Origin of the sequence: Loktanella atrilutea (assembly GCF_900128995.1) — a bacterium.
Lineage (GTDB): Bacteria > Pseudomonadota > Alphaproteobacteria > Rhodobacterales > Rhodobacteraceae > Loktanella > Loktanella atrilutea.
Map to the genome: position 1 here is coordinate 445,113 of NZ_FQUE01000002.1, position 57,671 is coordinate 502,783.

The following is a 57,671-nucleotide window of genomic DNA, read 5'->3' on the forward strand; positions in this document are numbered from 1 at the left end:
GATATTACAGCGGCACCATCAGCATCAAGGTCAACGGGGCAGAGGCCGCGTCGATCGCGCCATTGGCGGCGCCGGACCGGATCGACAGCATCGCGATCACCGTCGTCCCCGGCCCGCTGTTCACTTTCGGCCGGGCCGAGGTCGCGCCGCTGGCCCCCGGCACCGAACTGCCCGACGGATTCGCCCCGGGCGAGGACGCCCGTGCCGACGTGATTCGGCAGGCTGCGTCAGCCGCGCGCACCACTTGGCGCGATCAGGGGTACGCAAAGGTCACCGTTGCTGACCAACAGATCGTGGCCCGGCACACAGAAGACCTGCTGGATGCCACGGTCGCCATCGCCCCCGGCCCACGACTGACCTTCGGTCCGCTGACCATCACCGGGAACGAAGCCGTCCGCACCAGCGCGATCAACAGGATCGCGGGACTGCCGACGGGAGAGATCTACAGCCCGGACGAGATGACCAAGGCCGCTCAGCGCCTGCGCGAAACCGGGGCCTTCGACAGCGTGTCCCTGACGGAGGCAGAGGAGATCGGCCCCGACAACACGCTGCCGATCACCGCCACCATTGCCGAAAGCAAGCCCCGCCGGATCGGTGCGGGTGTGGAGTATTCCACCGTGGAAGGCATCCGCCTGTCAGCCTATTGGATGCACCGCAACATCTTTGGTGGGGCCGAGAACCTGCGCTTTGACGCGGCCGTCGCGGGTCTGGGCGGCGGCACGGGGGGGATCGATTATTCGCTGGGCACCGCGCTGCGCATTCCTGCGATCTACGGCGCCGATACCGACCTGACAGCCACGGCCCAGATCAGCCGCGAGGACGAGCCGAATTACCTCGTCGACAAGTTCAACACCGAGGTGCTGGTCAACCGCCAGCTGACCGACGCGCTGGAGGTGCAGATCGGTGTCGGCCTGCTGACCGCAAAGGAAGTCACCGACCTCGGCACCCGAAACTATACTCTGCTGACCGCACCGTTGGCTGCCACCTACGACAAGCGCGACAGCGACACCAATGCCAAGAACGGCTATTACATCGACGTCGAGACGACGCCCTTCCTCGCCCTCGCGGGCGGATCGAGTGGCGCGCGCGGCTACCTCGACGGCCGCGTCTACTACAGCTTCGGCACCGACGACCGCTTTACCGTCGCCGCCCGGGGCCAGCTGGGCACCGTGATCGGCCCGGACGAGACCGACTCCCCCGCTGACTTCCTGTTCTACTCCGGCGGCAGTGGCACGGTCCGCGGTCAGGGCTACAAGTCACTGGGCGTCGACCGCACAGTAAACGGAGAGGTCGTGACGACCGGCGGCACGTCCTACGCCGGTGCCCAGCTCGAAGCGCGGGTCGGCATCACCAAGGCAATCAGCATCGTGGGGTTCTACGACTACGGCTATGTCGGCAGCAGCCCGACACCGCTGACCGATGGCGCTGATCAGGACGGCGTCGGCCTCGGCGTGCGCTACAACACCGCGATCGGGCCGATCCGTCTTGATGTCGGCACGCCGGCCAGCGGTGACGACCAGTTCAAATCTGTCGAAGTCTACATCGGAATCGGACAAGCGTTTTGAAACATTTTCTCCTTCTGCTGACTTTGCTGACCCTGCCCTTCGCCGCCGTGGCGCAGGACGACGAGGGTGAAGGCTATCTGACCCGCCTGATTCAGGACAACCTGTCCGGCGACGACCGGATCGTGGACATTCAGGGCTTTCAGGGGGCGCTGTCATCCCGCGCGACAGTGGACAGGATCACCGTGGCCGACAGCGAGGGCGTCTGGCTCGACCTGCAGAATGTCGTGCTCGACTGGAACCGCAGCGCCCTTCTGCGCGGTCGCATTGACGTAGAGGAGCTGACCGCGGAACTGGTCCGCGTCGAACGCGCGCCCGTGTCCAGCAACACCGCGCCGTCGCCCGAGGCGCAGCCGTTTTCCCTGCCGGAACTGCCCGTCGGCATCAACCTCGACACCCTGAACATCGCCCGGATCGAACTGGGCGAGAGCTTTCTCGGCGAACCCGTTGCCCTGAACCTGCAGGGCTCTGCCCAGCTTGCGAACGGCGAGGGATCGGCCAACGTCACGGCGAACCGACTTGACGGCAAGACCGGCGTGTTCGCGGTCGAAGGCAGCTACGACAACGGCACCAAGGTGCTGAGCCTGAACCTGAACGTCGAGGAAGGTCAGGACGGTATCGTTGCGCGCCTGATCAACCTGCCGGACCGCCCGTCGCTGAAGCTGACATTGAACGGAGAGGCGCCGATCAGCGAATTTGCCGCCAATCTTGCGCTGGCCACCGACGGTCAGGACCGGATCACCGGCGACTTTGCGGTGAACTCCACCACCGGGCAGACAGGTTTTGCCCTGAACATCGGCGGCGACCTGACGCCCTTGCTGGCTGACGACTACGACGCCTTCTTCGGGTCAGACGTGTCGCTGGTCGCAGCGGGCAACGTCGGTGCCAATGGCGGCTTTGCCCTGACAACGCTGGATCTGACGGCACAAAGCCTGCGGCTCAACGGCCGTGTGAATGTCGGTCCGAACGGCTGGCCGGAACTGATCGACCTGACCGGCACCGTGGCCGACGCGTCGGGAGAGCCGGTGCTGCTGCCCATCGGCGGGCCGAAGACCTACGTCGACAACGTCGACCTCGCGATCAAGTACGACCAATCGGTCAGCACGGACTGGACCGCGAACTTTGACATCAGCAACTTCGACCGCCCCGGCCTCGGGATCGCAGAGATCACCCTGCAGGGCGGTGGCATCATCGAGAACGGCAACGGCCCGGCAGAGGGGCGGCTGACCGCCGACCTCGACTATGCGGCGACGGGACTGCAACTGGACGACGCCGGCGCGGCACAGGCCTTCGGCGACACGCTGAACGGCAATATCGTCGTGACCCGGGTCGAGGGGCAGCCGACCGACATCTCGACCCTGACCCTGAACGGTCCGGGAATCGAGGTCGCGGCCAACGCCACGGTGCAGGGCCCCGCCGACGGCTTCCGCACGCAGGCCGACGTGACCTTCGATGCAGAAGCGCTGGGGCGCTTCTCGACCCTTGCCGGGCGGAACCTCGGGGGATCGGCGCAGGCCGATGTGACCGCGACCGTAACGCCGCTGGACGGCCTGTTCGACATCCTGCTGAATGCCACGACGCAGGATCTGGCTGTCGACGTGCCGCAGCTTGACCCGGTTCTGGCGGGAACCGGTACCGTGTCCGTCCGCGCCGTGCGCGACACCAGCGGCACCCGGATCGAGGATCTGACCGTCAATACGCCTGAAGCGGCGGTCACTGCCGATGCAAATATCACCAGCGGGCTGAGCACTGGCAACTTCGACATCTCTGTCCAGAACGTCGGGCTGATCGCGCCGGGTCTGACCGGCCCCGCCCGCGTTACCGGCAATGCTGATCGCAACGAGGCGGGCAACATTACTTTCGAAGTCAATGGCACCGGTCCTGCCACGACCTTTGACGCCAGCGGCACGGTCACGCCATCCGAAGAAGGTCAGACGATCAACGCCAAGATCGACGCCACCGCCGACGACCTTTCGCGGTTCAGCGAGATTGCGCAGCGCGACCTTGCCGGTGCCGTCGATCTGACCGTCAACGCCGTGATGCTGTCGGACATGACCCGCTATACCGCCGAATTCAGCGGCAACACGCAGGATCTGCAGACGGGAACCCCCCAGATCGATCCCCTGCTGGCGGGCCCCGGCACACTCGCGGGCGAGGTCGGCTACATCGGGGACAACCGGTATATCATCAAGGGTCTGGACGTACAGACGCCGGAACTGTCGCTGACCGCCGATGCGGACGGCGGCCTGACCGGCCCGCTAAGCGCCGACGCCAACCTGCGGATCGCCGACATCGGCCTGATCGCGGATGGCCTGACGGGCCCACTGACCATCGCCCTGAACGCCGACCGTGACGACGCTGGTGTCACCGACGCAACCTTGGCCGCCAAGGGTCCCGGCACCGATATCAGCGCCGACGTGCAGGTCGCCGCACCCGTGGACAACTATCGCATCAGCGGCACGATCGACGCCGCCGTGGCTGACCTTGCACCCTATGCGGCACTCGCGGGGCAGGACATAGCGGGCGGCATCGACATGACCGTGGACGGCACCCTGCTGCCGGACCTGAGCCTTTTCGACGTCACCCTCCTCGGCACGACCGATGATCTGGCCGTGGGCATTCCGCAGGTTGACGCGCTGCTGGCCGGGTCCGGCCGGATCAGCGGCGGCGTGGCGCGGACCGGGCCGGACACCTTCGCGCTGAACAGTCTTGACGTCGCGACACCGCAGCTGACCGTTCAGGGCAGCGCCAATGGTGGCATGACCGGCCCACTGGCGGCCGACATCAAGGCGCAGTTGAACGATGCGGGGGCACTGGCGCAGGGCCTGAACGGCCCGCTGGCCATCGACCTGACCGCCAGCCGCAACGATGCCGGCACCGCGCAGGTTGACCTCAGGGCGAACGGCAGCGGCACCGATGTGACGCTCGACGCGCAGGTCGCCCCGCAAGAGGACGACTATCGCGTCACCGGCACGCTGGACGCTGCCATCTCGGACCTGTCGCAATTCAGGGCCTTGGCCGGTCAGCCGATATCCGGCGGTCTGAACCTGCAGGCCGACGGCACGCTGCTGCCGGACCTCAGCCAGCTTGACGCGCGAGTGAACGCGACGACGAGCAACCTTGCCGTCGGCAATCCGCAGGTCGATCAGCTGCTGCGCGGTCAGGGGACGATTGCGCTGGACGCCGCCAAGTCCGGACAGGACATCACGGTCCGCAGCTTCGACGTGCAATTTCCGCAGGTCAGCGCTTCCGGCAACCTCAACGCTGCCGGAGGCGGTGCCGCCAACGGCACGATCAACGCCCGTCTGGCGGACGTCGGCCTGTTCACCGATGCCCTCTCTGGTCCCGTTACCGCGCAGGGTCAGGTCGGCCGCACTGCGGCGGGCGGCTATACGCTGGACATCGACGCCACCGGACCGGGCGGCATCGCCGCCACCGCGCGCGGAGAGATCGCCGGCAACGGGAACCTGAACATCGACGTGACCGGCAATGCGCCGCTCGGCTTTGCCAACCCATTCCTTGAACCAAGGCGGCTGGACGGCATCGCGAACTTCAACATCTCGGCCAACGGCCCCCCTGCCCTGTCGTCGATCAGTGGCCGCGTCACCACCACCGGTGCGCGTCTGTCCGATCCGACGCTGTCGCAGGCCCTGACCGATATCAACGCGACCGTCGCGCTGAACGGCGGGCAGGCACAGGTCGACCTGACCGGCAATGTGCAAAGCGGGGGCGGCATCGCCCTCTCTGGCCCCGTGACCCTGTCGGCCCCCTTCAACGGCGACCTGACGCTGAACGTGAACGCCGTCGAACTGCGCGACCCCAACCTCTACGAGACTGTCGTGAACGGGACTGTTACCGTGAATGGCCCGCTTGCCGGAGGCGCACGGATCGCCGGACGCCTCGCACTTGGAGAGACCAATATCCAGGTCCCCTCCTCCGGCACCGGTGCGCTAGGGGAACTGCCCGCCGTCACACACCTGAACCCCAGCCCGGCGGTCCGGCTGACGCTCGACCGGGCGGATGTTGCGGTGAATGCCTCCTCTGCCCCGGCCAAGGCCGCCGCAAGCGGGGGGCCCGTCTATCCCCTCGATCTGCGGATCGACGCACCGAACCGCATCTTCATCCGCGGGCGCGGTCTGGACGCCGAACTCGGCGGCACGCTTCAACTGGGGGGCACCACGGCGAATATCGTGCCCGTTGGCCAGTTCGACCTGCAGCGCGGCCGGATCAGCATCCTGCAGCAGCGCTTCGACCTGACCGAAGGCTCCGCCTCTCTGCAGGGTGATTTCATTCCCTACATCCGTCTGGTCGCCACGACGCAGGCGGACACAGGCACCGTCATCAACATCATCGTCGAAGGCCCCGCCAACGATCCGGAGGTGACGTTCCAGTCCACCCCCGACCTGCCGCAGGACGAAGTCCTGTCGCAGCTGATCTTCGGACGTGACATCTCGGAAATCAGCCCGCTGCAGGCGATCCAGCTGGCGGCTGCGGTGGGTGAACTTGCGGGACGCGGCGGCGGCGGATTGATCGACAACTTCCGTTCCGGCATCGGCCTCGACGATTTCGACGTGACGACGGACGAAAACGGCAATGCAGCCGTGCGGGCTGGCAAATACCTGACCGACAACCTCTATACCGACGTCACCATCGGCAGCGACGGCACGACAGAGATCAATCTGAACCTCGACATCACCGACGAGATCACCGCCAAGGGCACCGCCGGAGCCGACGGTGACACCAGCATCGGCGTCTTCTTCGAGCGGGACTACTGATCCAACCGGCCCCGCCCTTCGCGGCGGGGCTGCACAGGCCTTGTGCGCCGGCAAGGCTGGACAGGCCTTCACAGGCGCACCACCTGTAGAGCACACCCAGATTGAAAGACCTCATATGACCGATCTTGCGCTCGAGACCCGCGACGGCCTGCCCGATGCCCTGCGCGTGTTGCTGGAGGCCTATCCCCGTCAGGGCTGGACGCAGGACCCCGGATTCGACGGGCTGATCCGCTTCTGGCTGGACCGCCACCTGATGTTCCGGCGCCTGCTGGCAGAGATGCAGACCGGCACCGAAGGCCTGCTGGATCGCAAGACCGATCCCCGCGCCTTTGCCGGGCAGGTGTCGCGCTATGGCGGCATGTTCGTGAATGGTCTGCACGAACACCACACGATCGAGGACACCTACTATTTCCCGAAGCTGCAGACCAAGGATGACCGGGTCGCGCGCGGCTTCGATATCCTCGACGCGGATCACCATGCCCTCGACGGGCACCTTGCGGCTTTCGTGGACAGCGCAAACGGCGTTCTGTCGCGGCTCGACGACCGCAATGTGCTGCAGGACAACGCGGCGACGTTCAAGGCCGCGTTGGGGGATATGGAACGGCTACTGAACCGCCACCTTACTGACGAGGAAGACCTTGTCGTGCCAGTCATCCTGAAGTTCGGCAGCAGCGATCTGGGCGGCTGAGCGGCGCAGGATTTCAGTTGATTTGTCATCCGTTCGCGCGTCAGGATCGATCATTGAGAAGGAGGTTCCGATGACAGATCCGATCACGATCTGGACCTACGACTGGGTGCCGAACGGGCCGCGCGGATTCGTGCGCGACATGCGCCTGCGATGGGCATTGGAAGAGGCTGGCCTGCCCTACCGCATCGCCACCGTGCCGATCACGGACCGGGGGCCAGAGCATCTGGCCCGGCAACCCTTCGCACAGGTGCCATTCATCGACGATGGTGGCGTATGCCTGTTCGAAAGCGGCGCCTGCCTGCTGCACATCGCAGAGAAGACCGACAGCCTGATGCCTCCGGGCGCACAGGACCGGGCCGACGTGCTGCAATGGCTCTTCGCGGCACTGAACTCCGTCGAACTCGTCACCGTGCCGTGGTGGTTCATCAGCCTGTCGAAGCCCGAGACGAACCCGCTTGCGGACTGGATGGGCAAGCGCCTCGATCTTCTGGAGGCGGCGATGGCCGGACGCGAATGGGTGGCGGCCGGGCGGTTTACCATTGCCGACATCGCACTGGCCGACGTCCTGCGCGTGAAGGCGATCCGCGAGGCGCTTGATACCCGGCCGGCCCTGCGGGCTTACGTCGACCGGGCATGTGACCGCCCCGCGTTCCGGAAGGCGCTGGACGACCAGATGGCACATTTCGCAAAAGCCGATGCGGATCGCGACGCCGGCTGACACCCCCCGGCTGCCCCGCCGTCACCGGCGGGGCCCGACTTTCATCCCTTGTTCATGCGGTTGGCGATCAGATCGTCCACGACCTCCGGTTCGGCAAGGGTCGAGGTATCGCCCAGCGAGCCGTAGTCGTTCTCGGCGATCTTGCGCAGGATGCGGCGCATGATCTTGCCGGACCGCGTCTTTGGTAGACCGGGCGCGAACTGGATCAGGTCGGGCTTGGCGATCGGCCCGATTTCAGACCGAACCCAGGTCTCGAGATCCTTGCGCAGGGCGTCCGTCGGCTCTTCACCCTGCATCAGGGACACATAGGCATAGATGCCCTGCCCCTTGATCTCGTGCGGGTAGCCGACGACCGCCGCCTCGCTGACGGCCTTGTGGGCGACCAGCGCGCTTTCGACCTCTGCCGTGCCCATGCGATGGCCCGACACGTTGATGACGTCGTCGACGCGCCCCGTGATCCAGTAGTAGCCATCTGCGTCGCGGCGGCAGCCGTCGCCCGAGAAGAACAGGTTTTCGTACTGGCTGAAGTAGGTCATCTCGAACCGCTCGTGATCGCCCCAGATGGTACGCATCTGGCTGGGCCAACTATCGGCGATGGCAAGCACGCCCTCGGCCTCGGTCGTGGTGATCTCCTTGCCCGTTTCGGGCTCCAGCACCACTGGCTTGATCCCGAAGAACGGCAGGGTGGCCGATCCCGGCTTCGTCGGCGTGGCGCCCGGCAGCGGTGTCAGCAGATGGCCACCGGTTTCCGTCTGCCACCAGGTGTCGACGATGGGGACTTTGCCCTTTCCGACGACCTCGTTGTACCAGTTCCACGCTTCGGGGTTGATCGGCTCGCCCACTGTGCCCAAAACCTTCAGCGACGACAGGTCGTACTTCTCGACAAACGCGTTGCCCTTGCCCATCAGCGCGCGGATCGCGGTCGGCGCGGTGTAGAACTGGTTGACCTTGTGCTCCTCGCAGACTTGCCAGAAGCGGCCGGCGTCCGGGTAGGTCGGCACCCCTTCGAACATCAGCGTCGTCGCTCCGTTCGCCAATGGGCCGTAGACGATATAGCTATGGCCAGTCACCCAACCGACATCGGCGGTGCACCAGAACACGTCGCCGTCGTGATAATCGAAAGTGTACTGATGGGTCATCGCCGCATAGACAAGGTAGCCCCCAGTCGTATGCACGACACCCTTCGGCTGACCGGTGGAGCCGGAGGTGTAGAGGATAAAGAGCGGATCCTCCGCGTTCATCTCCTCCGGCGGACAGTCGTTGCCGACCGTGTCCTCCATCTCGTGCAGCCAGTGGTCACGGCCCTCCTGCATCGCGATATCGCCCCCGGTGCGCTTGACGACCAGCATCTTCGTGTCAGTGGTGATCTTGTCGAAGGCCTTGTCCGCATTGTCCTTCAGCGGGGTGTTGCGCCCGCCGCGCGGCGCCTCGTCCGCGGTGATGACGACCTTCGCCTCCGACCCGTTCACGCGAGCGGCCAGCGCGTCGGGGCTGAAGCCCGCGAAGACGACCGAGTGAATTGCCCCGATCCGCGCACAGGCCAGCATCGCGTAGGCGGCCTGCGGGATCATCGGCAGGTAGATCACGACGCGGTCACCCTTGCCCACGCCGAGGTCCTTCAGGACGTTGGCCATTTTCGAGACATGGGCATGCAATTGGCGATAGGTGATATGCTGCGCCTCGGCCTTGGGATCATCCGGTTCCCAGATGATCGCGGTCTGGTCGGCGCGATCCGCGAGATGACGGTCGATGCAGTTGGCGGCGACGTTCAGCGTGCCGTCCTCGAACCATCTGATGTCGATGTTGCCGGGCGCAAAGCTGGTATTCTTGACCTTGGTATAGGGCGTCATCCAGTCCAGACGCTTGCCTTCCTCGCCCCAGAAGCCGTCGGGATCGCTGACCGAGTGTGCATACATCCGGTCGTATGTGGCCTTGTCCGCATGGGCGCCTGCCGCCATGTCGGCCTGCGGCGGAAATGTCTTGTCGGTCATCGAGGGTTCCTCCTGCTTGGCATCCGCGGCAGTGCGATCCGCCGCAACGACAGCCCTGACGGCCGTCGCCTCCTCCCGACATGCATGATGCTGATCCTGACTGGAATGCCAAGGTGCCGTTGGATCGCCGCGGCCGCGGCTGTCAACATCTTGAAAACGTATCAACGCGCGGCTGTCAAATCATGGACGCCGTTTCCCCGCCGGTCGTGTGTCGCTATAGCGGCCACATGAAAGCAATCGTCATCCTTGGCGCCGCGGTCTGGGCCGAAGGCCCTTCACCGACGCTGCGCCGGCGCGCCCGTCACGGCGCGCGGCTGTGGCACGCCGGTGAAGGGCAGATCATCGTGGCGTGCGGCGGCATGGGCCGCCACCCGCCGACCGAAGCGGAAGCCATCGCGCAGATCCTGATGGAAGAGGGCATACCGACGGACGCGATCCTGCAAGAGGATCGCTCGACCACGACGCTGGAAAACATCCGGTTCGCTCTGCCCCTGCTGCGCCGTCATCACGTCGACCAGATCGTCATCGTCACCGACGCGACCCATGGCCCCCGCGCGCTGCGCGTGGCCCGCCATTTCCGCCTGAAGGCCCGCTGCAGTGCACCGTCCCTGCGCGGCAGCCATAAACGCAGCGTGCTGCGGCAGGCCCTTCGCGAACTCGGGGCCTATCCGCTCTATGCGATCCGATTGATGGGTCAAAGCCGCGATGACTAAACCTTGCCCCTTGCGGTTAACCAGAAATTAAGCGTGATGAACGAATCCTGAGCTTCTGTCAGCCAGGGTTAGTCATGCGCCTGTTCGCCATCTTCACGTTGTTCTTCATCTCGGTAAGTGCTGTGCACGCCGGCGCATGGCCCCGCGACAAGGGCGACCTTTTCATCGCGGCCGGGGGCAACTTCCTGTTGTCGAACGGCGCCGAATTGCCCGTACACTACGATCCGACAGTATATGCAGAATACGGCCTGACCGACAGGATCACGCTGGGCCTGGATTTCTATACCGCCGACAAGGGTCGCATCGCATCGGGCTTCACCTTCGTCAGCGTGCCGGTCGGATCGTTGAAACTCAAGAACCGCGCGTCCGTCTCGGTCGGCTACGGCTACCGCCTGAACCCCGACACCTCGACCGAGGGGCTGATGCGCCTCGGCCTGTCGGTGGGTCGTGCATTGGACAAGGGCTGGCTGGCCGCCGATGCCTCCGCCACCATCGGACTGCAGGACACGACATGGCGGCCCAAGGCCGATTTTACATGGGGTCACGGCTGGTCGAACCGATGGACGTCGACGATCCAGTTGCAGACGGGACAGGGCTATTACAACGACGACTACGCCAAGGTCAGTCCGACGATAATTTTCTCCCTGAATGAAAGGTTCAAGATCAATCTTGGCGCAGTCAAGGCGCTGACCGGTGACGGCGGCAGCGCCCTGAAGCTCGAAACCTGGCTGAGGTTCTGACCCCGCAGAACCGGGTCGCGATCCCTCGGGCCGGCAGTTCAGACAGGATTGTCCATGCGCGCGATGTAACGGATCGTGCCCTTCAGCGCCTGATCGAAGACGAACCGTATGCTGCGCTGGTCGCCGCCATAGTTCTTGTCGGCCCAGGGAATCTGGTTGACGGTCTGGTTCGACGCCGTCTGCAGCGGCCCGTCGGCCAAGACCGACTCGACGAAGCGGGCCCGCCCCAGAAACGGCAACTGCGGCGCGGTACGTGCAACCCACTGGTTCGACGCCGTGGCCTGCGTATGCGTCAGGTAGGCAGGATTGAACACCTCGTCGGTCACGCCGTTATAGCAGTTGCCGGAAAACGTAACCTGCCGCATCCGCCCGTAGTCCAGATCGGCAAAGGTGGTATCGACGGCCTCGACCCGATTGATATTGCCGTTGAACGTGCGAAAGACGTTGCCCATCACGCCCAGCCCGTGCAGGAAGTGACCCGGCCCGTAGGGTTTGATGACGATGAAGTTGAACCCCGGACTGACGTTGATGCAGACGAAATGGTTTCCGGTGATCGTCAGTCCGCCGAAGGAATAGCCTGTGGTGAACGCGGGGTTCGCCTCCGACTCGTTGGTCCATTCGACAAAGCAGTTGTCGATGTAATTGCCGGTGATCGCCGCGCGGCAATTCGACTGCGTAAAGACGACGCCGCCGCGCCGCAGGCCGTCGTTTTCCGTATCGCCATGGAACCAGTGGTTGCCCACGATGGTGCTGCCGCCACCGGCGATGACACCGAAGTGCTTGAACAGAACGACCCGGTTCTCGCGCACCTTCACGTCGTTGGCGTTGGAATTGAAGGCGATGGTCGTGCGATCCTGCACCCGCAGCGACGCCTCGTTCGACACGAATTGGCAACGATCGATCATCATGCCCTGACAGCCGTTCCCGGGGCTGGAGATGCCGCGATCCTTCGGCTTGGTGAAGAAGCAATCGCGCACGTGGAACGTCAGGCCCGCCGGGGCCAGCAGGATGCCACTGGCATTGCCGTCGCCCTGAAACTCGACGTCGTCGATGACGAACTGCGACAGGCTGTCGTAACCCGAGAAATCCAGCAGATACCTGAACCGCCGAAAGGTGAAGGTCTGTGTGCCGGCCGCATCGTAAAGCCCGCCGCTGATTTGCAAGGTTCGCGCCCCAATGTTCCGAGAGGTGACGTAGACCTCGCGCCCGACGCCGGACCCCACCACCAGCGATCCGACGGGGATATTGGCGACGTTGACCACGTTGCTCAGCGTGCGGTCACTGGACGGGCTGTAGGTCACCTGAGAGGTCACGTCCGTGGTCGCCCAATCCCCGCTGCCGGCCGCGCGGAACTGGCCGTTGCGGATGACGCGCCGTGTCGCGAATGTGGTGCGGCTCGGATCGCAGGCCTGCATGTCGACCGGCCCGGTCAGATTGATGATACGGCCGTTCAGGTCGAGCGATCCATGGTCTGAAAAGTTCAGAAGCGCTTGATAGGCCTTGCGGAACGCCAGTTCTTCGTCCTTGAATGCATCCACATAGGTCCGGTAGTTGAAATCCTTCTGCAGGATGAAGCGTTTGTCGGCGGGCTGCGTGACGCGTCCCTCGAACCGGATGCGGTTCTGGATCGTGACGTCCTGTGCCAGACGGTAGACCCCCTCCGACACAAGGATCTCTCGCCCGTTCGCCGCCGCATCGGCCGCCTCGAAGGCGTCCGAATCATCGGCGGCATTGTCACCCTTGGCGCCATAGTCGCGCACGTCCACCATCGCGATCAGGTCGCGAAGGAAGGCAACGGTGTAATCCTCGATCACGATGTCGTCGATCCGCACCAGCCCGCCGCTGGGCCCCGTCAGGTCGATCCCGAAATGCCCGAAATCGGCATTGGTCCAGACAAGGTCGACCCCTGTCCTGTCGCCCGTCCCGACGATCGCACTGACTTCGACGACATCCCCGTAGGTCGTCAGCGCGGTTGCCGGGCCGACACTCGTCGGTACGGTCGCGGCACCACCGCCATTGCGCCCCGCATAGCCAGCGATGCGCACGCTCGGCAGCGGTCCCGCGACTGCCTTGACCCGCGCGGTGATCCGCAGATAGCAGCCCGGCAGGATCGGGGTTTCGCCCATGTAGCGGACCTTCTGCACCGTGCTGGTTTTCTGCACCTCGAGGCAGCCCCCGAAATCCTGATCGGCTGCCACGAAGACACCGGTGCCGCTGGTCGCATAGGTATCGCTGCCGGGTGTGCCGTCGCCACTGGACCAGACGCCAAGCCCCGCCGCGAACGGCAGCGGCTGAAACACGATGCCGTCGGTAATTGCCTTGTTCATCCCAGATCCCCTTGTCGATGGGATGGCGCGGCGGTTCGGACATGACGTCGCCCCACGGCATCCCGTTGCACGCTGCCCGGCGACAGGGCCGGTCATCGCGATCGGGGGATAATCAGGCGGGGTGAACCGGGTCTGACGGCACCGTGACGCAGACGCCCCGCGTCACGCAACGGGGATCAGGTACCGACGTCGGGCGGCGGCAGCAGAAAGACACCGTCGATCTTCCAGCCGTCGGAGGTCTTGATCATGGCATATTCCAGCAGGTGCAGCTTGCCGTTGGTATCCTGCACCATCACCTGCTGGAATGTCACGGCATCGGACTGGCGCGTCGCGACGAAGCGGGTCGCCGAATTGTCCCAGACCATCGGATAAGCCCGGTTGACCATCGTGCCAAAGTTCTGCGGCGTGCCGAAAAGGCTGCGGATCATCGGACTCGCGAATTGCCAGGCCAGATCGATGTCCCTCGCGTTGAAGGCACCCAGTTGCCGGCCGATCACCTCTTGCATCGACAGCGACGACAAGTCGGCATCCGCGGCAGGGGAACCGGTGGCCCCGTCCGCTGGCGCGGCGGGATTTGGCGCGACCGGCCCGTCGGGTGCCGAAGGCGTCGTCAATTCTTGTGCGGCAGCAGCCGATGCAAGACCCGCGACCAACGTGACCGTCATCCAGAACCGCATGTCTCGCCCCCTGCGCACATCCCAATCAAGGGAAGATACGCAGGTCGTAAGCAAAAGGTTTCACGATCAGCCCTGCTGCAAATCCCCACGCAGTGCCGCTTCGATCAGGGCGATTGTTTCATCTACACCGTAAAGTGCGATGAAACCGCCGAACCGCGGCCCTTGCGAAGCCCCCAGCAGCACTTCGTACAGTGCCGTGAACCAGTCGCGCAACGGCTCGAACCCGTGCGCCTTTCCGACGGCGAACACCTCGGACTGCAAGGCCTCTGCGTCCAGACCGCCTTCCCAGACCCGCAACCGCGCCGCCAGATCCTCCAGCGCGGCACGTTCCATGTCGGTGGGAGTCCGGAACACCTTCTCCGGCTTCACGAAGTCATTGTAATAGCGCACCGCAAAGCCCGCCGCCTGATCCATCTGCGGATTGGCCGCGGGGGACGCCTCGGGTGCATAGCGCTGGATGAACCCCCACAGCTTGTCCTTGCTTTCCGCGCTGGAAACGGAGGCGAGGTTCAGCAGCATTGCGAAGGGTACGACCATGTCCGACTGCGGAACGTCATGCCCGTGGATGTGGAATACGGGGTTGTTCAGTCGCCCGGCATCGTCCTGCGTCGCGTAGGCCCGCAATTGCTGATGATATTCATCAACCGCCTTGGGAATCACGTCGAAATGCATCCGCTTGGCCGTCTTCGGCTTCAGATACATAAAATACGACAGGCTCTCCGTCGCGGCATAGGTCAGCCATTCATCGATGGTCAGCCCGTTGCCAGAGGTCTTGGAAATCTTGTGACCCTCTGCGTCGAGGAACAGCTCGTAGGTGAAATGCTCCGGCGGTCGACCACCCAGCACGCGGCAGATGCCGTCATAGATCGGGGTGTTCGTGGCGTGATCCTTGCCATACATCTCGAAATCGACGCCCAGCGCCGCCCAGCGCGCGCCAAAGTCGGGCTTCCACTGCAGCTTGCAGTTGCCCCCGGTGACGCTGATCGTATGCTCCGTCCCGTCTTCATCGTCGAAGGTGATCATACCGTCCTTCGTGACGGACTTCATCGGCACGTAAAGCACCCGCCCCGTCGTCGGGCTGATCGGCAGAAAGCACGAATAGGTCGCCCGCCGCTCGTCGCGCAGGGACTTGAGCATGATCTCCATGATCTCGTCGTACTTCGCGCAGGCGCGCAGCAGGATCGCATCCATCTTGCCGCTGCGATAATACTCCGTGGCGCTGGCAAATTCGTATTCGAAGCCGAAGGTATCGAGGAAATTGTTCAGTCGCGCGTTCATATGCGCGCCAAAGCTGCCGTGCGTGCCGAAGGGATCGGGCACCGCCGTCAAGGGGCGCTGCATATAGGGCTCCAACGCAGCCGGATCGGGCACATTGCCCGGGATCTTGCGCATCCCGTCCATGTCGTCGGAAAAGCAAAGCAGCTTCGTCGGGATATCGCTGATGATTTCGAAGGCACGTCGGATCATCGTCGTGCGCCCGACCTCGCCGAAGGTGCCGATATGCGGCAGGCCACTCGGCCCGTATCCGGTCTCGAACAGAACGTAGCCCTTTTCGGGGTCTTTCTTCTCGTAACGTTTGAGCACGCGGCGCGCCTCTTCGAACGGCCAGGCCTTCGATGTCATCGCAGCATCGCGCAATGTGCTCATGGTTTCACTCGCTTCATGGTCCGGAACCCCCGTGGCTCCGTGTCGCGCATCCCTATTGCGACAGCGCGGGGCCGTCAATAAATGGGTCTCGACTGACATGCCGGAAGGACCATGACGATGGTATCGGATTCCATGACCGCACAGGACGCGCTCGCAGCCCTGATGATTGCCGTATCGGCCTCGGACGAGAACATCCGCACGTCCGAACTGATCAAGATCAATTCGGCCATCAACAACCTGCCGGTCTTCTCGAACTACGACTCAGACCGGCTGCCGCGCATCACGCGCATGGTCTTCGACCTGCTGGATCAGGAAGACGGACTGGAGGCGTTGTTCGGCCTGATCCGCGACACCCTGCCCGAGCGTCTGTTCGAGACCGCCTACGCGCTGTCCTGCGATGTCGCGGCTGCCGATGGCAAGATCGGAGAGACCGAGGGCCGCATGCTGGAAGAGATCCGCGACGAATTGGAACTCGACCGCCTGCACGCCGCCGCCATCGAACGGGGCGCACGCGCCCGGCACATGACGATCTGACGGCTGACCGTCCTCAGCCGCCGATGCGGCCCAGAACGGCCCAGCGTTGCAGAAGGTCCTGCTGAAGCCCCTTGGCCCGGCCGTTGAAACCCGCAGCCCCCGCAGGCTGTTCGTCCAGTGATGACAGCGACGCTTGCCGCGCGGCCACATCGTGGGCAAAGATGGCAAAGGTCAATGTCCGCCCCTTGTCGGTCTCCAGATATCCTGCCAATGCCGAGACGAAGTTCAACGTGCCTGTCTTGGCCCGCACCTGCCCCGGAAAATCACGGATCGCCCGGCGTTGATCATCCAGCATCACAATCGATTTCATCAACGGACGCAGCTGCGCCTCCACACCGGGCGCGTTCAGGAACGCCACCTCGTCACGGGCGGAGACCCGGTTTTCATCGGTCAGGCCCGAATGGTCCTCCAGGTGGATATCGATCCCTGCGCGTCCCGTGTACCACTCTGCCATCCCCATGGCAGAGGCCTGCATATCAAGTGCCCTTCCGACCCGTTTCGCCGTCGCCGTCATGCCGACCGCCTCGGCGGTGATGTTGGTCGAATAAAGCAGCATGTCGCGCAGCATGTCTTGCAGGGGCTGGCTTTCGAACCGCGCGAGTTCCGTCGCTGCGGGCAGCGTGTCGACCAGCTTCATCGCCGGCAGGGTGACGCCCGCATCGCGTGCCAGGATCTGGAACACCTCGCCGGCATAAAGCGCGGGAAACCGCACCGGCAGCCACCTTGACCCAGCCTTGCCCAAGGCGCTGCGTGCGACGGTCCAGTCGTCGACACCCTGCCCTTCTGAATAGGTATAGACGGGTCCGGCACGGTCCACGACCGCCATCCGCGCCGTTCTGACCGCGGGGCGGCGCGTCTCGCTGCGCGCATCAAGCGTGACGGTATAATCCGTACCAGCCCGCGACCATTCGAAATAGACGCGGTTGAAGTTCAGGTTCAGACCGCCCAGCGAGGGATTGTATCCCAGTTGGTCAAGCTGACCCGGCTCGATTTCCTTCACGCCCGGAAGGGCATTGCCCCAGACCAGAAAATCGCCGTCGATACCGGTTACGCCGACATCGGCCAGACGCTGCGCAAGTGTCGCCAGCTCGTCGGTGACGAGGTTCGGATCACCGCCGCCGGCAAGGATCAGATCGCCTTTCACGACGCCGTCCGTCACCGGCCCCGTCGCCAGAACGCGGGTGGCAAAGCGGTAGTCGGCGCCAAGCACTTCCAGAGCATAAAGCGCCGTCAGCGTCTTTGTGACGCTGGCCGGTGGGCGGCCTTCTTGGCCATCTACCTGTTCTAGCGTCTCTCCGGTCTCATGATCGCTGATGACGAAACCCACCTTGCCCTCGAGTCCGGCGGCGCGGATCAGATCGACAGCGTTTTTGCGCGCGACGGGACGGACGCCGGTGGGCACCTCCGGTGCCGCGGGCGCCGCGACAGGCCGCAGGACGGGCCGCTGCGTGGTCTGGGGCGCGGCGAACGCCATGCCTGCAACAAGGGAAATCCCGCCGGACAGAAGCGCGCGGCGTGTCAGAAGTGTCTTCGGTTCAGTCATTCACCATCCCTACCGTGCGGTCCACCGGCCTGACAATCTTCGCACGATCACGCTTGCGCCATGCCCCCCGCGCCCGGATATCGCTCGATGACATGTCGTTCAGGGGCAGATCGACGAAGCACCAGGCGGGCGCCTCCTGCCGTCCCAGCGCCCGACTGGCAGAGGCGGGCAAACGCGCAGACTTGTAAATGCGTGCCGCCCGGCTGACGCGCGCAGGAAGCCGATCGCCGGGGCGGGCCAGAATCCCGACGGGCACATTGTCCATGATCCACCGCCAGTCATTCCATCGATGGAATTGCACCAAATTATCCGCCCCCATCAGCCAGACGAACCGCACGCCGGGATACCTGTCCTGCAGGGCCTGCAGGGTCTGCGCCGTGATGCGTGTCCCCAGCCGCGCCTCGATATCCGTGATGGCGACACGCGGGTGCCGCATCACGGCCGCGGCCTGCGCCATGCGCGCGTCTAGTGGGGCGGGACCGGTCGCTTTCAGCGGATTGCCGGGGCTAACCAGCCACCAGACCCGGTCCAGCCCAAAGCGGCGCAGCGCTGCGCGGGTGATGTGGACGTGTCCCGTATGCGCCGGATCGAACGATCCACCCAGCAGGCCGATCACCTGTCCCCGTGTTGCCGCGGGCCACCCCTGCATGCCGCTCCTCCGTCCGTTCGCAGCAAAAGCGCCCAGCGCGGTCGCCGTGTAAAGTCCAAAATGCCCGGAAGGCTGCATTGCGACGGCCATTTCCGAACCCTGGGGCGTCGCCTATGGCCCCGCACTCGTCACGATTCGGTCTGTCACCGCCCTGCGGTCCGCCCGTCTCCGATTGCCCCCGTGTCCGCTGCCCGATAAGGAAGAGAAAACCCATTCCAGCGGAGCATGACCATGGCCAGCTATCAGTTCGTCTATTTCATGGACGGTGTGTCCAAGACCTACCCCGGCGGCAAGAAGGTCTTTGAAAACATCCGCCTGAACTTCCTGCCCGGCGTCAAGATCGGCGTCGTCGGCGTGAACGGCACCGGTAAATCCACCCTGATGCGCATCATGGCCGGTCAGGACAAGGATTTTGCCGGAGAAGCCTGGGCCGCCGAAGGCGCCCGTGTCGGTTACCTGCCGCAGGAACCGGAACTCGACCCGTCGCTGACGGTCCGCGAAAACGTCATGCTGGGTGTCGCCGACAAGAAGGCGGTGCTGGACCGCTACAACGAAGTCGCGATGAACTACAGCGAAGAGACGGCGGACGAGATGGCCCGCCTGCAGGACGAGATCGACGCCCAGAACCTCTGGGACCTCGACGCGCAGATCGACGTCAGTATGGAGGCGCTGCGCTGCCCCCCCGACGACGCTGACGTCAGCACGCTTTCGGGCGGCGAGAAGCGCCGCGTCGCCCTTTGCAAGCTTCTGCTCGAAGCGCCCGACATGCTGCTGCTGGACGAACCGACCAACCACCTCGACGCCGAGACGATCGCCTGGCTGCAGCAGCACCTGATCGACTACAAAGGTACGATTCTGATCGTCACCCACGACCGCTACTTCCTCGACGCCATCACCGGCTGGATCCTCGAACTCGACCGCGGGTCGGGCATTCCGCACGAGGGCAACTACTCCTCCTGGCTGGAGGCGAAGGCCAAACGGCTGGAGAAGGAAGCGAAAGAGGACAAGTCCAAACAGCGCACGCTGGAGCGCGAACTGGAATGGATGCGTCAGGGCGCCAAGGCCCGCCAAGCCAAGTCCAAGGCGCGGATCAGCGCCTACAACGACCTCGCCAACCAGTCCGAACGGGAAAAGATGGGCCGCGCCCAGATCATCATTCCCAACGGCCCGCGTCTTGGGTCCAAGGTGATCGAGGTCACGGACCTCAAGAAGGCCATGGGCGACAAGCTGCTGGTGGAAAACCTGTCGTTCGACCTGCCCCCGGGCGGTATCGTCGGCGTGATCGGGCCGAACGGTGCCGGCAAGTCGACCCTCTTTTCCATGCTGACCGGTCAGGCCCAGCCTGACGAAGGCAGCGTCGAATACGGAGACACGGTCAAACTGTCCTACGTCGATCAGTCCCGCGACGCCCTGTCCCCCGACGCGACGGTCTGGGAAGAGATCACCGGCGGCGCCGAGATCATCGAACTGGGCGACGCCTCGATGAACAGTCGCGCCTATTGCTCCGCTTTCAACTTCAAGGGCGGCGATCAACAGAAGAAGGTCGGCCTTTTGTCGGGCGGCGAACGCAATCGCGTCCACATGGCCAAGCTGCTGAAATCCGGCGGCAATGTCCTTCTCCTCGACGAACCGACCAACGACCTCGACGTCGAGACTCTGCGTGCGCTCGAGGACGCGCTGACCTCTTTCGCCGGTTGCGCCGTGGTCATCAGCCACGACCGCTTCTTCCTCGACCGGATCTGCACGCACATTCTGGCGTTCGAAGGCGACGCTCACGTCGAATGGTTCCAGGGCAATTTCGAGGATTACGAAGAAGACAAGAAACGCCGTCTTGGCGCCGACGCGCTGGAACCCAAACGCCTGAAGCACAAGAAATTCGTTCGCTGATCCGACACGCTTTTAAGAGCCCTCAAAGCCTCCGCACAGCGGGGGCTTTTTACATCATGTCGGCAAGAAAATGTCACTTTTAGATGATGTAAAGCAACAAACGCGATAGCCCCTTTCTTTCGCCGCGTTTCCATCCGATACTAAAATTAGTTTAGGGGGAGCATATCATGGCTATCAGCATCCTTGGCGCATTGATCGGTCTGGCCGCGGCAATCGCGTCCGTTTTTGTAAATGGCATTTCTGTCTTCGAAAGCTGCGCGATCTACCTCGTCATGTCCCTCACTACCGTTGCCATGTGTGCCATATCGGCAAGCTGGCCCGTTGCCGCGGAACCTCGTACCTGAAGGCAAAAAATCGACGGGCGGCACGCGCCCTTGCTTTTGCCACGCGTTTGGGCTAGACAACTCGGGCAGACGTTATCCATCTCGACCCACTGTGTTCCTTTCCAGGCTACAGCGCTCGACATTGCACTGACTAAGCCGGGCCACCGCAATCTCGTGGGTGGCAAGACTAAAAGGAATAACACGATGGCTACTGGCACCGTGAAATGGTTCAACGCAACCAAAGGCTTCGGCTTTATCGCTCCCGATGGTGGCTCCAAGGACGTCTTCGTCCACATCTCTGCTGTCGAGCGTTCGGGCCTGACCGGTCTGGCCGACAACCAGAAAGTCACCTTCGACATCGAATCCGGCCGTGACGGTCGCGAATCCGCTGTGAACCTGTCGTTGGCATAAGCCGCGATCTGCAATATCTGGGTGCGCGGAATCGCGCATCCTCCCATCGCCGTGTCGGCAACAACTGACCGATCCGTCTGGCGAGACGACTCTTATCCAAAATTGTGTTGATTTTATCGCCGCGTCGAGGATAATCCTTAACGCTACGTTAACTTTATCGACGACGGTCCCGACGGCCCGGTGCCTCGATCTTGCACTGACGAGCCGATCCGCTGCATTCCGCGAGCGGTGAAAATGGGAGAAGACCGATGCCAACCGGCACCGTAAAATGGTTCAACACGACCAAGGGCTTTGGATTTATCGCGCCCGACGGCGGCACCAAGGACGTTTTTGTCCATATTTCCGCCGTTGAGCGTTCTGGCCTGACCGGCCTGGCCGATAACCAGAAGGTTAAGTTCGATATCGAAGCTGGCCGCGACGGCCGCGAATCGGCCGTGAACCTGTCGCTGGCCTAATCGGCCGGCAACGCATTCACGAAGTCCAGAACAGCTGGCCCCATGGCCGCGACAATCAGCTTCACCCCTTCCGCGTTGGGGTGGACGCCATCTGCCTGCAGGTAGCTTTGCAAGTTCTGACCGCGCAGCCCCTCGAACCAGTCGGGGTAGACAGGCACGTCGTATTTGGCTCCAAGATCGCCATACATGCCGTTGAATGCAGTTGCGTAGTCCGCGCCATAGTTCGTGCCTGCCCGCAGCCCGATCAGCATTGCCGGCACGTCGGCCGCTTCTGTCTTGCCAAGTATCTTGTCCAGATTATCACGGCTGACCTTCGGATCAAGGCCGCGCAGATAATCGTTGCCCCCCAGCGCCACCAGCATGCCATCGACATCCGGGGTCAGCGTCCAGCCGACCCGTGACAGGCCGCCGGCGGTGGTGTCGCCCGACACCCCGGCGTTCAGCAGGTTGACCTCTGCCCCATGGGCATCAAGCCACGCCTGCATCTGCGGCACGAAGCCGTCGGGCTGGTCCAGCCCGTATCCCGCCGTCAGGCTGTCGCCCAGCGCCGCGACGGTCACGGGTGCGGCAAAGGTCGCCGTGGCAAAAAGGCTCAGGATCAACCCGTTGCGGACCGAGCGCACTGCACCATATGCAAGGGAGAACAAAGAAAAGGTCCGCCCCATGTCCGATACCGTCCTGTCGCTGCGCCAGGTGGCGCTGTCCCTCGACGGCAACGCAGGCAGGGTCGACATTCTGCACGACATCTCGCTTGACGTGGCGAGTGGCGAGACTTTGGGGCTGGTCGGGCCGAGTGGATCTGGCAAGTCATCTCTCCTGATGCTGATGGGCGGGCTGGAACAGGCCACCGCTGGGACGATCAACGCCATGGGCGACGACCTGACCGCGATGAACGAAGACCAGCTCGCGCGCTTTCGCAGGTCACATATGGGGGTGGTGTTCCAGTCTTTCCACCTGATCCCCACGATGACGGCCCTTGAAAACGTCGCGACCCCGCTGGAACTGGCCGGGGTGGCTGACGCCTTCGACCGGGCGCAGGCGGAACTGGAGGCGGTGGGTCTCGGCAACCGCGTTGACCATTACCCCAACCAGATGTCCGGCGGCGAACAGCAGCGCGTCGCCCTCGCCCGCGCCTCCGCCCCGCGACCCAGGCTGCTGCTGGCCGACGAACCCACCGGCAATCTCGACGAGGCGAACGGTTCCGCCATCATCGACCTGCTCTTCGGCCTGCGCGACCGCCACGGCGCTACGCTCATCATGGTGACCCACGCCCGCGACCTCGCTGCCCGGTGTTCGCGCGTGATCGGTCTGCGCGACGGCCGACTGGACGCTGCATGACCCTTTCCCTCGCGTTGACATTCGCCCGTCGCGAATTGCGCGGCGGCCTGCGCGGCTTCCGCGTGTTTCTCGCCTGCCTGGCCCTCGGCGTCGCCGCCATTGCCGCCGTCGGCACTGTCCGCGCGGGGATCGAGGCGGGCCTCGCAGAACAGGGCAGCGCCCTCCTCGGCGGCGATGCCCAGGCGACGCTGACCTATCGCTATGCCACCCCCGAAGAGCTGGCCTTCATGCAGGACGTTTCGACCACCCTGTCCGAAACAGTCGATTTCCGGTCCATGATCCTGGTCGGCGAAGAGCGCGCCCTGACGCAGGTTCGGGGTGTCGACGATGCCTATCCGCTGGTTGGAAAGGTCGCGCTCGACCCGCCGATGCCACTGGCCGACGCGCTGGCCGGGAATGGCACCCTCCCCGGCGGCGTGATGGAACGTGTGCTGTCCGACCGTCTTGGCCTCGAACCCGGCGACACGTTCCGCATGGGCACGCAGGATTTCGTCTTCAGCGCTGTCCTCACCAGCTATCCCGACAACGCCGCCGGCGGCTTCTCCCTCGGGCCGCGCAGCATCGTCCTGACCAAGGATCTGACCAATGCCGGTTTGCTGACAGAAGGCACGCTTTTCGACACCGACTACCGCATGCTGCTGCCCCCCGGCACCAACCTGCAGGCCTTGCAGGACCGGGCCGAGACGCAGTTCCGCGACACCGGCATGCGCTGGCGCGACAGCCGTGAAGGCGCCGGCGGCACCGCCCGCTTCGTTGACAGGATGGGGGCGTTCCTGATTCTGGTCGGCCTTTCGGGTCTCGCCGTCGGCGGTATCGGTGTCAGCGCCGCCGTGCGCGCCTACCTCGGCAATAAGACCGCCACGATCGCGATCCTCAAGACGCTCGGCGCCACGCGCGGCACGATCTTCGCGACCTATGCGATCCAGATCGGTGCGCTGACCCTGCTCGGCGTAGCGATCGGCCTCATCCTCGGCGGGGGCATCCCCCTCGCCCTTGCCCCCGTGATCGAGGCGCAATTGCCGATCCCCGCCGATTTCGGCCTCTACCCCGCACCGCTGATCGAGGCCGCGATTTATGGCATCCTCGCCTCCGCGATCTTCACCCTCTGGCCCCTTGCCCGGACCGAGAACATTCGCGCGGCGACCCTGTTCCGCGACGCCTTCGGCGGCGGAACCGCCCTACCCCGCTGGCCCTACCTCGCGATCACTGTCGCGATGATCGCCCTGCTGCTGGGCCTCGCCATTTGGTTCTCCGGCACTGTCTGGCTGACACTCTGGACGGCCGGCGGGATTGCGGGCGCCCTGCTGATCCTCGTCCTCGCCGCCGCCCTGATCCGCCTCGTGGCGCGCCTTCTGCGCCGCGCTGCGCGGGGCCGTCCCGCCCTGCGGCTGGCCCTTGCCAGCATTGGTGCGCGTGGCGGCGAATCGACCTCCGTGGTGCTCTCATTGGGCCTCGGCCTCGCCGTGCTCGCCGCCATCGGCCAGATCGACGGCAATCTGCGCCGCGCCTTCACCGCCGAACTGCCAGACCGCGCCCCCAGCTACTTCTTCGTCGACATCCAGCCCGACCAGATCGACGGCTACCGCCAGATCCTCGCCGACAACCCGGCCGTTACGAAGGTGGAAACCGCCCCCATGCTGCGCGGCGTCATCACCCGCATCAATGGCGAGGATGCCCAGAAGGTCGCCGGCGGCCACTGGGTTGTGCGCGGCGACCGCGGCATCACCTATGCCGACAATCTGCCCGATGGCAGCAGCCTTGCCGGTGGTGAGTGGTGGCCAAAGGACTACGCCGGCGAACCGCAGATCAGCTTCGCCGCCGAAGAAGCTGCAGAGATCGGCCTCGAATTGGGCGACACCCTGACGGTGAACGTCCTGGGACGCGACATCACGGGCACCATCACCAGTTTTCGACAGGTGAACTGGGACAGCGCGGGGCTTGGGTTTGTGCTGACCTTCAATTCCGCCGCTCTTGCCGGTGCGCCGCACAGCTGGATTTCCACCGTCTACGCGCCGGAGGAGGCCGAGGCCCGGATCCTCCGCGATGTGGCGACCGCCTATCCCAACGTCACCGCGATACGCATCCGCGACGCCATCGACCGCGTGTCCGTACTGATCGAGGGGATCACCGCCGCCACCCGCTACGGCGCGCTGGCAACCCTCGTGACGGGCTTCCTCGTCCTGATCGGGGCCGCCGCCGCCGGCGAACGGGCCCGCACGTTCGAGGCGGCAGTCCTCAAGACTCTGGGCGCCACACGCGGCCTGATCGTCGCAAGCTTCGCCCTGCGCGCCGCCCTGCTGGGGTTGGCGGCGGGGGTCGTGGCGCTGACGGCTGGCATCATCGGCGGCTGGGCGGTACAGACCTACATCATGGAAAACGACTATCGGATCATCTGGTCGAACGCGCTCTGGATCGTCGGCGGCGGTATACTCGTCTCGCTGCTCGCTGGCCTCGCCTTCGCGATCCGCCCCCTGCAGGCTGCCCCGGCGCAGGTGCTGCGTGCCCGTGAATGATCCTGCATTCTTCGGCTACGGCAGCCTCGTGAACCTTGCGACGCACGCCTACGCCGATCCGCGCCCGACCCGACTGGCCGGCTGGCGACGTGTCTGGCGCAGCACGACCCTGCGCGACGCTGCGTTTCTGTCAGTCGATCCCGCGCCGGGGGTCACTCTCGAGGGCATCGCGGCCCGCGTGCCGGGGGGCGACTGGCTCGCGCTTGACGAAAGAGAGGCCGCCTATACACGGATCGACATCTCTGAAACGCTTGGCCTTGATTGTTCCGCTGCCGTCTACCGGGTCAGCGACCGCTTCACACTGTCCGATCCCAACGGCCACATGATCTTGCGCAGCTACCTCGACGTTGTCGTTCAGGGGTATTTTCGGGTCTTCGGCCCCACCGGCGTGACCGCGTTTTTTGACACCACGGAAGGGTGGCAGGTCGGGGTCCTCGATGATCGCGCGGCCCCGCTCTATCCCCGCGCGCAGATCTTGTCGGACATGGAAACGGCGCAGGTGGATCACCACCTGCGCCGCCTGTCCGTCCCGCACTGATCGCTTAAAGCGTCGGCTTCTTCTGCAGCAGCGGCATGACCTGCGCCATCTCTGGCCCGCGCGCCTGGCCGGTCACCGCCAGCCGCAACGGCATGAAGAGGCCCTTGCCCTTACGCCCCGTCGCATCCTTCACCGCACCGGTCCATTCGCCCCAAGTCGCATCCGTATAGGGCGGCTCGCCCAGCAAATCGAAGGCCTGCGTGACCATCTCGCGATCCTCGTCCGCCACAACCGCCTGCCCGCCGTCGCGGAACAGCGCCCACCAGGGGGCCACGTCCTCCAGCTTGGTGATGTTTTCCTTCACCACGTCCCAAAAGGCCGGCTGCAAGTCGTCGGGCACGCCCGCGTCGTCCAGCGTCGGCTTGACGGCCGCCGCGTCCAGACGCGCAAGGTGGCGGGCGGTCAGGGGCCACAGATCCTCGAAATCGAACTTCGTCGGCGCGGACCCGAAGGTCGACACGTCGAAGCCCGCGACCACGTCGTCGATCCCGTCGACCAGCACCACCGGCTGCGACGATCCCAGACGGGCCATCAGGCTCAGCACCGCTTCTGCCGCAATCCCCTGTGCGCGCAGATCCCGCAGCGCCAGCGTGCCAAGCCGCTTCGACAGGGCCTCGCCCTGCGGGCCGGTCAGCAGCGAATGATGCGCAAAGCGCGGCACGCGCCCGCCCAGCGCCTGCATGATCTGGATCTGCGTCGCCGTGTTGGTCACATGGTCCGACCCGCGCACGATGTCGGTAATCCCCATGTCCACGTCGTCAACGGGCGAGGCAAATGTATAGAGGATCTGGCCGCTTTCCTTGATCAGCACCGGATCGCTTACGCTTGCGCAGTCTATGCTGATCGGCCCCATGATCCCGTCGTCCCACTCGACCCGCTCAAGGTCGAGCTTGAACCGCCAGTGCCCCTGCCGCCCCTCATCGCGATAGGCCTGCTTCTGCGCGTCCGTCAGTGACAGCGCGGCGCGGTCGTAGACCGGCGGCTTGCCCATGTTCAGCTGTTTCTTGCGCTTCAGATCCAGTTCCGTCGGCGTTTCGAAACATTCATAGATGCGCCCCGCATCCAGCAACTGCTGCCGCGCTTCGTCATAGCGGACCAGTCGGTCGGACTGCTTCTGGATGTCGTCCCATCTTATACCAAGCCAGGTCAGCACATCCTTGATGCCCTGCTCGTATTCCGGCTTCGAACGCTCCTGATCCGTATCGTCGATCCGCAGGATGAACCGTCCGCCGTTTTGCCGCGCGATCGCATAGTTGAACATCGCGGCACGCAGGTTGCCGATATGCATCCAGCCGGTAGGCGAAGGGGCGAAGCGGGTGATCGTGGTCATGGGCAGCGTCCTCTATCTTTGCCAGTGCTGTGTCACGCCGCCTGCCGTTTGTCCAGTTTCTGCGCCCCGGGCGCCGGCAGGCGCCAGACCAGCAGCGCCAGCGCGATGAAGGTCGTCGTGGAAAACAGCAGCGCCATCTGCAGGGCATCGGAATAGACCGGCACCCGGTCCCCGCCACCCTGCATCGCCGCAGCGATATGAGAGAAGAAGAGCTGCCCCATCACCGCCAGCCCCAACGCGCCGCCCAACTGCTGAAACGACTGCAACGCGCCAGAGGCCGACCCCGTATCGCTGTCGGCGACCTGCGACAATACCGTGTTGAAAAGGGGAGAGATCGCCGTGCCCAGCCCCAGCCCACCCAGGAACAGCGGAAGGATGAAGGCGGTGCGCGTGATCTCTCCCGTCGCCTGCGGTGTGACGAATGGCAGGATGACCATGCAGGTCGCCAAAAGCAGACCGCCCGCGCTGATCCTTTGGCGCAGGAACCGGTTTCCCATCCGTCCCGCGGCGAGCGAGGCACAGAGCACGCCAACCGGGAACGGAATGGTGGTCAGGCCGGATTCCAGCGGCGTGAACCCGTTGCCGATCTGAAGAAGAATGGCAAGCACCAGAAAGAAACCCGGCACCCCGGCGAACAGCAGCATGACCAGCCCTGTGCCCAACATGAAATTCCGATTGCGGAACAGAGTGACGGGCAGCAGCTGCGCCCGGCCCGCGGCAGCCCGGTAACGCTGCCAACGGATAAAGACATAGAGCATTGGCAGCGCCGCGATCATCATGACGAAGATCCAGACCGGCCAACCGATCTGCCGCCCCTCGATCAGCGGGAACATCACCAGCAGGGTCGTCACCGCCGCCAGCGCGATGCCTACGCCGTCGATCTCCAGCCCCTTGTTGCCCGGCAGGGCGGGCACGAACTTCAGCGCGGCCAGAACGGCAAGGATGCCCACAGGCACGTTCACCAGAAAGATCGGCCGCCAGTCCAAGCCGGAAATGTTGCTTTCGATCAGGAACCCGCCCAGCACCGGACCGGTCACGCTCGCCAGTCCCGCCGACAGCCCGAACAGTGCAAAGGCAAGCCCGCGTTCCTTGGGCGCAAACAGCGCCGGCACGATGGCCAGCGTCTGCGGCGTCATCATAGCGCCGCCGATCCCCTGCACCACGCGGGCCGCGACGAGGCCGTAGACGGTGGGGGCCAGACCGCAAAGTGCCGATCCGAATGTGAAGACACAGACGCCCGCGATGAACATGCGGCGCCGTCCGATGACGTCGCCCAGACGCCCCATCGGCAACAGCAGCAGCGCAAAGGTCAGGATGTAGATCGCCACGACCCATTCGATCTGGCTGTCCGTGGCGTCGAAGGCGCGCTGCAGCGAGGGGATCGCAACGTTCACGATGGTCACGTCGATCAGGTTCATGAAACCCGCCACAAGCAATGTCGCCATGGCGATCCATCGCCCGGCCAAAGGTTCGTCGGCGTTCGTACGGTGCATCCGGGGGGCTTTCTGATCTGAGACAGCGTCTAGGTAGCTGACCCGCCTGTAATGTCACGGGCGCGCGGCCAGCTTTCGCAACCTTCAACCTGACGCCGCGGCAACACGCAATGCAAAAGGCCCTGCGCGGATGCACAGGGCCCTCTGCCGGTCATCGATCAAACGATGATTAACGGACGATGCGGACGATCGTGCCCGACTCGGCATCGACCAGCACGGGCAGGCCGTTGATGTTCAGGTAACGCAGTTCGGGCTGCGGCACCTCATAGGTCGTGACCTCGGACGGCACCACGGCACCGACCACGACTTCACCGTCAAGGTAGACCGTCTCGACCGGGTTGGCCGTGACATAGGTGATGGTGTCTTCCGTCGGCTCGACCGCCGCGGCACCCACCGCCGTCCCGGCGATCGCACCGGCAACGATCGCACCGGCCGGTCCGCCCAGAGCAAAGGCCGTCAGCGCACCGACGGTGCCCGTCGCGGTCGCCGCGACGTTCTGATCGGTCTTGGACGTGCCTTCCTCGGTCTGCTGGATCACGGTCACGGTCTCGGCCGCGCCGGACATGTCGACCAGCGGCACCGCGTTGGCGTTTTCTTCAACGTAAAGGTACTGGCCCGAAGCCCAGCCGTTCATCGAACCGGAGGAGATCTTGCACCAGCTGATGTCCTGCAGGCAGCCGTCGATCGTCACTTCCTGATCCTTCTCGAGCGCGCCGAGGACGGCACCGAAGGGCGACGGCTGATCGCGGACGTTCAGTTCCGTCCCGGCTTTGGCGGTGGTGGTCTGCGCCACGGCGGGCAAAGCGGCGCCCAGCGCCATCACGGATGCGATTGTCAGTGTTGTCAGTTTCATCGTCATGTCCTTCGCCAACCCGCAGCGCCGATCATCGGCACCGCCCTCAAGGTCGGCTATCTGGGTGACAAATGCCTAGCAGACGGGCTGCGTTCCTCTGCCGCAAATGGCACAGGCAGAAAATTGCCACCCCAAAGGCTGGAACAGGCCGATTTCACCGACCCGATCGAAAATGCCTTGACTATGCCGGCAAATCAAAGTTGCCAGCACCGCCCAGCTGACCTTTACACGGAATCATCTCGCCAGCGGTTCACGATTGGATAGCGGCGATCCAGCCAGAAGGCGCGGTTCGACAGCCGCGTGCCGGGCGCCGACTGGAACCGCTTGTACTCGCTGACGTAGATCAGGTGCTCTACCTTCTTCACCGTCTCGCGCGCATAGCCGGCCGCGACGCAGTCGGCGACGCTCGACTCGTCGTCCACCAGCATCTTCAGGATGCCGTCCAGAATGTCGTAGGGCGGCAGGCTGTCATCATCGCGCTGGTCAGGCCGCAACTCGGCCGAAGGCGGCTTGTCGATGATGCTGACCGGGATCATCTCGCCCGCCGGCGCCTTCATCCAGGGGCGATGGTTGGCGTTGCGCCAGCGGCAGATGTCGAAGACGCGCGTCTTGTACAGATCCTTGATCGGGTTGTAGCCGCCCGCCATGTCACCATAGATCGTAGCGTAGCCCACCGCGACCTCGGACTTGTTGCCGGTGGTCAGCAGCATCTCACCGAACTTGTTGGACTGCGCCATCAGCAGCAGACCACGCATCCGGCTCTGGATGTTCTCCTCGGTCAAATCAGGCGCGCGACCCTCGAACAGCGGCGCCAGCGCCTCGCCCACCGCATCCACCGGCCCCGCGATCGGCACGGTGTCGTAGTGGCAGCCCAGCCCGTCCACCACGCGCTGCGCATCATCCAGCGAAGCCTGAGAGGTATACTTGCTCGGCAGCATGACGCCCCGCACTTTCTCCGGTCCCAGCGCGTCTGCCGCGATCACGGCGACGATGGCACTATCGATCCCGCCAGACAGGCCCAGCAGCACTTTCCCGAACCCCGCCTTGCGGCAGTAGTCACCCAGTGTCTCGACCATCGCGCGATAGTCCTGTTCCAGACTGTCCGGGTGCCGGGCAAAATCGCCTTCTTCCGCGACCCAGCCCCCGGCCCCGTGCGTCAGGTCGACATGCGCTACAGCTTCCTCGCCGAAGGGCATCTGCAGTGCCATCTTGCCATGCCGGTTCAGAACGAAGGACCCGCCGTCAAAGAACTGGTCGTCCTGGCCGCCCACCATGTTGACATAGATCAGCGGCACGTCGTTCTCGACCACGCGGGCCACCATGTTGTTCAGCCGCACGGCGAACTTGTCGCGAAAATAGGGGCTGCCGTTCGGCACGAGCAGCACCTCCGCCCCACTCTCGACCTGCGCCTCGGCCACGTCCGGATACCAGGCATCCTCGCAGATCGGCGTGCCGATGCGCGGGCCGGTCGTGGCGAAGGGACCTTGAATCTGCCCCCGCGAAAACAGCCGCACCTCGTCGAAGACGTTGAAGTTCGGCAGGAAATACTTGTCCGCGCGCCCCGCGATCGCGCCATCCTTCAGCATGTAATAGCTGTTGTGCAGCTTCACCCCCTCCAGCGCCGGCCCGCCGATCATCAGGACCGGCCCGTCGGCGCAAGCCTCGGCCAGCGCCGCAATCTCGGCCACGGCGGCCAGGATGAACCCCTTCCGGCGGATCAGGTCCTGCGTCTGGTAGCCGGTGATGAACATCTCGGGCAGCGCCACCATCTGCGCGCCCGCATCGCGCCCCTGCCGCCAGGCCTCCCGCGCCTTGGCGGCATTGCCCTTCAGGTCGCCGACCGTCGGGTTCAACTGCGCCAGCGTGATGCGGTAATGGTCGGTCATGGGCCACCCTCTCCGGTTTGTGACGCAGATAGCAGATATCCCGCCAAGGGAAACCCGCCGGCGGCAGCCCTTGCCCGTTGTCAGCGCGCGGCGGAGTCTTTACCACTTTGGCCTGAGGCAAAGGTAGGACTATCCATGACGCGTTTTGCAACGGCGGCACTGCTGTCACTGACCCTTGCGGGCACCCTGTCGATCGCTCCGGCACTGGCCCAGACCACGGAAACCAAGCAATACGACGACGGCGGCGTCTATACCGGTGCGTTCCTGAACGGCAAGCAGCACGGTCAGGGCACCTACACCCTGCCCAATGGTTACGAGTATTCCGGCAACTGGGATCAGGGGGAAATCACCGGTCAGGGCCGCGCCGTGTTTCCGAACGGCTCCGTCTACGAAGGCACCTTCGCCGCGGGCAAGCCCGACGGCACCGGCAAGATCACCTTTTCCGACGGCGGCACCTACGAAGGCGACTGGGCGGCAGGGGAAATCACCGGCCGCGGCATCGCCCGCTACGCGAACGGCGTCGTCTACGAAGGTGAGTTCCGCAACGCCATGCACCACGGCACCGGCACAATGCGCAGCCCCGATGGCTACGAATACACCGGCCCCTGGATCAACGGCGTGAAGGAAGGCACCGGCAAGGTCGTCTATCCCGACGGCGCCGTCTACGAAGGCGAGCTGAAGGCCGGCGAACGTGACGGCACAGGCATCCTTACCATGAAGGACGGGCTGGTCTACGACGGCACATGGGTCGACGGCCAGATCCAGGGTCAGGGCAAGCTGACCCAGCCCAACGGTGATGTCTACGAAGGCGATCTCGTCGCCGGCAAGCGCGACGGCCAGGGCCGCGTGACCTACGCCAACGGCGACGTCTACGAAGGCGGCTTCGCCGACGACGTCCGCAGCGGCACCGGCACCTTCACCGGGACCGACGGCTATCGCTATACCGGCGACTGGGTCGACGGCCAGATCGACGGCAAGGGCGAGGTCACCTATCCTGATGGCGCCGTCTACACCGGCGACTTCACCGCCGACCTCGCGAACGGCACGGGCCGCATCGTCTATCCCGACGGATCGTCCTACGACGGCAACTGGGTCAACGGCGTGATCAACGGCACCGGCATCGCCACCTATGCGAACGGGCTCGTCTACGAAGGCGACTTCGTCGATGCCAAGAACGACGGGCAGGGCAAGATGACCTATCCCGATGGCTATACCTACACCGGCGGCTGGTCCGACGGTCAGCGCAACGGCACCGGCACCGCGACCTATGCGGACGGCACCGTCTACACCGGCGAATTCAAGGACGGCCAGCGCCACGGCTCCGGCAAGATCACCCTGCCCGACGGCTTCACATACGAAGGTGAATGGCAGGGTGGAGAGATTTCCGGCACCGGAATCGCGACCTACGCCAACGGCGACATCTACGAAGGATCCTTCGTCCATGGCCGGCGCGAGGGGCCCGGCACGATGCGTTACGCCAGCGGCACCGAAACCTCCGGCGATTGGGCCGACGGGGCGCTGCTGACGCCAGCCACACCGGACACGGGCGATCCGGCAACCGCGGACGCGACCACGCCGCCGCCGGAGGAAGCGAGCGATCCCGCGGCTGACGACGGTGCACCACCTGCGGCCGACGCGCCCGCGGGGAACTGACGTCAGCTCGGCCGTCGGGGCCGGCGCGGCGCTAGCCGCCGGCCCGCAACCGCGCCTTCACGGCCAGCAGGTCGGCCCAGGCCTCGCGCTTGGCTTCGGGCTGTGCCAGAAGATATTCCGGCGCGAATATCGGCAGCGCCGGGCGGCCCAGCACCTCGGCCCACCGCCCCCGCATCCGCGTGATCCCGGCACGCCCCAGCAACGCCTGACAGGGCGCATTGCCCATGCAGACCACGATGTCGGGCTGCACCAGCGCGATATGCCGCTCCAAGAACGGCAGCATCATCGCCAGATCCTCGGGCTGCGGCATCCCCGCCCCCGCCGTCCGCCACGGCAGCGCGTGCAGGACATAGGCCGCCCGCGCGGGGTCGGCGGCCGTCCGGTCCAGACCGATCGCCCCCAGCATCCGGTCCAGCAAAGCCCCGCCCGGCCCGACGAAGGGGCGTCCCGCCTGATCTTCCGCCCGGCCGGGCGCCTCGCCGATCCACATGACGCGGGCAGCGGGATCGCCCTCTGCCCAGACGAAATGCCGCGCGCCGCGCTGCAAGGTGCACAGGGTGAACCCCTCCTGCGCAGCGCGCAGCGCTTCAAGATCGGCCGCCCCCTCCGCCGCCTCGCGCGCCAACGCCGGCGCATCGAAGCTTTCGGGCGCCGGGATCGGCGGCGGCGGCGGCCGCCCCCGTTCGACAGCGACCGGCGCGGGCTTCGCCACGACCGCATCCAGCGCATAGCGATCGACCGGCACGTCCCCGATCGCCTCGTCCGCCCCCAGCGCCACCTGCCAGTCCAGCAGGGCGACCGCGGCCCAATAATCTTCCTGCGACTCCATGACCGCGACCTTACCCGCCCCCGCCGGGAAACGCAGTCCCCTTCTTCTCGTCGCAAATACCTCGGGGGGACGGCGCAGCCGGGGGGGCTGGCCCCCCTGCCACGGCCCGCCTATAACCCCGCCACCAGCGAAGGAGCCCTCATGTCATTCCGCGCCCGCCACCTGCTCGGCATCGAACACCTCGCCCCGGACGAGATCGTCACGCTGCTCGACCTTGCGGACACCTATGCGACGGACACCCGCGCGGGTCGGACCCACCGCGACGTGCTGGCGGACATGACCCAGATCAACATGTTCTTCGAGAATTCGACGCGGACACAGGCCAGCTTCGAGCTTGCGGGCAAGAAGCTCGGCGCCGACGTGATGAACATGGGCATGCAGTCCAGCAGCGTGAAGAAGGGCGAGACCCTGATCGACACCGCCCTCACCCTCAACGCCATGCACCCTGACCTGCTCGTCGTGCGTCACCCCTCCTCCGGGGCCGTCGACCTTCTGTCGCAAAAGGTGAACTGCGCCGTGCTCAACGCCGGCGACGGCCGCCACGAACACCCGACACAGGCCCTGCTCGACGCGCTGACGATCCGCCGCGCCAAGGGGCGGCTGCACCGCCTTTCGGTCGCGATCTGCGGTGATATCGCCCATTCCCGCGTCGCCCGGTCCAACATCATGCTGCTCGGCAAGATGGAAAACCGCATCCGCCTGATCGGCCCGCCGACCCTGATGCCCGCCGGCATCTCCGACTTCGGGGTCGAGGTCTTCGACGACATGGAGGAAGGGCTGGCCGACGTCGACGTCGTCATGATGTTGCGCCTGCAGAAGGAACGGATGGACGGCGGCTTCATCCCCTCGGAACGCGAATATTTCCACCGATACGGCCTCGATGCCACGAAACTCGCCTGCGCCAAGCCCGACGCCATCGTCATGCACCCCGGACCGATGAACCGCGGGGTCGAAATCGACGGCACCATCGCCGACGACATCAACCGCAGCGTCATCCAGACCCAGGTCGAGATGGGCGTCGCCGTCCGCATGGCCGCGATGGATCTGCTGGCGCGCAACCTGCGGGCGGACCGCGCCTCGGCCGTCGCCTGACCGGACAATTGGCCAGATCCCTCGCGGCGGTATGGCCGCAAAAAAGGAACCAGACCGGGGCGGACCGGTTGATAGTTCGAATGATCCTACACTCAGGCCACATCGATGACATTGACCCTGCCCGCCGACGACCACGGCCTGATCCGTATCTTCAAGATCGCGATACCCGCCCCCGCCGGGCTGGAGGAGCGGACGCCCGCCGCCCTTGCCGCACTCTTCGGCACGGATGATCTGGATCCCGACTACATCGACGTCGTCGATACCCGGCACCTCGCCGGGTTGTCCCTGATCGATTACCTGCATCAGGGTTACGACATTCCGGACACCGCGACAGACGACCCGGCCCTGCGCGACCTGAAAGGCGTCGTGGTGCTGCTCATGTCCCGGGCCGCCCGCGGGCGTGCGTTGACATTGACCCTCGCCGACACGGTCACCCATGTCACGACGACCGGCGATCCTGCCCGCCTGCGGGTGCCGTCCCCGCCGGTCGAAACAGCAGCGGCGGCGGGCACCGTCCCCGGCGGGCGGTCCGCGCCGTCGCAGGCCGCCATGTCGGGCCGGGTCGCCACCATCGCCTTGATCGTTCTCTTCGCACTGGTTGTCCTGATGATCTGGGTCGCCAGCTAGCGGCAAAGATTGACCCTGTCGCCCGCGCTGCCTACACCTTGCCGCATCGCCGCAAGGATCGACACCCGCATGACGACTGTCCATTTCACCAACGCCCGCATCATCGACCCTGTCGCGTTGACCGACCTTTCGGGATCGCTGACCGTGCGCGACGGGGTCATCATCGCCCGCGACGCCAAATCGCCCAAGGACGCGGATGTCATCGATTGCCACGGCGCCTGCCTTGCCCCCGGCATCATCGACATCGGCGTCAAGGTCTCGGAACCGGGCGAGCGCCACAAGGAATCCTTCCGCTCTGCCGGGCGCGCCGCGGCCGCCGGCGGCGTCACCACCATGGTCACCCGCCCCGACACCCACCCCCCGATCGACACGCCAGAGGCGCTGGAGTTCGTCCGCCGCCGGGCCGAGGTGGAATCCATCGTGAACGTCCTGCCGATGGCGACCCTGACCAAGGGCCGCGCGGGGACCGAGATGACGGAGATCGGCTTCCTCCTCGACGCCGGTGCCGTGGCATTCACCGACGGCGCCCAGGTCGTCGCGGATACCAAGGTGCTGTCCCGCGCCCTCACCTACGCCCGCAGCCTCGGCGCGCTGGTAATCGGTCACCCGCAGGATCCGGGCCTGTCGCGCGGCGCCTGCGTGACCACGGGCAAGTTCGCCTCTCTCCGCGGCCTGCCCGGCGTCTCGCCGATGGCGGAACGCATGGGCCTCGACCGCGACATCGCCCTGCTGGAAATGACCGGCGCCCGCTACCACGCGGACCAGATCACCACCGCCCGCGCCCTGCCCGCCCTCGAACGGGCCAAGCGCAACGGCCTGTCGATCACCGCCGGCATCAGCATCCACCACCTGACGCTGAACGACATGGACGTGGCCGACTACCGCACCTTCTTCAAGCTGACCCCGCCCCTGCGGTCAGAGGACGACCGTCAGGCCGTGATCCATGCGGTGGCGGAAGGTCTGATCGACATCGTCTGCTCCATGCACACCCCGCAGGACGAGGAATCCAAGCGTCTGCCCTTCGAACAGGCCGCGCCCGGCGCCGTCGGCCTGCAGACCCTACTGCCCGCCGCACTGCGCCTCGTGCACAACGACCAGATCGACCTGCCCCGCCTGTTCCGCGCCCTGTCGCTGAACCCCGCCCACCTGCTGAACCTGCCCGCCGGGCGCCTGACTGAAGACGCGCCGGCCGACCTCGTCCTCTTCGATCCCGATGCGCCGTTCGTGCTGGACCGCAGCACCCTGCTGTCGAAGTCCAAGAACACCCCCTTCGACGGCGCCCGTCTGCAGGGCCGCGTCCTCGGCACATGGGTCGCCGGCACCCGCGTGTTCGGAGAGTCCGTCGATGCCTGAACTCACCTCTCCCGCCGCCGTCCTGCTGCTCTGGGCCGCGATCGGCTATCTGCTCGGATCGATCCCCACCGGGGTGATCCTCGCCCGCGTGATGGGCCTTGGCGACCTGCGCCAGATCGGGTCGGGCAACATCGGGGCCACGAACGTTCTGCGCACCGGAAACAAGACCGCCGCCGCCCTCACGCTGCTCGGCGATGCGCTGAAAGGCGCCGCCGCCGTGCTGTTGGCCCGCGCCATGGCCGCCCCCGATGCGGTGCAGATCGCCGCCCTCGCCGCCTTCCTCGGGCACTGCTTCCCCGTGTGGCTCCGGTTCCGTGGCGGCAAGGGCGTTGCCACGTTTCTCGGCGTCGTGCTGGCTCTGACACCGCTCGGCGGCGCAATCGCCTGCGCAATCTGGGCGCTGACGGCATGGATCGCCCGCATGTCGTCCCTCGCCGCGCTCCTCGCTGCCGGATGGACGCCTGTCGTGGTCATTTTGATCGGACAAGGTCACTTGTCGCTCCTCACACTTGCACTCGCGATTCTCGTCTACATCCGCCATGCCGCCAACATCCGCCGTCTGCGCACAGGAACCGAACCCCGTATAGGCTCCAAAGGCTGATGATCTCTTGACCCGGTACGCCATCGTGCTCCGGCTCGTCTCGATCACACCGCGGTCCTTGGACTATCCGGGCAATCCCCGCACAGTTCCGCGCCTGTTGCTTTAGCACTTGTTTCCGCGCCGACTGGCACCTAAAAGCGACCTCGGAGACGTGGCCGAGTGGTCGAAGGCACGCCCCTGCTAAGGGCGCATACCGGAAACGGTATCGAGGGTTCGAATCCCTTCGTCTCCGCCACCACCCCCTGCATGAGCGATCTTTTCACTTGTGGAAGCTAGGCTTGTCGGCCTCTGCCAAGGTCTTGCGCCCCGGAGCGAGCGCGCTTCGACCGAAGCGCAGAACATACGACCGATAAACGTATAACTTGCGACTAAGCTGTTCGCAGAATTCGGAGCCATGAGAGAATCCCGTCATGGCCTCCCTCGGGCCAGCCGATCGGGCATGGCTATGGCTTCGTTTCATCGCCGCAGCCTTTGCTAAACAAGCCCTTGATCGGTTCAATCGCTTTCAAGTGGTTATCCCATGTATTCCGGAAGTTACGGTCCTGCCCGATGGACACCTGGCACAATCCAACAATCCAAGACCTCGCTTCAAATACGAATGACCCTTGCCACCACCATATTCCTGACTAAAAGACTTTTTTATACCTTACTATTTTTGTAGTCCATTGGAGGGCACATGCGCGAACATCATCTCATCGGCGGCAGACGCAGCTTTGCCCTTCATGCTCTACTCGGCTGCACGTCCTTGAACCTGCTGCCCATGTCCGCACTCGCGCAGGATGCAGCAACTCCTTACCGGCTGTCGCCGATCATCGTGACGGGGGCGGTCGCCGTTGACGACGATGCGCAATCGGTCGTGGCGCAGGAGTTGTGGGTCGGCGGCAAGGTCGCGACGAGCATCCTCGATACGCCTGCCTCCGTCTCCGTCGTCACGGCGCAGGAGATCGAGGCCCGCAACGCGGATACGCTCGAAACCGTCCTGCAATACACCCCGGGCATTCACACCGATTTCTACGGATCGGACGACCGCAACGACTATGTCCTGATGCGCGGGTTTCAGGCGACGAGCTACCGCGAGGGCATGACCCTCGGATCCATGCGTGGCGTGCGGGAAGATCCTTTCGCCTATGCACGGGTCGAGGCGATCCGCGGTGCGAACTCCACCCTGTTCGGCGTCTCCGATCCGGGCGGTTCGATCAACTTCGTAACCAAGACGCCGCGGTTCGAACGCTTCGGCGATGCCTATTTGACCGCTGGCAGCAACGATCACGCAGAGGTGGGCATCGATTTCGGCGACATTCTGGACGACGAAGCGACGCTCGCCTATCGCCTGACCGCCAAGGCACAGGACAGCGGGCTGGACTACGCGACGTCACGGGACGATTCGACCTTTCTGATGGGCGGTCTGACTTGGTCGCCGTCGGATGCCACAGAATTGACGGTCACCTTCGACCGGCTGACCCGCGACGGCACGCCCAACAGCGGCGGCTATCCGATGGACAGGCAGTACGACCGTTCCGACTTCTTCGGTGAACCGGACTATAACGACCACGCCGTCGACCGTTCCACACTCTCGGCGTTCCTGCGGCATGAATTCGCGAATGGCCTGAACCTTCGGGCCAACCTGCGCTACAGCGACCTGACAGACGATTTCGGCTATGCCTACATCGTCGATCCCGGCACCGGGACCGGCACCGTCTTCGACCGTGCCTTCTTCGGCACCGACAGGACGGCGCAGGAACTGATCGGCAACGTGATGGTGCAGTACGATGCGCAATTTGGCGCCATCGACAGCAGCACGCTCGCGGGGATCGAGTTCCGCGACGCCCAGACCGAAAGCGCGTCCTACTATACCGCGGCACCGGCGATCGACGTGGCCGACTCGGTCTACTCCGGCGCGCCGGTCGGTCTGACACCCTACGCCACCGCGGACGAGGACTATACGACGAAATCGCTTTTCGTGCAGCAGAACCTGTCGTTCGACGACCGCTTCATCGCGACGGTCGGCCTGCGACGCGACTGGCTGGAACTGGCCAGCGTAGGCGACAGCTTCGGCGTGCCGTCGGACCTTCAGGACGACTTTGCCGAAACGTCGTGGCGCGGCGCGCTGACCTACAAGATCAACGAGGGTCTTTCGACCTATGCCAGCTACGTCCAGTCCGTCGCCCCGCCGGAGTTCGGGGTTTCTCCCGAACGCGGTCATCAATACGAGGTCGGCGTGAAATATCAGCCGGCCGGGACGACCGCCCTGATCTCTGCCGCCGCCTTCGATCTGGAAAAGAACAATATCACCGTCCCGGTCGTGCAGGCCGACGGGTCGATCACCCGCGAACTGGTCGGCAAGACCCGTGCGCGTGGGTTCGAAATCGAGGGCAAGGCCGAGCTGTCCAACAACCTCAGCATCATCGGCGGCTACTCTTATGTCGATGCAGAAGTCGAACGGGCGGTCGTGCGTGGGACCGACGTGTCGGGGCAAGCCTTCGCCAACGTCCCGCGGCATACGGCGTCCCTGTGGATGAGCTATGCCGTGCCGGAGTCCGGCAACCTGGGCGCACAGACCTTCGGCATCGGTGCGCGTTACCTGGGTGACTACTATTTCGGGCTGCCAAATGCCGACAAGGCAGAGGCCGCGATCCTCGTCGACGCCGCCTATACCTACGCCTTCGACGCCGCGACAGAGGTGGCGCTGAATGTCAGCAACCTGTTCGACGAACAGCATGTTGTGGGCTCTGGCACCGCGAACTACTACAACCCGGCCCGCAACGTGGCCGTGACCCTTCGCAGAAGCTGGTGACAGGGCGCGCACCGGCCTGCGGGCGGGTGCGCATCCGCCGCACGACAAAGGAAAGGACCCATGTCCCTATCGCATCCCATATCAAGAGCGCTTCCGCTTGTCCTGGCGCTGGCCGGCGCAGGTCAGGGCGCCTGCGCGCAGGATTATCCGCTGACCATCCAGCATGCCTTCGGCACCACGATGATACCAGCGAAACCGGAACGGGTGGCCACCGTATCCTGGGCCAATCAGGAGGTGCCGCTGGCACTGGGGGTCGTGCCCGTCGGCTTTGCACGGGCGAACTTCGGAGATGTTGACGGCGATGGCCTGCTGCCTTGGGTCGACGCCCGCCTGAAGGAACTTGGCGCCGACGCGCCGCCCCTCTTCGACGAAGGCGACGGCATCGATTTCGAGGGGGTCGCCGCGGTTCAGCCCGACGTCATCCTCGCCGCCTATTCCGGTCTTTCGCAGGTGGACTACGATACGCTCAGCCAGATCGCGCCGGTGGTGGCCTATCCCGACCAGCCCTGGGCCACCGACTGGCGAGAGATGATCCGGCTGAACAGCGCGGGCCTTGGCATGGTGGATGCGGGCGAGGATCTGATCGTCGAACTGGATCGGACCATCGCGCAGGCCACAGCCAATCATCCGGAACTCGCGGGCAAGACGGCGATGTTCGTCACCCACCTCGACGCCCGAGACCTCAGCACGATTTCATTCTACACGGCAAACGATACACGCGTCCGCTTCTTCGCTGATCTGGGCCTCGCCTCTCCCGCCAGCGTGCAGGCGGCCTCCTCGGACGGACGGTTTTCCGCGCAGGTCAGCGCAGAGCGGATCGACGACTTCGCAGATGCGGATATCGTCGTGACCTACGGGACCGCCGCGCTGCGCGATGCCATGAAAGGCAATCCGCTCGCCTCCCGCATGGCGGCGGTGCAATCGGGGTCTGTCGTGCTTCTGGGCGACGACGCGCTTGGCACGGCGGCAAACCCCACGCCGCTGTCGATCAGCTGGCTACTGGACGACTACGTGGCATTGCTCGCCGACGCCGCCCGCAAGGCAGAATGACGGCGATCCTGCATATCCGACGGGTGGCGATCGGGCGCCCGGGCTGGCTCGCGCTGGCGCTGGCCGCCCTGTGCCTGACGGCCGTGCTGTCGGTGACGGTCGGCACGCGCGCGGTCGGTTGGGACGATATCGGCGCCGCGTTGACCGGCGGAACCGAGACCATCGGTCAGGCGGCCGTTGCCCTGCGCCTGCCGCGCACGGCGTTGGCGGCGCTGGCCGGCGCGGCGCTGGGTCTTGCGGGGGCGGTGATGCAGGGCGTCACGCGCAATCCGCTTGCCGATCCGGGGCTTCTGGGCGTGAACGCCGGTGCGGCGCTGGCCGTCGTCATCGCCATCGCATACTTCGGGATCGACACGCTCGGCGCCTACGTCTGGGCCGGCATCGGGGGTGCGGGTGCCGCATCCTGCTTCGTCTACGCGGTCGGATCGCTCGGCCGGGGCGGGGCAACCCCGCTGAAACTGACGCTGGCCGGGGCCGCAACCTCGATCGCGGCGGGGTCCTGTGTGACGGCGGTGATCCTTGGGCGGAACGACATCGCGGGGGCGGTGCAGTCCTGGCAGGTCGGCGGCGTCGGCGGTGCGACCTTCACCGGCGTCATTCCAATGCTGCCGTTCCTTCTGGTCGGACTGGTGGTCGGCCTGCTGTCGGCCCGACACCTGAACATGCTGGCCTTGGGTGACGAAACCGCCTCCGCCTTCGGCGTGCGCGTGCCTCTTGCCCGCGGCGCGGCACTGGTCAGCGCCGTTCTCCTTTGCGGTGTCACGACCGCGATCTGCGGGCCTATCGGTTTCGTCGGGCTGATCGTGCCGCATCTGTGCCGCCTGCTGGTGGGCGTCGATCACCGCTGGCTGCTGCCGCTGTCTGCAGTCACGGGGGCGGCCTTGCTGATCGCGGCAGACGTGCTGGGACGCGTCATCGCCCGCCCGGCAGAGGTCGACGTCGGCATCGTCACCGCCTTCATCGGCGCCCCCGTCTTCATCTGGATCGTCCGTCGGCGGCAGGTGCGCGACCTGTGATCGTCAGCCCGCCCCGAACACACGCCGACCTGATCCCGCAGCTGTCGCATCAGCGCCGAAGGCGAGAGCGGCGACGCCTGCAAATCGTGGCGGCGCTGGCCGCCCTGCTGATCGCGGGTGGCGTCCTGACCCTCATGGTCGGCCAGTCGACGACTCCGCTGCACGTCGTGCTGCGCGTCCTGAGCGGCGAGGATGTGCCGGGTGCGAGTTTCACCGTCGGCACGCTGCGCCTGCCGCGCATGACACTGGCGGTGCTTGCGGGCCTGTCCTTCGGTCTCGGCGGGGCCGCCTGCCAGACCCTGCTGCGCAATCCGCTGGCGAGCCCCGACATCATCGGCATCACCGCCGGCAGCGGGGCGGCGGCGGTCCTTGGCATCGTCATGCTGCAATGGTCCGGTGCGGCGATATCCGTGCTTGCCATCGTGGGCGGGCTGGGGACGGCCCTGCTGATCCATGCCCTCGCGTGGCGCGACGGGCTGTCCGGCGCCCGCCTGATCCTGATCGGCATCGGCATCGCCGCCATGCTGAACAGCGTCACCGCCTACGTCCTGCTGCAGGCTCCGGCCTGGAGCCTGCAAGAGGCCCTGCGCTGGCTAACCGGCAGCGTGAACGGTGCGCGACTTGGGCAGGCCCTTCCCCTGCTGACGGCCCTGCTGACCTTCGGCAGTCTCCTTTTGGTGCGATCCCGCGACATTGACGCCCTGCGTCTCGGCGACGACAAGGCTGCAGCGCTAGGCGTGCGCTTGGGTGCGGTGCGGTTGCAGGTCATCATCGGCATCGTCGGACTGATCTCCACCGCCACGGCGGCGGTCGGACCGATCGCCTTCGTCTCCTTCCTCGCGGGACCCATAGCGGCCTGGATCGTCGGCCCGGGCCGCCCGGTGCTGGTGCCGGCTGCGCTGGTCGGGGCGGTGCTGGTGCTGGGCGGCGATTATGCAGGACAGTTCCTGCTGCCCAACCGCTACCCGGTCGGCGTGGTGACGGGCGCGCTGGGCGGTCCCTACCTTCTGTATCTCATCGTCCGGATGAACCGGACAGGACGTGTCGCATGACCGGATCTTCCCTTTCCGCCCGCAACCTGACCGCCGGCTACGGCGACCGGACCGTGCTTCAGTCCCTCGACCTGGATGTCGCCAAAGGCGGAATCACCGCCATCGTCGGGGCCAACGCCTGCGGCAAGTCCACGCTGCTGCGCACCATGTCGCGCCTGCTGGTCCCCGCGACCGGACAGGTCCTGCTCAACGGCAAGTCGATCCACCATACGCCGCCCCGCGCGCTAGCACAGCGGTTGGGCCTGCTGCCGCAGTCCCCGACCGCGCCGGACGGCATGACCGTGGCCGACCTCGTGTCGCGCGGTCGCCATCCGCATCATGGAATGCTGTCGCGCTGGACAGCCGCGGACGATGCCGCGGTCGCGCGCGCAATGACGGTAACCGGCACGGCCGATCTGGCAGAGCGCGAAATCGACGCCCTGTCCGGCGGGCAGCGGCAGCGGGTCTGGATCGCCATGGCACTGGCCCAGCAGACCGATGTGCTGCTGCTGGACGAGCCGACGACCTTCCTCGACATCGCGCACCAGATCGAGGTGCTGGATCTGCTGGTTGACCTCAACCGTGCCGACGGTACGACCATCGTCATGGTGCTGCACGACCTGAACCTCGCCGCGCGCTATGCGGACCGCATCCTGGCGCTGGCGCAGGGGCACCTGCATGCCGCCGGCACGCCAGAGGACGTCCTGACCAGCGACACGGTGCGCCATGTCTTCGGTCTGGCATGCCAGATCATCACCGACCCGGTGTCCGGAAAACCGATGATGCTGCCCCGCAGCCGTCACGACCGGACCGCACCGCGCGTCATGAAACCCCTTCGATCAGTTCCCACGAAAGCGAGCCCGACATGACCCTCCTCGACACGACCATCGCCGCCCTGCAGGATCTCATGGCGATCGGCGGCCCGGCGATCATCGTCATCGCGGCGCTCTCCGTCGCCACCCTCGCCATCATCCTGTGGAAGGTCTACCGCCTCGTCCGCCTCGGGGCCTGGGCCGGCGGCCGCACGCGACGGGCGGTGCAGCTGTGGCAGGATCATGACGATCGCGCGGCCGTTGCGTTGCTGCAATCCTCCCGGTCCCTGCGTGCACGCGTCGCCCTGACCGCCATGCGCGCATCCTGCCACGATGATCGCGACGACGCCGCCGCGCGCGAGGAAACCGCCCGTGTCGCACGCGGATCGCTGGAGCAGGCGCGCAGCGGCCTGCGCGCGCTCGAACTCATCTCCACCATCGCACCCTTGCTGGGACTGCTGGGCACGGTCCTTGGCATGATCGGCGCCTTTCAGGCGCTGCAACAGTCCGGCGTCCGCGCCGACCCGGCCGCACTGGCCGGCGGCATCTGGGAGGCTCTGCTGACAACAGCTGCAGGGATGGGCGTCGCCATCCCCGCGTCCGTGGCGTTGACCTGGTTCGAAAGCGTCGTCGACCGTCTGCGGTTCGACATGGAGGATACGGCGTCGCGGATCTTTCTGCGCAGACCTGATACCGCGGTCGCCGCGGCCGCCTGAATGTTCACCTTCGACACCCCCCGCCCGCGCCGCAAGCCAAGCCTCACGCCGATGATCGACGTGGTGTTCCTGCTGCTGGTGTTCTTCATGCTTGCCGCCCGTTTCGGGATGGACACGGCCCTGCCCCTGATCGCCGCCGGATCGGGAGAGGCCTATTCCGGCCCACCGCGTCTGGTCGACGTCGCCCCCGACGGTCTGGCGCTGAACGGCGTCTCCATGCCGCTCGATGCTTTGGTCGCACGACTGGACACGATGACCGAGGCCCCCACGGACATGATCGTCCTGCGGCCCGCGGCGGACACCGACCTGCAGCGCGCCGTCGATGTGATGCTGGCGATGAACGCGGCGGGCCATGCCCGCGTCGTGATGGTCGCGGCGCCATGACCTTCGACATGCCGCCCCGGCGCACACCGCCCGAAAGCATCGTGCCGATGATCAACGTCGTCTTCCTGCTGCTGATCTTCTTCCTGATGACGGCGCAGATCACGCCGCCCGAACCGGTAGAGGTCACGCCGCCCGTCGCCACCATGGACGACCCGAGCGACGGCGACCTGACGCTGTTCATCTCCGCCGACGGCACGCCGGCCTACGACACGGCACAGGGCGATGCGGCACTGGCGGCGCTCTTCGCGGCACAACCGGCCGCCTTGACCATCAAGGCCGACGCCGCGGTGCCCGCCTCGACGGTCGCCGCCCTGCTGCCCCGCCTTGCGGCGGCCGGCTTTGACGCCATTACACTCGTCACGGCAGCACCATGAGGCGCCCTGCCGAATGGCTGGTCTTCGGCTCCTTGGCTGTTGCGCTGCACCTCGGCGCGCTGGCGGCCTATCGCCAGGAACCGAAGGATGGGGCGACCTCCACCGGTGACGGGGGAGAGGCGATGGTATCCCTTGAAGCGGCCAGCGCCACAGTGATCGACATGGTCGCGGAATGGGACCGCCCGCCAGAGGTGACGGTCTCAGCCCCGCCATCCATGCCCGCGGCCCCGTCTGCCCCTCCGATGACGGCAGAGGCTCCGCCGATGGCGGCCCCACCGGACATGTCCACCCCCGACATCGCAAGCCCCGCCCTGCCGGTCGCACCTCAGGCCCCGCCGCCGGAACCCCTGCCGGAGGCCGTCACCGCCGCGCCGAGCTTTGCCCCGCAGGCGTCGCTGCGTCCCGTGAACCGGCCAGCGCGGCCAACGCCGCAGCCTGCGCGTCAGGCGCCCCCCGCACCCGCACCGCAGCAGGCGGCACCCCGTCCGGCTGCGCCGGCGCAACGCGCTGCGGGTCAGGGCAGTGGTGCTGCAGCCGGCACCGCAGGCACCAGCCCGGCGCCGACGGCCAGCGCGGCACAGGTCCAAAGCCTGATGGCCCGCTGGGGCGGCGAAATCAGATCCCGGATCGAACGGCGCAAGTCCTATCCCCGCGCCGCCGGCGGCGCCTCCGGCACCGTGCAGGTCGCGATCCGTGTGGGGGCGGACGGGCAACTTCGGGGCCTTGGCATTGCGGGATCCTCCGGCAACGCGGCCCTCGATCAGGCGGCCCTGACCGCGGTGCAGCGGGCGGGGCGGTTCCCCGCAGCGCCCGCCGGCATCGGCGGGGGGGCGCACAGCTTCACCCTGCCGATGGCCTTCAACCGTTAAAGCTGGCGCGTCCAGTAGTAGGAGATGTAGCTGCGGTCGCGGGTCAGCCCCAGCGCCTTGAAATGCGCCTTGGCCTGACGGATCGTCGCCTGTTCCGCAGCGATCCAGACGAATGTGTCCGGCAACAGGCTGTCCACGCGTCGCAGCCACGACCACAGGTCGCTGTCCGGTCCCCGCACGATCCAGTCAAGCGACATGCCGGACGGCATGGCCAGTGCCACGATGTCCGCCGGATCGCCCACCTCGATCACCGCGCGACCGCGCAGGTGCCGCGGAGCCTGCTCCAGAATGCTGCGGATCGCGGGCAAGGCCGTCTCGTCACCGGCGATGAGCAGGTCGTCCGTGACCGGATGGTCGCCGCTGCCTGGCCCCATGACCCCCACGACCTCTCCACCCACGAGGCTCTGCGCCCATGTCGTCGTGCGGCCGCCGTCGTGGATGAAAATGTCGAAGCTGAATGTGCCCTGCGCGGGATCGCGCGTGACGAAGGTATAGGGCGCCCGGTGCAGGGCATCGGCGTCTGCAGGCCAGACCGTGCGCATCCGGTCGTTCAGCATGGGCCAGACAGGGGCGCGGCCCCCCGGCGGCAACAACAGCGAAAAGTGCATCCCACCCACGCACAACGCCGCGACATCGTCGCACGCCATATGGACCCGGATGAAATGCGCACCGACCCGGTCCGTGCTCCGGACCGTTGCCAGATGAAAGTTTGGCGGACGATGACTGGCAGGCGCCGGACCGGTCCACGCCAGCCTGCCGCTAATGTCGGGCATGACGTGATCGAGCAGGTAGATGACGCTTTCCCGGGCCTGATGCAGCATCACCTCCGTCGGCGCCGTGATACGGACGTCAAAGCGGTCGTCTACGGCATGGATCGCCACACGGGCATCGCCCCGCATCAGGTCGAGGCCGTGGGGCCCGCGCGTGACCGGCAGCCCGTATTCGATCACGTGATCATGGATGTGGTTCAGCAACCGGGCGGGCAACGGACCATCGTGACGGGTCTCGGTCGTCAGGATCACCGGGGCCGATGCGGGATGAAAGGCAGATGTCATGGGATGATCCTCGAGCGTTGTCCTGACACCGTCATGCGGCGGCCAGCCGGGCGTAGTGGCCTTCGGCATGGATCAGGTCGGCATGGCGACCGGTCTCGACGATCCGCCCCTCGACCATCACGGCGATGCGGTCGGCATTGCGGATCGTGCCAAGGCGATGGGCGATCACCAGCGACGTGCGGCCGACCGACAGCGCTTCCAATGCCGCCTGAATCTGGCGCTCGGTCTCGGTGTCGAGGGCCGAGGTCGCCTCGTCCAGAATCAGGATCGGCGGGTTCTTCAGGAAAGCGCGCGCGATGGCGACGCGCTGCTTCTGACCACCCGACAGGGTCACACCGCGTTCGCCGACGATCGTATTAAGTCCCTCGGGAAGGCCCGCGATCATGGACGACAGCTGTGCCTGCGCCGCCGCCTGTCGGATGTCATCCTCGGTCGCGTCAAACCGACCGTAGGCGATGTTCTCGCGCAGGGTGCCACCGAAGAGGAAGACATCCTGACTGACGATGCCCACCTGCCGCCGCAGGCTTTGCAGCGTCATGTCGCGAATGTCGATGCCGTCGATCAGGATGCGCCCGGCCTGCGGGTCGTAGAACCGCGGCACCAGCGCCAGCAGCGACGTCTTGCCCGCACCCGACGGACCGACGAAGGCCAGCGTCTCGCCCGGCGCCACGGTGACAGAGATGTCCTGCAGCACCGCCCGGTCCGGCGCGTAGGCAAAGCCCACGCCGTCGAACGTGATCGACCCTTTCAGATCCGGCGCCGGCCGGGCGTCGGGACGGTCCGCGATATCCGGCGCCGTGGCCAGCAGATCGAGGTAGCGGCGGAATCCCGCGATGCCCCGCGGATAAAGCTCGATCACCGCGGCGATCTTGTCGATGGGACGAAAGAACACGCCGACCAGAAGCAGGAACGCGACGAAGCCGCCGGTCGTCAGATCGCCGCGGAGCACGAAGACCGCACCAGCGACCATGACCACGATCTGGATCATTCGCATCCCCATGTAGTTCAGCGAGGCAGAGGCCGCCATCGTGCGGTAGGCCAGCAGCTTGGTGTCGCGGTAGCGGGCATTGTCGCGGGCAAAAAGCTGCTTCTCGTGCTCCTCGTTGGCAAAGGCCTGCACGACGCGCATGCCGCCGACGTTCTCCTCCAGCCTTACGTTGAAATCGGCGACACGGGCATAGATCGCCTGCCACGCGCTGGTCATGCGGCCGCCGAAGATCGTGACGATCGCCACGCTGGCGGGCACGATGGCCGCGGTGATCAGGGCCAGATCGGTGTTGATCGTCATCATCAGCAGAAAGGCCCCGACGAAGGTCATCACCGCGATAAACAGATCTTCCGGTCCATGGTGCGCGACCTCTCCGATCTCCTCCAGATCACGGGTGACCCGGGCGACCAGCTTCCCGGTCCGCACCTTGTCGAAATAGGCGAAGGACAGCCGCTGCAGATGCTCGAACGCGCGGCGGCGCATCTCCGTCTCGATATTGATGCCCAGCTTGTGGCCCCAGTAGATGACCACGGCCATCAGGCCCGTATTGACCAGATAGACGGCCAGCAGGGCGACGGACACGAGGATCGTCAGCCACAGATCACCACGCGGCAGCAGCACGTCGATGAAGCCCTTGATTGCCAGCGGAAAGGCAAGCTCCAGCAATCCCGACAGCACGGCGCAGCCGAAATCGAGCCAGAACAGACCCGCCCAGGGGCGGTAGTAGGCATAGAACTGGCGCAACATCTGCGATCCGTCCTCGTCTGCGAGGACTGGATCGACCGCCCCGACACATGGCTTGAGGAACGCGCCATCCGCCACACGGCGACGCGTATCCCTGCCCAGCAGTATCAGACTATTATAGTCAGGAATAGCGCGGAAATCGCAGAAGCATCAAAAGATGCAGGAATATCCTCTGCCGCCCCGCCTCCGCGGTCGCTCTGCGCCTACCCCTCGTTCTCCGGAAAGAAGCAGGCCGCCGTATGCGCGCCTGTCCCCAGTTCCGGACGCTCTGCCCGGCACTTAGGCTGGGCCTTCCAGCAGCGCGGGGCAAAGGGGCAGCCGTCCGGCACGGACAGGGGCGAGGGCAATTCGCCTTCCAGCTTGATGCGTTTCTTGTCCTTGGTCGGATCCGCCTGCGGCGTCGCGGACAGCAGCGCCACGGTATAGGGATGCTTTGGCGCGGCGAACAGCGCGTCCTTCGGCCCCTTCTCGACCGCGCGACCCAGATACATCACGATCAGCTCGTCCGCCACGTGGCGCACGACGCCCAGATCGTGGCTGATGAACAGATAGGCCAGTTGCAGCCGGTCCTGTAGCCCCAGCAGCAGGTTCAGGATCGCACTCTGGATCGACAGGTCCAGCGCCGACACCGGCTCGTCCAGCACCAGCACCTTGGGGTCGAGCATCAGCGCGCGAGCGACCGCAATCCGCTGTCGCTGCCCGCCGGAAAACATATGCGGGTAGCGGTCGAAATGTTCGGGCCGCAAGCCCACGAGCTTGAGCATGTCGCGCGCCTTGGCTTCACGCTCCGCCTTCGGCATCGTCGTGTTGATGACCAGAGGTTCCATCAGGATGGTGCCGATGCGCTGGCGCGGGTTCAGTGATCCGTAGGGGTCTTGGAAGACGATCTGGACGTCCTTGCGCTGGTCGGCCCAGTTCTCCGGCAGCACGTCCTTGCCGTCGAGGGTCAGGGTGCCCTTCGTCGGCTCCTCGATCATCGCGACCATCCGCGCGAGGGTTGACTTGCCACAGCCGCTTTCGCCCACGACGGCCAGCGTCTTGCCGGGCACCACCTGAAAGTCGAGTCCGCCCACGGCCTTCAGGACGCGGGATTTCTTCAGGAAACCGCCGCTGACGTCGTAATGTCGTTCCAGCGCCTTGGCCTGCATCACCGGGGTATCGGTCATGATGCAATCCTTTCGTCGGTATTCAGCGGATAGAAACAGCGTGCATAACCCAGGTCCGGTCCAAGCACCGGCGGCGGCGTCGACTTGCACCGCGCATCGGCGAACTTGCACCGGGGCGAGAAGAGGCATCCCGCCGGCCGGTCGAACTGCCCCGGCACGACGCCGGGAATGGTCGGCAGCAGACGTTCCGTCGCCCGTTCCGGCAGCGCGTCCAGCAGCGCCGCCGTATAGGGGTGGTGCGGGGTCGAGAACAGGTCGACGACGGACTGTTCCTCGACCTTCTGACCCGCGTATTGCACGCTGACCCGCTCCGCCGTTTCGGCCACCACGCCCATGTCATGGGTGATCAGCACCAGCCCCATGCCGCTTTCGTCGCGCAGAAACGCCAACAGATCAAGGATCTGGGCCTGAATTGTCACGTCAAGCGCCGTCGTCGGCTCGTCCGCGATCAGCAGCTTGGGTTTGCAGGCGATGGCCATGGCGATCATCACACGCTGGTTCATGCCCCCCGACAGCTGGTGCGGAAAGGCCGACAGCCGCTTCTCCGGGTCGGGGATGCCCACCTGCTCGAACAGTTCGACCGCCCGGGCGTGACGCGCGCGCCGGTCCATGCCAAGGTGGAAGCGCAGTGCCTCCTTGATCTGCCAGCCGACGGTGAAACAGGGGTTCAGCGAAGACATCGGCTCCTGAAAGATCATCGCAAGATCCTTGCCGATGATGCGGCGGCGAGCGCGGTTGTCGATGCGCAGCAGGTCGTGGCCGTCGAAGGTGATCTCGTCCGCCGTGACCTTGGCGGTCCAGGGCAGCAGGCCCATCACCGCCAGCATGGACACCGACTTGCCCGACCCGCTTTCGCCGACGATGGCCAGGATTTCCCCGGTGTCGACGTCCTGATCGACGCTGTCGACGGCCCGGAACCGGCCCGATGCGGTGGCGAATTCGACGGTGAGGTTGCGGATGCGCAGCAATGCCATCAGCTCAGCTCCGTTTCAGTTTGGGGTCGAGGGCGTCGCGCAGGCCGTCCCCCATCAGGTTGATCGCAAGCACGGTCACGAGGATCGCGATGCCCGGAAAGGTGACGACCCACCAGGCGCGCAGGATGAACTCGCGCGCCTCGGCCAGCATGGTGCCCCATTCCGGCGTCGGCGGCTGCGCCCCCATGCCGAGGAAGCCGAGCGCCGCCGCGTCGAGGATCGCGGTCGAGAACGACAGCGCCGCCTGCACGATGATCGGCGCAAGGCAGTTCGGCAGCACGGTGACGAACATCAGCCGCCACAGCCCTGCCCCGGCCACCCGGGCCGAGGTGACGTAATCCTTCTGCCGTTCCGAGATCACGCTGGCCCGGGTCAGCCGGACGTAGTGCGGCTGCAGCACGATCGCGATGGCGATCATCGCGTTGATCAGCGACGGCCCGAGGATCGCGACCAGCACCAGCGCCAGCAGCAGCGACGGGAAGGCGAGGATGATGTCCATGATCCGCATGACGATCCCGTCGAGCCACTTTGGCGCGAAGCCCGCCAGCAAACCGATCAGGATGCCCCCCGTCGCGGCGACGGTGACGACCACGATGCCCACGAAGAACGAGAACCGCGCGCCGACGATCAGCCGCGACAGCATGTCCCGTCCCAGCGGATCGGTGCCCAGGATGAACCGCCAGTCGCCGCCCTCCTGCCAGACGGGCGGCACCAGCGTGTCGCTGCGGAACTGGGCAGTGGCGTCGTGCGGCGCGATCCACGGGCCGAAGACGGCGAGGATCGCGAAGACGACGAAGATCCACAACCCGATGACGGCGCCACGGTTCTCCCGGAAATAGAACCAGAACTCGCGCAGGCGGCCCGGGCGTTCGTGAACCATCTCGGCTTCGGCAGAGAGTGCTTCATCCATCTCAGCGCTTCCTGATCTTGGGGTTGATGACGCCGTAGAGCATGTCGACGGTCAGGTTGACGATCATCACCATGACGGCGATCAGCAGCAGACCGCCCTGCACCACCGGGTAGTCGCGGCGGAAGATGCTGTCGACCATCCACTTGCCGATGCCCGGCCAGCTGAAGATCGTCTCGGTCAGGATCGCGCCCGCCAGCAGCGTGCCGACCGACAGGCCGATGACGGTGATGACCGGGATCATGGCGTTGCGCAGGGCGTGGATGCCGTTGATACGCCCCGGCGACATGCCTTTGGAACGTGCGGTGCGGATGTAATCTTCGCCCAGCACCTCCAGCATGGCGGACCGGGTCTGGCGCGCGATGACGGCAAGGGGGATCGTGCCCAGCACGACGGTCGGCAGGATCAGGTGCAGCACGGCGGACTTGAACGCGCCGCTTTGACCCGATGCCAGACTGTCGATCAGCATGAAACCGGTGGCGTCGGGGAAGTAATACAGCAGGTCGATCCGGCCCGACACCGGGGTCCAGCCCAGATTGCCGGAAAAGACGATGATCAACAGCAGCGCCCACCAGAAGATCGGCATCGAATAGCCCACCAGCGCCGTCGACATCAGTGCCCGGTCAAAGAACTTGCCCCGGTTCACGGCGGCGATGACGCCCGCCGGCAGGCCAAGCAGCAGCGCAAAGATCATCGCGCAGATCGACAGTTCCAGCGTTGCGGGAAAAAGGGCGAAGAATTCGTCGAAGACGGGGCGTTTTGTCACAAAGGACGTGCCCAGATCCCCGTGCAGCACGCCGGTCAGGTAGTCCCAGAACTGGACGTAGATCGGCTGGTCGAACCCGTATTGCACCTTCAGTTCGGCATAGCGCTCTGCCGACACGCCGCGTTCGCCCGCCATGACGGTGATCGGATCGCCCGGCAGCGCCCGGATGAACCCGAAGGAAATCAGCGTCACCCCGATGAACGTCGGAATGAACGTCAGCAGCCGGCCAAGGACGTAGTTCAGCATGACAGCACCGTCAGGTCCTTCGGAAAATGGGTCAGCGTCTCGTATCCGTCCGCCGTGATCAGCACGTCATCCTCGATCCGGACGCCGAAATTGCCGATCTGATACAGGCCGGGTTCGTTCGTATAGACCGTTCCCTCCGGAAGAACCATGTGGTTGCCCCGCATGATGTAGGGTGCCTCGTGCACATCGCGGCCCAGACCGTGGCCCGTCTTGGTGCGGATGCGGTCGGCAAAGGGCGAAGCCTCCAGCACTGAAATCACGGCATCGTCGATCTGGTGGGCCGTGACACCGGCGCGGGTGACGTCCAGCCCCGCCAGATTGGCACGCAGGACGGTGTCGTAGACCGCCCGGCCTTCGTCGGTGACATGGTCCAGAAACACGGTGCGGGTAATGTCGGCACAAAAGCCGTCCTTGCGCGCGCCGAAGTCCAGCAGCAGCGCGTCGCCCGCCTTGACGGCATAGTCGTCGCGGGCATGGGCATGGGGTCGCGCCGAATTGTCGCCGGCGGCGACGATGGGCGGAAACGACAGGCCGTCGGCGCCTTCCTCGAACAGCATCTGCACAAGGGTCTGTTCGATCTGCTTTTCGGTCTGCCCCAGCCGGACGGTGTCCAGCGTCCGCGTCAGGGCGCGTTCGGAAATGTCGATGGCCCGCTGCAGGGCCGTCAGATCCTCGGTCGTCTTGATCATCCGCAGGGCGGAAATCTCGCGCTCGGCATCCACGATCCTCAGATCGGGCTGCGCCGCCAGCATCGCGTGATGCACGAAGACGCGCATCACCTGCCCCTCGACCGCGACAGAGGAGATGGCGAGGTGCCGCATCAAATCGTCAAAGGCCTTGGCATAGCCGTCCTGATCGCGCCAGTCGAAGATCGCGCCGTCGAAGCCGACCAGTTCCCAGCTGCCCAGTTCAAGGTTGGGCACCACCGCCGCGGCCGGACCCTTCGCCGGGATCATCAGCACCAGCGGGCGTTCATTGCCACCGAACCCGTGCCGCACGGCGCGCATGAAATTCGGCCCGGGGACCAGCGCCACGGCATCGACCCCCAGATCGGCGGCGACAGCGGCATAGTCCGCAAGGCGGTGAGCTAAGGATGGGGACATGTGGGGATTTTCCGTCTTTCAAACAGCAAGGGGCGGCACACGATGGTGCCGCCCCGGATGGTCAGGGCGACCGGTTACTCTTTCAGGCCGACGGCGTTGAAGATGTGACCGCCCAGCGGGTGCACGACATAGCCTTCGACCTCGGGACGCATGGTCATGTAGACGACCGAATGCGCGATCGTGTCCCAGGGGGCCTGATCCTTGAAGATCTGCTGCGCCTGTTCGTACAGCGGCGCACGCTCTTCCTGCGTCGGCAGGACCTTCGCCTCTTGGATCAGCTTGTCGAAGTCCTCGTTGCACCAGTTGGCGCGGTTCGAGTTGCCGACCGCATCGCAGCCCAGCAGCACGGCGAGGAAGTTGTCGGGATCACCGTTGTCGCCGGTCCAGCCCAGCAGCACGGCGCCGTCACGGTCGGCGGCCTTGGACCGTTCCAGATACTCGCCCCACTCGTAGGACACGATCTCCACATCGACGCCGACCTTGGACAGATCGTCCTGCATCAGTTCGGCCATGCGGCGGGCGTTCGGGTTGTAGGGACGCTGCACCGGCATCGCCCAGATCTTCATCGACAGGTCGGTGACGCCTTCCTCTTCCAGCATCGCCTTGGCGGCCTCGGGGTCATACTGATCGTCCTCGATCGCGTCGTTGTAGGACCACATCGTGGGCGGGATCGGGTTCTTGGCGATCTGGCCGGACCCTTGGAACACGACGTCGATGATCGACTGCTTGTCGATCGCCATGTTCAGCGCCTTGCGGACCTTGGCGTTGTCGAAGGGGGCCACGTTCGTGTTGTAGGCCAGATAGCCCACGTTCAGGCCTTCCTGCTCCATCACGACGACATCGTCGCTGTCCTTCATCGCCTGCACGTCCGCGGGGTTCGGGTAGGCCATGATGTGGCACTCGCCCGCCTGCACCTTCTGGTAGCGGACCGAGGCGTCGGGCGTGATCGCGAAGATCAGGCTCTCGACCTTGGCCTTGTCGCCGTAATACTCGTCATTGCGCAGATAGCGGATGACGGCGTCCTTCTGGTAGGCTTGGAACTTGAACGGTCCGGTGCCGATGGGCGCCTGGTTCAGCATTTCCGGCGTGCCGGCTTCCATCATCGCGTCGGCGTATTCCTTCGACACGATCGACGCGAAATCCATCGCCATGTTCGCGATGAAGGGCGCCTCGGGGCGGGTCAGGTTGAACTTGACGGTATAATCGTCGACCTTCTCGATGCTCTCGACCAGATCGGGCATCGACATGGACCCGTAGTATTCCCACGTGCCGCCAGAGTAGCTGTTGTAGGGGTTGTCCGGGTTGCCCTGACGATCGAAGGTAAAGATCACGTCGTCGGCGTTGAAATTGCGGGTCGGCGTGAACTGGTCGTTGGCGTGGAACTTGACGCCCTGACGCAGCTTGAACGTGACGGTCTTGCCGTCCTCGGAAACCTCCCAGCTTTCGGCCAGACCGGGCAGAACCTCTGTCGTGCCGACCTTGAATTCCGTCAGGTGGTCATAGATCGGGTGGCTGGACGCGTCGAAGGTCGTGCCGGCGGTATAGAGCGCCGGGTCGAACCCTTCGGGCGACCCTTCCGAGCAATAGACCAGCGACTGGGCAGAGGCAGAGACCCCCACCGTGGCCAGCAACAGGCCCGTTGCAACCGTTGATTTGAAGGACATTCATTTCTCCCGTTTGGTTTTGGTTATTCTTTGGTCCGGTTCATCCGACCTCGACGTGGAGTAACTTGGTCTGCACGAAAATGAAACCATTCTTGCCCCGCCATCGGTCCCCCCTTCTACACCGCACCCCCGCCGTGGCCAACCGCCTCCGCGCCAATGCCTCCCGCAAAATTCCTCGGTCTGGTGAAGCGCCGGACGCAGTCGCAATAGGCGGTCGGGACAGGCCGACCGACTAGCCGGCCACGCAGATCGTTCGGCGGGCCTTGCCATGAACGGCAATCAGATCCCACCAGCTTTCGAGGAAGGCATCCTCAAGCCGACTTGCCGAACGGATCGTCGCGCGCCGTTCGATGCCGCCCGATATGGCGCGTTCAAGCACACGACGGATATCATCGGTGGTCTGAAGCGCGACGACGGCGGCACCATGCGGGGCGTGATCCTGCAACCCGTCCACATCGGCGCAGATGACCGGGCGTCCGGCACTCAGGGCTTCGATGGCCACGAGGCCGTAGGCCTCCCAGCGGGAGGGCATGACCACGGCATCGACCTCCGCATAAGGGCGGGTCGGGTCGGCGGCGAAGCCCTTGAAATGGATGCGTGGATCACCGGCGGCCAGCGCGCGCAAGGATGCCTCCTCCTCCCCCTGACCGTAGACGTGCAAGGCGATGTCTGCCTGCGGCAAGGTGCGGAATGCCGTGACGAGGGCGTCGAATCCCTTCTGCCGATCAAGGCGCCCGATCGCGCCGAAGACCCGCACCGGGCCCGCACGGTCGGGGACGGCGCGAAGGGCCGACAGGTCCACGCAGGACGGAATGACAGCAACCTTGTCGGACCGGCACAGGCCGGCATTTCGGATCCAGACGGCCTGCCCCGCGCTCACCGCGACGATCCTGTCGAACAGCCCGAACCCAACGCGCAGCATCCTGCGGAAACGCCGGGGCCGGGCGACGTTATGCGCCACGAACCCTGCGGTATAGCTGTGTTCCACATGGATCATCGGAGTCATGGGATTGGCAACGCGTAACGCCGCCAGACCCGGCAACCCGCGCCAGTTCATCGTCAGATGAGAGACGATGATGTCGGCTTTCAACCGTTCGGGCCTGATTCGGCCACGCGCGACCTGCCGCGTGATGTGCCGGGCCTGATCCTGCAACGGGCCAGAGGTCACGAGGAAGTCGACGACACGCATGACACCGCCCGCGGTGGTGTCGTCGATCAGGTGCATCACGACGGGACGGCGGGTCACGGGCGCTGCGCCTTCAGCGG

The 57,671-nt window shown here is 65.4% G+C and carries 50 protein-coding genes and 1 tRNA gene (2 of these 51 cut by a window edge); 29 read left to right on the forward strand and 22 right to left on the reverse strand.

What is annotated here, in order from left to right; genetic code table 11:
- The 4 genes from BUA54_RS07395 to BUA54_RS07410 all read left to right on the forward strand — a co-directional run.
- A protein-coding gene (locus tag BUA54_RS07395) for an autotransporter assembly complex protein TamA (protein ID WP_342742692.1) crosses the window boundary here: on the forward strand, window positions 1-1,565 show its 3' portion. It extends 235 nt beyond the left edge of the window; only the last 1,565 of its 1,800 coding nucleotides appear in the window; the start codon falls outside the window, past its left edge; the stop codon is at window positions 1,563-1,565.
- Window positions 1,562-6,337, forward strand: a complete 4,776-nt coding sequence (locus BUA54_RS07400; protein ID WP_072856580.1) for a translocation/assembly module TamB domain-containing protein — start codon at window positions 1,562-1,564, stop codon at window positions 6,335-6,337. Before BUA54_RS07395 ends, BUA54_RS07400 begins: the two co-directional genes overlap by 4 nt.
- Window positions 6,338-6,452: 115 nt before the next feature.
- Complete coding sequence (locus BUA54_RS07405; RefSeq protein ID WP_072856581.1) at window positions 6,453-7,025, forward strand: hemerythrin domain-containing protein; 573 nt, start codon at window positions 6,453-6,455, stop codon at window positions 7,023-7,025.
- A 70-nt stretch (window positions 7,026-7,095) separates the two neighbouring features.
- Window positions 7,096-7,743, forward strand: a complete 648-nt coding sequence (locus BUA54_RS07410; RefSeq protein WP_072856582.1) for a glutathione S-transferase family protein — start codon at window positions 7,096-7,098, stop codon at window positions 7,741-7,743.
- A gap of 41 nt (window positions 7,744-7,784) precedes the next feature.
- On the opposite strand, the gene acs is transcribed toward BUA54_RS07410, so the two are convergent.
- Entirely contained in the window at window positions 7,785-9,734 is a 1,950-nt protein-coding gene (gene acs, locus BUA54_RS07415) for an acetate--CoA ligase (RefSeq protein ID WP_072856583.1), read from the reverse strand.
- 227 nt (window positions 9,735-9,961) lie between these two features.
- Between acs and BUA54_RS07420 the strand changes: the two genes are divergently transcribed.
- A complete protein-coding gene (locus tag BUA54_RS07420; protein WP_072856584.1) occupies window positions 9,962-10,447 on the forward strand; it encodes a YdcF family protein in 486 nt (161 codons plus the stop codon).
- A 74-nt stretch (window positions 10,448-10,521) separates the two neighbouring features.
- Window positions 10,522-11,187, forward strand: coding sequence for a hypothetical protein (locus BUA54_RS07425; RefSeq protein WP_072856585.1), 666 nt, complete (start codon window positions 10,522-10,524; stop codon window positions 11,185-11,187).
- Window positions 11,188-11,225: 38 nt separating this feature from the next.
- On the opposite strand, the gene BUA54_RS07430 is transcribed toward BUA54_RS07425, so the two are convergent.
- From BUA54_RS07430 to BUA54_RS07440, 3 genes are all read right to left on the reverse strand, one after another.
- Window positions 11,226-13,514, reverse strand: a complete 2,289-nt coding sequence (locus BUA54_RS07430; RefSeq protein ID WP_072856586.1) for a glycosyl hydrolase family 28-related protein — start codon at window positions 13,512-13,514, stop codon at window positions 11,226-11,228.
- A gap of 176 nt (window positions 13,515-13,690) precedes the next feature.
- On the reverse strand, window positions 13,691-14,191 hold the full coding sequence (locus tag BUA54_RS07435; RefSeq protein ID WP_143155367.1) for a DUF4864 domain-containing protein: 501 nt from the start codon (window positions 14,189-14,191) through the stop codon (window positions 13,691-13,693).
- Window positions 14,192-14,257: 66 nt separating this feature from the next.
- Window positions 14,258-15,838 (reverse strand): lysine--tRNA ligase, encoded by a 1,581-nt coding sequence (locus tag BUA54_RS07440; RefSeq protein ID WP_072856587.1) that lies wholly within the window; start codon window positions 15,836-15,838, stop codon window positions 14,258-14,260.
- A 117-nt stretch (window positions 15,839-15,955) separates the two neighbouring features.
- Here BUA54_RS07440 and BUA54_RS07445 point away from each other — a divergent pair, with 117 nt between their 5' ends.
- The gene (locus BUA54_RS07445) at window positions 15,956-16,372 is read left to right on the forward strand and encodes a tellurite resistance TerB family protein (RefSeq protein WP_072856588.1); all 417 of its coding nucleotides are present in this window, start codon (window positions 15,956-15,958) and stop codon (window positions 16,370-16,372) included.
- Window positions 16,373-16,385: 13 nt separating this feature from the next.
- Here the strand turns inward: BUA54_RS07445 and dacB are convergent, their stop codons facing one another.
- Window positions 16,386-17,915, reverse strand: a complete 1,530-nt coding sequence (gene dacB / locus BUA54_RS07450) for a D-alanyl-D-alanine carboxypeptidase/D-alanyl-D-alanine endopeptidase (protein ID WP_072856589.1) — start codon at window positions 17,913-17,915, stop codon at window positions 16,386-16,388.
- On the reverse strand, window positions 17,908-18,564 hold the full coding sequence (locus tag BUA54_RS07455; RefSeq protein WP_084114196.1) for a nicotinate-nucleotide adenylyltransferase: 657 nt from the start codon (window positions 18,562-18,564) through the stop codon (window positions 17,908-17,910). The genes dacB and BUA54_RS07455 overlap by 8 nt, the downstream gene beginning before the upstream one ends.
- A 231-nt stretch (window positions 18,565-18,795) precedes the next feature.
- Here BUA54_RS07455 and ettA point away from each other — a divergent pair, with 231 nt between their 5' ends.
- The 4 genes from ettA to BUA54_RS07470 all read left to right on the forward strand — a co-directional run bounded on the left by ettA (window position 18,796) and on the right by BUA54_RS07470 (window position 21,640).
- Complete coding sequence (gene ettA, locus BUA54_RS07460) at window positions 18,796-20,451, forward strand: energy-dependent translational throttle protein EttA (protein WP_072856686.1); 1,656 nt, start codon at window positions 18,796-18,798, stop codon at window positions 20,449-20,451.
- A 167-nt stretch (window positions 20,452-20,618) separates the two neighbouring features.
- Complete coding sequence (locus BUA54_RS21200) at window positions 20,619-20,795, forward strand: hypothetical protein (protein WP_178352720.1); 177 nt, start codon at window positions 20,619-20,621, stop codon at window positions 20,793-20,795.
- A gap of 183 nt (window positions 20,796-20,978) precedes the next feature.
- Window positions 20,979-21,185 carry a cold-shock protein gene (locus tag BUA54_RS07465; protein ID WP_072856590.1) on the forward strand — a complete coding sequence of 69 codons (207 nt, stop codon included), beginning with the start codon at window positions 20,979-20,981 and terminating at the stop codon, window positions 21,183-21,185.
- Between the two features lie 248 nt (window positions 21,186-21,433).
- Complete coding sequence (locus tag BUA54_RS07470) at window positions 21,434-21,640, forward strand: cold-shock protein (protein ID WP_072856591.1); 207 nt, start codon at window positions 21,434-21,436, stop codon at window positions 21,638-21,640.
- Here BUA54_RS07470 and BUA54_RS07475 read toward each other — a convergent pair.
- On the reverse strand, window positions 21,637-22,287 hold the full coding sequence (locus BUA54_RS07475) for an arylesterase (protein ID WP_245810592.1): 651 nt from the start codon (window positions 22,285-22,287) through the stop codon (window positions 21,637-21,639). The two genes, BUA54_RS07470 and BUA54_RS07475, sit on opposite strands and share 4 nt — an antisense overlap.
- Window positions 22,288-22,303: 16 nt before the next feature.
- Between BUA54_RS07475 and BUA54_RS07480 the strand changes: the two genes are divergently transcribed.
- Genes BUA54_RS07480 through BUA54_RS07490 form a run of 3 tightly spaced genes read left to right on the forward strand, consistent with a single transcriptional unit; the run spans window position 22,304 to window position 26,029 of the window.
- The gene (locus tag BUA54_RS07480; RefSeq protein ID WP_072856593.1) at window positions 22,304-22,978 is read left to right on the forward strand and encodes an ABC transporter ATP-binding protein; all 675 of its coding nucleotides are present in this window, start codon (window positions 22,304-22,306) and stop codon (window positions 22,976-22,978) included.
- Entirely contained in the window at window positions 22,975-25,491 is a 2,517-nt protein-coding gene (locus tag BUA54_RS07485) for an ABC transporter permease (RefSeq protein ID WP_072856594.1), read from the forward strand. Before BUA54_RS07480 ends, BUA54_RS07485 begins: the two co-directional genes overlap by 4 nt.
- A complete protein-coding gene (locus BUA54_RS07490) occupies window positions 25,484-26,029 on the forward strand; it encodes a gamma-glutamylcyclotransferase family protein (RefSeq protein WP_072856595.1) in 546 nt (181 codons plus the stop codon). The genes BUA54_RS07485 and BUA54_RS07490 overlap by 8 nt, the downstream gene beginning before the upstream one ends.
- Window positions 26,030-26,033: 4 nt before the next feature.
- Here the strand turns inward: BUA54_RS07490 and gltX are convergent, their stop codons facing one another.
- The 4 genes from gltX to BUA54_RS07510 all read right to left on the reverse strand — a co-directional run bounded on the left by gltX (window position 26,034) and on the right by BUA54_RS07510 (window position 31,591).
- Window positions 26,034-27,359 (reverse strand): glutamate--tRNA ligase, encoded by a 1,326-nt coding sequence (gltX, locus tag BUA54_RS07495; RefSeq protein ID WP_072856596.1) that lies wholly within the window; start codon window positions 27,357-27,359, stop codon window positions 26,034-26,036.
- A gap of 32 nt (window positions 27,360-27,391) precedes the next feature.
- Window positions 27,392-28,852, reverse strand: a complete 1,461-nt coding sequence (locus BUA54_RS07500; RefSeq protein ID WP_072856597.1) for an MFS transporter — start codon at window positions 28,850-28,852, stop codon at window positions 27,392-27,394.
- A 169-nt stretch (window positions 28,853-29,021) separates the two neighbouring features.
- The gene (locus BUA54_RS07505) at window positions 29,022-29,705 is read right to left on the reverse strand and encodes a DUF1236 domain-containing protein (protein WP_072856598.1); all 684 of its coding nucleotides are present in this window, start codon (window positions 29,703-29,705) and stop codon (window positions 29,022-29,024) included.
- Between the two features lie 224 nt (window positions 29,706-29,929).
- Window positions 29,930-31,591 carry an NAD+ synthase gene (locus BUA54_RS07510; RefSeq protein ID WP_072856599.1) on the reverse strand — a complete coding sequence of 554 codons (1,662 nt, stop codon included), beginning with the start codon at window positions 31,589-31,591 and terminating at the stop codon, window positions 29,930-29,932.
- Between the two features lie 135 nt (window positions 31,592-31,726).
- Here BUA54_RS07510 and BUA54_RS07515 point away from each other — a divergent pair, with 135 nt between their 5' ends.
- Window positions 31,727-33,244, forward strand: a complete 1,518-nt coding sequence (locus BUA54_RS07515; protein ID WP_072856600.1) for an MORN repeat-containing protein — start codon at window positions 31,727-31,729, stop codon at window positions 33,242-33,244.
- Window positions 33,245-33,275: 31 nt separating this feature from the next.
- Here the strand turns inward: BUA54_RS07515 and BUA54_RS07520 are convergent, their stop codons facing one another.
- On the reverse strand, window positions 33,276-34,073 hold the full coding sequence (locus BUA54_RS07520; protein WP_072856601.1) for a uracil-DNA glycosylase: 798 nt from the start codon (window positions 34,071-34,073) through the stop codon (window positions 33,276-33,278).
- Between the two features lie 141 nt (window positions 34,074-34,214).
- On the opposite strand from BUA54_RS07520, the gene BUA54_RS07525 reads away from it, so the two are divergent.
- From BUA54_RS07525 to BUA54_RS07590, 14 genes are all read left to right on the forward strand, one after another.
- Window positions 34,215-35,165 (forward strand): aspartate carbamoyltransferase catalytic subunit, encoded by a 951-nt coding sequence (locus BUA54_RS07525; RefSeq protein ID WP_072856602.1) that lies wholly within the window; start codon window positions 34,215-34,217, stop codon window positions 35,163-35,165.
- Between the two features lie 105 nt (window positions 35,166-35,270).
- The gene (locus tag BUA54_RS07530) at window positions 35,271-35,792 is read left to right on the forward strand and encodes a hypothetical protein (protein WP_072856603.1); all 522 of its coding nucleotides are present in this window, start codon (window positions 35,271-35,273) and stop codon (window positions 35,790-35,792) included.
- A 69-nt stretch (window positions 35,793-35,861) separates the two neighbouring features.
- Window positions 35,862-37,145: a dihydroorotase gene (gene pyrC, locus BUA54_RS07535; RefSeq protein ID WP_072856604.1), complete on the forward strand. Its 1,284-nt coding sequence runs from the start codon at window positions 35,862-35,864 to the stop codon at window positions 37,143-37,145.
- Window positions 37,138-37,746, forward strand: a complete 609-nt coding sequence (gene plsY, locus BUA54_RS07540; RefSeq protein ID WP_072856605.1) for a glycerol-3-phosphate 1-O-acyltransferase PlsY — start codon at window positions 37,138-37,140, stop codon at window positions 37,744-37,746. The genes pyrC and plsY overlap by 8 nt, the downstream gene beginning before the upstream one ends.
- 145 nt (window positions 37,747-37,891) lie before the next feature.
- Window positions 37,892-37,981 (forward strand) — tRNA-Ser (locus BUA54_RS07545).
- A 441-nt stretch (window positions 37,982-38,422) separates the two neighbouring features.
- Complete coding sequence (locus BUA54_RS07550; protein ID WP_072856606.1) at window positions 38,423-40,540, forward strand: TonB-dependent siderophore receptor; 2,118 nt, start codon at window positions 38,423-38,425, stop codon at window positions 40,538-40,540.
- A 60-nt stretch (window positions 40,541-40,600) separates the two neighbouring features.
- Window positions 40,601-41,590, forward strand: a complete 990-nt coding sequence (locus BUA54_RS07555) for an iron-siderophore ABC transporter substrate-binding protein (RefSeq protein WP_072856607.1) — start codon at window positions 40,601-40,603, stop codon at window positions 41,588-41,590.
- Window positions 41,587-42,606, forward strand: a complete 1,020-nt coding sequence (locus BUA54_RS07560) for a FecCD family ABC transporter permease (protein WP_084114198.1) — start codon at window positions 41,587-41,589, stop codon at window positions 42,604-42,606. Before BUA54_RS07555 ends, BUA54_RS07560 begins: the two co-directional genes overlap by 4 nt.
- Window positions 42,603-43,658 carry a FecCD family ABC transporter permease gene (locus BUA54_RS07565; RefSeq protein WP_084114200.1) on the forward strand — a complete coding sequence of 352 codons (1,056 nt, stop codon included), beginning with the start codon at window positions 42,603-42,605 and terminating at the stop codon, window positions 43,656-43,658. Before BUA54_RS07560 ends, BUA54_RS07565 begins: the two co-directional genes overlap by 4 nt.
- Window positions 43,655-44,506, forward strand: a complete 852-nt coding sequence (locus BUA54_RS07570) for an ABC transporter ATP-binding protein (protein ID WP_072856608.1) — start codon at window positions 43,655-43,657, stop codon at window positions 44,504-44,506. The genes BUA54_RS07565 and BUA54_RS07570 overlap by 4 nt, the downstream gene beginning before the upstream one ends.
- On the forward strand, window positions 44,503-45,165 hold the full coding sequence (locus tag BUA54_RS07575) for a MotA/TolQ/ExbB proton channel family protein (protein WP_072856609.1): 663 nt from the start codon (window positions 44,503-44,505) through the stop codon (window positions 45,163-45,165). Before BUA54_RS07570 ends, BUA54_RS07575 begins: the two co-directional genes overlap by 4 nt.
- Window positions 45,166-45,549 (forward strand): ExbD/TolR family protein, encoded by a 384-nt coding sequence (locus BUA54_RS07580; protein WP_072856610.1) that lies wholly within the window; start codon window positions 45,166-45,168, stop codon window positions 45,547-45,549.
- Complete coding sequence (locus tag BUA54_RS07585; protein ID WP_072856611.1) at window positions 45,546-45,923, forward strand: ExbD/TolR family protein; 378 nt, start codon at window positions 45,546-45,548, stop codon at window positions 45,921-45,923. Before BUA54_RS07580 ends, BUA54_RS07585 begins: the two co-directional genes overlap by 4 nt.
- Window positions 45,920-46,792 carry an energy transducer TonB family protein gene (locus BUA54_RS07590; RefSeq protein ID WP_072856612.1) on the forward strand — a complete coding sequence of 291 codons (873 nt, stop codon included), beginning with the start codon at window positions 45,920-45,922 and terminating at the stop codon, window positions 46,790-46,792. The genes BUA54_RS07585 and BUA54_RS07590 overlap by 4 nt, the downstream gene beginning before the upstream one ends.
- Here BUA54_RS07590 and BUA54_RS07595 read toward each other — a convergent pair.
- The 10 genes from BUA54_RS07595 to BUA54_RS07640 form a co-directional block, all read right to left on the reverse strand.
- Entirely contained in the window at window positions 46,789-47,847 is a 1,059-nt protein-coding gene (locus tag BUA54_RS07595; protein WP_178352721.1) for a siderophore-interacting protein, read from the reverse strand. The genes BUA54_RS07590 and BUA54_RS07595 overlap by 4 nt on opposite strands.
- Window positions 47,848-47,878: 31 nt before the next feature.
- A complete protein-coding gene (locus BUA54_RS07600) occupies window positions 47,879-49,582 on the reverse strand; it encodes an ABC transporter ATP-binding protein (RefSeq protein ID WP_072856613.1) in 1,704 nt (567 codons plus the stop codon).
- Between the two features lie 200 nt (window positions 49,583-49,782).
- A complete protein-coding gene (locus BUA54_RS07605) occupies window positions 49,783-50,745 on the reverse strand; it encodes an ABC transporter ATP-binding protein (RefSeq protein WP_072856614.1) in 963 nt (320 codons plus the stop codon).
- Entirely contained in the window at window positions 50,742-51,719 is a 978-nt protein-coding gene (locus tag BUA54_RS07610; RefSeq protein ID WP_072856615.1) for an ABC transporter ATP-binding protein, read from the reverse strand. The genes BUA54_RS07605 and BUA54_RS07610 overlap by 4 nt, the downstream gene beginning before the upstream one ends.
- Before the next feature lie 4 nt (window positions 51,720-51,723).
- Window positions 51,724-52,629: an ABC transporter permease subunit gene (locus BUA54_RS07615; protein WP_072856616.1), complete on the reverse strand. Its 906-nt coding sequence runs from the start codon at window positions 52,627-52,629 to the stop codon at window positions 51,724-51,726.
- Window position 52,630: 1 nt separating this feature from the next.
- The gene (locus tag BUA54_RS07620) at window positions 52,631-53,638 is read right to left on the reverse strand and encodes an ABC transporter permease subunit (protein WP_072856617.1); all 1,008 of its coding nucleotides are present in this window, start codon (window positions 53,636-53,638) and stop codon (window positions 52,631-52,633) included.
- Window positions 53,632-54,741: a M24 family metallopeptidase gene (locus BUA54_RS07625; RefSeq protein WP_072856618.1), complete on the reverse strand. Its 1,110-nt coding sequence runs from the start codon at window positions 54,739-54,741 to the stop codon at window positions 53,632-53,634. The genes BUA54_RS07620 and BUA54_RS07625 overlap by 7 nt, the downstream gene beginning before the upstream one ends.
- 74 nt (window positions 54,742-54,815) lie before the next feature.
- Window positions 54,816-56,405 (reverse strand): ABC transporter substrate-binding protein, encoded by a 1,590-nt coding sequence (locus tag BUA54_RS07630; RefSeq protein WP_072856619.1) that lies wholly within the window; start codon window positions 56,403-56,405, stop codon window positions 54,816-54,818.
- Between the two features lie 232 nt (window positions 56,406-56,637).
- Complete coding sequence (locus BUA54_RS07635; RefSeq protein WP_072856620.1) at window positions 56,638-57,651, reverse strand: glycosyltransferase family 4 protein; 1,014 nt, start codon at window positions 57,649-57,651, stop codon at window positions 56,638-56,640.
- Window positions 57,648-57,671, reverse strand: the 3' portion of a protein-coding gene (locus BUA54_RS07640; RefSeq protein ID WP_072856621.1) for a glycosyltransferase family 2 protein. It continues 957 nt past the right edge of the window; 24 of the gene's 981 nt are visible here — the last part of the coding sequence; its start codon lies beyond the right edge, outside the window — the gene reads right to left on this strand; its stop codon occupies window positions 57,648-57,650. The genes BUA54_RS07635 and BUA54_RS07640 overlap by 4 nt, the downstream gene beginning before the upstream one ends.

Coding starts and splice junctions, on each gene's coding strand:
- BUA54_RS07405 (WP_072856581.1), top strand. CDS start 6,453: ATGACCGATCTTGCGCTCGAGACCCGCGACGGCCTGCCCGATGCCCTG.
- BUA54_RS07410 (WP_072856582.1), top strand. CDS start 7,096: ATGACAGATCCGATCACGATCTGGACCTACGACTGGGTGCCGAACGGG.
- acs (WP_072856583.1), bottom strand. CDS start 9,734: ATGACCGACAAGACATTTCCGCCGCAGGCCGACATGGCGGCAGGCGCC.
- BUA54_RS07420 (WP_072856584.1), top strand. CDS start 9,962: ATGAAAGCAATCGTCATCCTTGGCGCCGCGGTCTGGGCCGAAGGCCCT.
- BUA54_RS07425 (WP_072856585.1), top strand. CDS start 10,522: ATGCGCCTGTTCGCCATCTTCACGTTGTTCTTCATCTCGGTAAGTGCT.
- BUA54_RS07430 (WP_072856586.1), bottom strand. CDS start 13,514: ATGAACAAGGCAATTACCGACGGCATCGTGTTTCAGCCGCTGCCGTTC.
- BUA54_RS07435 (WP_143155367.1), bottom strand. CDS start 14,191: ATGCGGTTCTGGATGACGGTCACGTTGGTCGCGGGTCTTGCATCGGCT.
- BUA54_RS07440 (WP_072856587.1), bottom strand. CDS start 15,838: ATGAGCACATTGCGCGATGCTGCGATGACATCGAAGGCCTGGCCGTTC.
- BUA54_RS07445 (WP_072856588.1), top strand. CDS start 15,956: ATGGTATCGGATTCCATGACCGCACAGGACGCGCTCGCAGCCCTGATG.
- dacB (WP_072856589.1), bottom strand. CDS start 17,915: ATGACTGAACCGAAGACACTTCTGACACGCCGCGCGCTTCTGTCCGGC.
- BUA54_RS07455 (WP_084114196.1), bottom strand. CDS start 18,564: ATGCAGGGGTGGCCCGCGGCAACACGGGGACAGGTGATCGGCCTGCTG.
- ettA (WP_072856686.1), top strand. CDS start 18,796: ATGGCCAGCTATCAGTTCGTCTATTTCATGGACGGTGTGTCCAAGACC.
- BUA54_RS21200 (WP_178352720.1), top strand. CDS start 20,619: ATGGCTATCAGCATCCTTGGCGCATTGATCGGTCTGGCCGCGGCAATC.
- BUA54_RS07465 (WP_072856590.1), top strand. CDS start 20,979: ATGGCTACTGGCACCGTGAAATGGTTCAACGCAACCAAAGGCTTCGGC.
- BUA54_RS07470 (WP_072856591.1), top strand. CDS start 21,434: ATGCCAACCGGCACCGTAAAATGGTTCAACACGACCAAGGGCTTTGGA.
- BUA54_RS07480 (WP_072856593.1), top strand. CDS start 22,304: ATGTCCGATACCGTCCTGTCGCTGCGCCAGGTGGCGCTGTCCCTCGAC.
- BUA54_RS07485 (WP_072856594.1), top strand. CDS start 22,975: ATGACCCTTTCCCTCGCGTTGACATTCGCCCGTCGCGAATTGCGCGGC.
- gltX (WP_072856596.1), bottom strand. CDS start 27,359: ATGACCACGATCACCCGCTTCGCCCCTTCGCCTACCGGCTGGATGCAT.
- BUA54_RS07500 (WP_072856597.1), bottom strand. CDS start 28,852: ATGCACCGTACGAACGCCGACGAACCTTTGGCCGGGCGATGGATCGCC.
- BUA54_RS07505 (WP_072856598.1), bottom strand. CDS start 29,705: ATGAAACTGACAACACTGACAATCGCATCCGTGATGGCGCTGGGCGCC.
- BUA54_RS07510 (WP_072856599.1), bottom strand. CDS start 31,591: ATGACCGACCATTACCGCATCACGCTGGCGCAGTTGAACCCGACGGTC.
- BUA54_RS07515 (WP_072856600.1), top strand. CDS start 31,727: ATGACGCGTTTTGCAACGGCGGCACTGCTGTCACTGACCCTTGCGGGC.
- BUA54_RS07520 (WP_072856601.1), bottom strand. CDS start 34,073: ATGGAGTCGCAGGAAGATTATTGGGCCGCGGTCGCCCTGCTGGACTGG.
- BUA54_RS07525 (WP_072856602.1), top strand. CDS start 34,215: ATGTCATTCCGCGCCCGCCACCTGCTCGGCATCGAACACCTCGCCCCG.
- BUA54_RS07530 (WP_072856603.1), top strand. CDS start 35,271: ATGACATTGACCCTGCCCGCCGACGACCACGGCCTGATCCGTATCTTC.
- pyrC (WP_072856604.1), top strand. CDS start 35,862: ATGACGACTGTCCATTTCACCAACGCCCGCATCATCGACCCTGTCGCG.
- plsY (WP_072856605.1), top strand. CDS start 37,138: ATGCCTGAACTCACCTCTCCCGCCGCCGTCCTGCTGCTCTGGGCCGCG.
- BUA54_RS07550 (WP_072856606.1), top strand. CDS start 38,423: ATGCGCGAACATCATCTCATCGGCGGCAGACGCAGCTTTGCCCTTCAT.
- BUA54_RS07555 (WP_072856607.1), top strand. CDS start 40,601: ATGTCCCTATCGCATCCCATATCAAGAGCGCTTCCGCTTGTCCTGGCG.
- BUA54_RS07560 (WP_084114198.1), top strand. CDS start 41,587: ATGACGGCGATCCTGCATATCCGACGGGTGGCGATCGGGCGCCCGGGC.
- BUA54_RS07570 (WP_072856608.1), top strand. CDS start 43,655: ATGACCGGATCTTCCCTTTCCGCCCGCAACCTGACCGCCGGCTACGGC.
- BUA54_RS07575 (WP_072856609.1), top strand. CDS start 44,503: ATGACCCTCCTCGACACGACCATCGCCGCCCTGCAGGATCTCATGGCG.
- BUA54_RS07580 (WP_072856610.1), top strand. CDS start 45,166: ATGTTCACCTTCGACACCCCCCGCCCGCGCCGCAAGCCAAGCCTCACG.
- BUA54_RS07585 (WP_072856611.1), top strand. CDS start 45,546: ATGACCTTCGACATGCCGCCCCGGCGCACACCGCCCGAAAGCATCGTG.
- BUA54_RS07590 (WP_072856612.1), top strand. CDS start 45,920: ATGAGGCGCCCTGCCGAATGGCTGGTCTTCGGCTCCTTGGCTGTTGCG.
- BUA54_RS07595 (WP_178352721.1), bottom strand. CDS start 47,847: ATGACATCTGCCTTTCATCCCGCATCGGCCCCGGTGATCCTGACGACC.
- BUA54_RS07600 (WP_072856613.1), bottom strand. CDS start 49,582: ATGTTGCGCCAGTTCTATGCCTACTACCGCCCCTGGGCGGGTCTGTTC.
- BUA54_RS07605 (WP_072856614.1), bottom strand. CDS start 50,745: ATGACCGATACCCCGGTGATGCAGGCCAAGGCGCTGGAACGACATTAC.
- BUA54_RS07610 (WP_072856615.1), bottom strand. CDS start 51,719: ATGGCATTGCTGCGCATCCGCAACCTCACCGTCGAATTCGCCACCGCA.
- BUA54_RS07615 (WP_072856616.1), bottom strand. CDS start 52,629: ATGGATGAAGCACTCTCTGCCGAAGCCGAGATGGTTCACGAACGCCCG.
- BUA54_RS07620 (WP_072856617.1), bottom strand. CDS start 53,638: ATGCTGAACTACGTCCTTGGCCGGCTGCTGACGTTCATTCCGACGTTC.
- BUA54_RS07625 (WP_072856618.1), bottom strand. CDS start 54,741: ATGTCCCCATCCTTAGCTCACCGCCTTGCGGACTATGCCGCTGTCGCC.
- BUA54_RS07630 (WP_072856619.1), bottom strand. CDS start 56,405: ATGTCCTTCAAATCAACGGTTGCAACGGGCCTGTTGCTGGCCACGGTG.